Origin of the sequence: Bradyrhizobium sp. 142 (genome assembly GCF_023074015.1) — a bacterium.
In the GTDB taxonomy this organism is placed as follows: Bacteria; Pseudomonadota; Alphaproteobacteria; order Rhizobiales; family Xanthobacteraceae; genus Bradyrhizobium.
This window is the reverse complement of the sequence record NZ_JADPKQ010000483.1, coordinates 1-46,184: the sequence shown is the minus strand read 5'-3', so window position 1 is coordinate 46,184 and position 46,184 is coordinate 1. Positions and strand designations below refer to the sequence as shown.

The following is a 46,184-nucleotide window of genomic DNA, read 5'->3' as shown; positions in this document are numbered from 1 at the left end:
TGGCGACAAGATCGCGGAAAAATACGCTTGTTGAACTATCGGTTGCGATACCAGTCCGCACGATGATTCCCGCGCGCCCACCCGCTCTTGTCAGTTGGGGAAATAGTTCCGCAAATAATGCGTATGCGTTCACGTCGCCGGCGCCACTCAGCGGGAAACTCGCACGCGCGTTTCGACATTACGATGACAGTGCACAAGGCATCCCATCAAGCGGAAGCGGCGAACCCTCGGCAGCGCATTTCCCCGAATCCAGTCCGCCTTCGCCCGGCGGTCCTCGGCTTGACAGCCTTCGTTCCCTTCGCTGGGAGTTCGCGGCACGCGCTTGCCCAGCCGGAGTTCGCGAAGCGGGCTTTTTTAAAGTCCGCATAATTCGGACAACCGGAGCTTCTCCGATGAACCCTCCTCTGTCCTTTTCGCGCTCAGAATCTGCCTGGAGAAAACCGTGTTGGGTTTGCGAACCAAAACCAGCGGACTATGAAATCGAGTTACTCCTGGCCCTGCATGAACAATCGAGCACGTCGCCCCGCTGACTGAAATTGGGACCTTCCGCCCTCACCAGCAACGCCCTGATGTCGCTCTCGCTGGCCTCCTGAACGGCCTGCTTGAGGTCGCTTGAGAAGGCCGAAGCGATGAGATTCTTCGGCGGATTGGCAAGCACGATGTGACCAACGGCTTCCCACTGTTCGAACTTGATAACGGGCATTTCAACCTCCCTATTTTGCGTTTGTGCATCTTGAAAGTAGAGTCTCGCCTCTAACCAGTTTCGCGCGCCAGCGACGCAACCGTTTCGTTCGGTCGCAGTTGCCAGTACACGACAAGGAGAGACAGCCCACCTAGCGCCGCCAGCGTTCCGCCGACGGTCGAGAGAGCCGAGCCCAGTGCGCCCTGAAAGAAACTTTCGGCGACGATGGCCACCAGCGTCGGAGCGATCGCTGTCCCCGTGATGCCGACCCAGGCAAAATGAACGGCCGTGATCTTGCCGATCGCCGGTCCCGGCGACAGGTGCACGATCGTCGATGTTCCGATGGTGAAAAGGCTTGCTGCCAGAAGATTGAAGACGGCAAGCAGCATCCAGACCGAAACAATCGACCCTGCTGCCGGGACAAAGACCGCTGGCAGGAAGATCAGCCCGGAAACGACAACGCCAAGAGCCGGGATCGCCGATAATCCCCATCTTCGATAGACCGTATCGACGAGAAATCCGGCGATGAACTGGCTGGCAGTGCTGAGGAACAAGACGATGAGACCGTAGGTCAGGCCGATCTCGCCAGCAGGAATCTTCCATACCCGCCCGAGAAAGGCCGGTATCCAGGACGAGTACCCCACCGACAGCATAATCGTCGCGGCGTTCGCCAGAAACAGCGGAGCGAATAGGAGCCACCGATCGCGAACGACTTCGAGGGCATCCCTCAGTGCGAAGGGGCTATCCGTGGTTGCGGACCGCCGCGTCGGCTCCCTGAACGAATAGACGAGTAAGGCGACCGGCAGTGCGATCGCGCCGCATGCGATCAGGACGAGCTGCCATGAGCGGACCGCAATCCCTAGCAAGGGAAGAATGTAGCTCCCGCTCTCGCCGACGAAGTGCAAAATGGCACCACCGCCGAGCAACGCAAGCCCGCCACCGATGCTCGCCCCCATGGCCCAGATCGCGACGGCACGCCCGCGAAAGCGCGGATGGAATGCGTCCGTGACGAGGGACATGCTCGAAGGCCCGCAGGTGGCTTCGCCCGCGCCGACACCACAGCGGCCGAGAAACAGGCCCGCGTAGGTCGAGACGGAGCCGCAAAACATCGTCGATAACCCCCACACGGCGACCCCCATAGCCAAGATGCGCCGGCGCCGAAAACGATCGACCAGCACGCCGACGAACCAGCCTCCGACGGAGTAGGTGATGATGAAAGCCGCACCAATGAGGAAACTCATCAGTGTGTCGGATATTTGCAGGTCGCGCTTGATCGGCTGCACCAGCAGTGGCAGCGCCGCGCGATCGATGAACGCAACCGCGTTCACGAGGCAGAGCACGCCCACCAACCACCAGTCCCCGAGGCTGGGCCGCTCGACGTCCTGTTCGGCTTCCATCCGTTTTTTCTCCCTGACGCGACCGCGCCCGTTGCCCTTCACGCTCACGCGGCGATGCTGCGAACGACTGCGTTGAATTTCGACGGAGCTTCGAGCTTGAGCATGTGGCCGCAATCCTCGAACGAATGCGATGTCGCCCACGGCGCCTTCGCGAGAAGCCGCTCGGCGTGATCCCGATAGGGCGCGACCTGGTCAAGGCTGCCGGAGAGGATGGCAATCGGATGCTTGACCGCCGGGATAACGTCAGGCGTATGGACCGTGAACAGCGACCGAATTGCTTGGCGCCAGCCATCGGTCGTCATGTTGTCGCGCAAGCGCTCGACATATTGCCTGACTAGGGTTGGCGTGTGTGGCGTGAGCAGCCTGCTTGCGATCGCTTCGCGCGACACCGGGATGTCGACGTCCGCCGTCCGAAGCCATGTATTCAGTTCGGAATCGCGGGCTTCACCCGTTAGGAGGCCCCTAGCGACGTTGGGCGCGGAAAGAACAAGACTGCCGATCGGCTCGGGATAACGTCGCGCGAAGGCCAGCGCGACGACGCTTCCCCAGGAACTGCCGACCAGCGCGGCCAGCCGTCGCACCTCGAGCGCGCGCAGCAAGCTTTCCAGCGCGTCTGAATAGTCGTCGATACCGGCGTCTTGACCCGGGATAGGCGAACTGCCGCTGAAGCCGGGCGCGTTCCAGGCAATGACGCGAAACTCTCGCGACAGCCCTGCGAGCTGGGCGCGGTATCCCGCCGAGCTTGAGCCGAGCCCGTGAAGCATCAGCACCGTCGGATTGTTCGGATCTCCGGCCGCGCGATATTCCATCCGGCCCCGGTGCCCGGAGAAGACCGATGACGCGACGTCAACGTGGGCAAGCCCTGGCAAATCCTGCGTGAGCAGATCGGCATCGAACGCGGACAATTCAGCCATCGCTCAAGCTCCGGCCGCGAGCGCGACTCGCCCCGCTGGCTGGACAGACTTCTCCGCCTCGTAACCGAGCCGATGAGAGAGGTCCTGTGCCGTCTCGCGCAAGGCAGTTGCGAATTCTCCGTCGAGATCGGCGCGAAACCGGCTCGCCTCGCCCACTGCTGTCAGCGCCAGCACCGCGCGGCCGTCCGCATCGAGCACGGGCGCGCTGAGGGCGTTGATCAACGTCTGGCTGCGATAGAACGTCTCCAGCCCTTTTCTGGCCAACCCTTGCCGACGTACCTCCGCAAGGCGTTCGCTCAAATCGTCCGCTTCGACCGCGGCGTCCTGGCCAGACCAAGCCGTCTGCGCGATGGCTTCGGGGGCAAGGTGTGCGGCGAAGGCCAGCCCCGTTGCGCTCGATGTGACCGGGAGGATCAAGCCTACGGGAAGCGCCTCGCTCACCGGAGCCGACGCCGGCTCCCAATGGGTGATCGTGGGACCGTGGGCGCCCCAGACCGCAAGCGCCATTGTCTCGTCGAACCGTCGGACGAGGCGTTCGATCGTACGCGTGCCGAGCCGCGACGCGGTGAGCTGAGCCTGCTTGTGATTGGGCGACAATGCGGCATCGGTCAGATCATGGGTATCGGTCAGCAAATATCGGCCGTTGCCGAAGACGAGAGGTTTCCGTTCGGCTTGATCGATCGCAAGCACCTCGCCGACGTAAATCGTATGGTCACCGCCCGGCACCCGGGACACCACCCGACACTGCAGCCGGGCACTGCAATCGCGGAGCAGCGGCACACCGCCGACGCCGAGATCGATATCGATGCCGGCGAACTTCGCAGGCGACGATTTCGCAAACCGCTTGGACAGCTCGATCTGGTCTTCAGCCAGGATATTCACGGCAAAGCGCCCGGCCTCAAAGAACGCCGGATGGCTGTGACTCTTCACCGCCTGGCTCCAGAGAACCAGCGGCGGATCGAGCGACACCGAGCTGAACGAATTGGCGGTGACGCCGAGGAACTGACCCGCCTCGTCGATCGTGGTGACCACAGTCACCCCCGTGACGAAGTTGCCGAGCACGCGCCGCAAGTCGCGGCTGTCGATCCGGGGAGTATCGGGCATATCTATCTCCTTAGCGTTCATCCGTCCCGTAAGCGTTCATGCGGCGAGCGCTTCGGCCGCTTCGACCGCCGGCATGACATGGTCGGCGAAGCGGCGGATCGAGGCCGCTGCCTCCGCGTGCGGCATGGTTCCGAACATGAAGCTTCCGATCACGTAATTCAGTCCGCCAAACGCGACCTGCTCGGACAGAACTTGCGTCACCGTTCGGGCCGAGCCAGCGATCGCATGGCCGGTTTCGACGAGTTGATCGAATGAGGGGGGCAGCTTCGCATTCACGGGCTGCGTGCCGTGCTTGCGCCAGAGCTTGATGAAATTATCGTAGAACGACGGCCAGGCCTTTCGGCCCAGCTCATGAGCTTCGCGGTCGCTCTCGCCGACAATGATGTAGCGGTTGACACCGATCAGCGGCGTGCTGCCGTTGAGGCCCGCAGCAGCCATCTCCTCACGATAGCGATCCGAAATCGCACGCACACGCGAGACCTGGCCGCCGCAGACCACGTTCACACCGTTGCGTGCCGGCCAGACTACAGAGTCGGGCGAGCCGACTGCGTACCACATCGGCGGACGCGGCCGCTGCAGCGGCTTCATTTCCACCGCATAGTCATTCAGGCTCCAGAACTCGCCCGACGTGGTGACGGAATCCTGCGTGAAGCAGCGCTGGATCGTATCGAAGCCCTCCGCATACATCTTCGCAGCCTTCGTGGAGTCGATCCCGAGCGCGTCGAGCTCGTGCGGCGAGGCGCCGCGCCCAATCCCGAACTCGAAGCGGCCGCCGCTCAGGTGATCGAGCATGCAGATCTCTTCGTACAGGCGCGCGGGATTGTAGGTCGGCAAAAGATAGACCAGCGGACATAGCCGCAACTTCTCGGTTCGTTGGGACAGAGCGGCCATCCACACGCTGGGCGACGGCGTCGTGCTCAGAGACGTGCTGTGGTGCTCGCTCATGTGGAAGCAGTGGAAGCCGAGACGATCGTAGAGCTCGGCGAGACGGAGCCGGTTCTCATACTGCTCCGCCAGCGGCAGGCCGGAACGGTCGTTCTGGTCGAAGACGCCGAATTTCATGATGAATCTCCTCGTTGGATTGGGTTGCTCAGGCTGTGGGTCCGGGCCGGATGTGAAGCTGAAACAGATTGCCTTCGGGGTCGGCGAAGGTGGCGACGCTGCCATGCGCGCCCATGTCGCGGCTCGCGAGATGCCGGCCCCCGAGCCGCTCGATCCGTGCTGCAACGGGCGCAAGGTCGGTCGCATCGAACACGATTACGCTGCCGTGCGCGTCATTGGCCGCCTCGGCTGCCGAGCTCAGCGCAAACGCAACCGGCCCGGCCTTGAACTGGCACCAGCTGTCACGATCCCGAAACGCCAGCGGCAACTCCAGCGCAGCGGCGTAGAAAGCCTGCATCCGATCCATGTCATTGGCGACGGTGTAGACGCTGCGGATGGCACCAAGGGGCATCTGCTTTTCTCCCTGTCACATAATTCAAGATAGTTGAATAAGTGTTCCATTGTTGTATTCTGCTTCACGCCGTCTTTTATGTCAATCTCGATTCGGTGAAGCAGTCGTAGGAAGCAGATGCTGGAGAAGAAGCCGCGCCGAGGCATTCAATCGGTCGAAATTGCCTTTCGGATTCTAAGTGTTATGCAGACCAGCCAGCAGGCGCTGGCCTTGAAGGACATCGCGCCGCTGGCGGGTCTGACGACGAGTGCTGCAAATAACTATCTCGTGAGCCTCGTTAGAATCGGCCTTGCCGCCGCGGACGAGAAGCCGGGCCACTATCGTCTTGGGCCCGCCGCGCTCTCGCTCGGCGTCAGCGCCATTCAGCAGATCGACGGCTTCGAGATCGTGCGCCGCGAGGTCACCAATCTGCGCGACGTGACGCGGCGAAGTGCGGCCGTCACAACATGGACCGATGACGGCCCGCTCAGCCTGTTCAAGCAGGACGGCGATCAACGCGGCGCGTTCGAATTTCGCACCGGACTGATCCCGATGCTGGGCTCGGCGGCAGGAAAGATCTATGCCGCGCGGCTGCCGCCGAACATGACGTCACACCTGATGGAGCAGGAGTGGAGCGCGGTGTTCGGCGGCAAGCCCGAGCCGAGCAAGTTCAGGGACGATGCCGTACGTGAGCTAAAACGGAAGGGCTACACGACCATCACGCGGTCTGACCTCGATGGTTATGTCTCCATCGCGGCGCCGATCGTGGACTGGAATGGCGATGTCCGCTTCACGCTCAGTCTCGCGGGCACTCGCGCCTCCATGAAGATCGAGCCCACGAGCGACCAGGTGAAGGCGCTGCTCAACAGTGCGTCCCGTGCAACGCTGGCACTTGGCGGCAAGGCCGAAGGCCGCGGCTAACCTAGTCCACTCGCCTCCAGTGGCTCCAGCAGTCGTTAAGCCGGACAGGTCCTTCCGGCTAGGCCTGGATGATCTCGTCGTCGATGCCGTAGCCGGCAACGGTCCGCGGAGCATCTCGCCGCGGATGGTGCCGCCCCTGTGAGTAGTAGACGCTCTGGTTGGGGGTCTCTGCCGTCAGCGATTTGAGCCGCCGAACGTTCGTGTTGTTTGAGTCTAGTGAAAGTTCCGTGGAGCTAGATCGCGAGCTTCTTCATGCAAAAGCCTAAAACACAACGACAGTCCGAGTAGATAGTCCTGCCGAGGAGCAAGGCCGGCGCAACAGACTATTTCTTCAACAGCGGACATACGCTCTCTTCCGGCGAGATGAATGCGTCCTTTCCCGGTATCACCTGAACCAGTTTTTCGTAATCCCAAGCGCCCTTCGACTCCTTCGGACTCTTGGCTTGCACCAGATACATGTCGTGAATGAGCTGACCGTCCTCCCTCAGAGTTGCGTTGCGCGCAAAGAAGTCGTTGATCGGCATCGATTTCATTTGCGCTATGACTTTGGGGCCCTCGTCAGTTCCCGACTTGTCGATGGCCTTCAGATAGTTCGTCACCGCCGAGTAAAGCCCCGCCTGGACCATGGTCGGCCGGCGGCCCGTCTTTTTCATAAATCTCTGGGCGAATGCGCGTGTGTCGTCGTCCAGGTCCCAGTAAAAGCCTGTTGTGACCAATAACCCTTGGGCTGCTTGCAGGCCTATCGCGTGAATGTCGCTGGTTTGCATCAGAAATGCTGCGAGGCGCTGTTTGCCTCTAGTCAATCCGAATTCCTGCGCTTGGCGGATCGAGTTTGCCAGGTCGCCACCGGTGTTCGCGAACGCGACGACGTCAGCATTTGAGCTTTGCGCCTGCAGGATATAGGAAGAAAAATCCATGCTGTTCAGTGGATGGCGAACGTCGCCGACAACCTTTCCGCCGAGCTTCTCCACCGTTCTGGCCGCATCGTTGCGCAATGCCTGGCCAAATGCGTAATCAACAGTGACAAAATACCAGCTCTTCGCGCCCTCCTTAAGGAGCGCGCGCGCTGTGCCATTGGCCAGAGCGTAGGTGTTGTAAACCCATTGCACGGAATTGGGCGAACACGCCTTGCCGGTCAAATCGGAAGAGCCGGCCGACGCAATCAAAATGGCTTTGTTCTTTTGCTTCGCCAACTCCAGCACGGCAAACGCAACGGCCGAATTGGCGAAGTCGACGACGACATCGACGTTCTCGTTTTCGAACCAGCGGCGCGCGATCGTGGCTCCCACGTCGGCCTTGTTCTGGTGATCTGCATCGATCATCATGATGGGCTTCCCGGCAACCTTCCCGCCATAGTCGGCTATGGCCATCCGGACTGCCTCGACAGATCCAGGCCCGGTCGCATCAGCATAAACGCCTGATTGGTCAGTAAGGACTCCGATCTTGATTGTGTCGTCGGAGATCTGAGCGTCAGCGGATGATGCGATCAACAGCATTGCGCCCACAATCGCGATCCGTTTCAAAATTTCGGTCAAGGCTTCCTCCCTATATGGATCTAACTTGGGCACGTAGATCGAAGATCCCGGCGTCCGGCCGGCGATCTCCTCCTTCGAGGTTGAGCGTGACGTCGGTCTGATGAGACCGCGTCACTTCTCCCAGCCTTTCGCACAAACGCGACTAGGGGCGTTCTTGTCCCGCAGACGGCAACCAGTCATAGCAATTGCGTCGGCAAGCGCTGCCCGGCTCGATCTGGTGCCAGGATCGCGCCGATCACGGTGAAGGCCCCAGCAACCACGACGATCCCCACGACGCCATAGACATGCGGTGGACCACCGGCAGCCGCCAGAATGGATGATGCAGCGAGCGGGCCAAGGCCCGAAATCGCTCCGGCGCCGATCTGGTAGGCAAGCGAGACGCCGGTATATCGGGTGCGCGTGTCGAACATCTCAGCGAGAAATGCTCCCATCGGCCCGTAGATCATCGAATGACCGATCTCGAGAACGATAAGTGAGATCAGGACGAACTGCAGATCGGCGGCGTTGAGCGAGCGGAACAGCATGTACATTGCCGGCACGACGATGACGCTTCCGACGATCGCCAACATGCGACGACCGATTTTGTCGGAAAGCCAGCCAAAGAACACCGTCAATCCCATCGCGATCACGCCGTTCGCGAACTGAAAGAGCAAGATCGTGGTCATTGGAAGGTGAAGCATCGCTGCGTAGGAGGTTGCGAAGGCACCATAAATCTGGAAGGACGCCGCCCCCAGTGCGATACAGATCGCGATGAGTGTTGGCTTCATCTGATGACGCAGCAGATCGGCGATTGGCAATCGCTCGCTTCGTGTGGCTTTCGCCTCCCGTTCCGCCTTGGCGAAGATCGGCGTCTCGGCAACGCCGAGCCGAACCCAAAGACCGATCACGACCAGCGCGCCGGAGGCGAGGAAAGGCATGCGCCAGGCCCATTCCTGCACGTCTGGCGGCAGGCGCGTAATGCCAGCAAAGATCAGCGTGCCGATCGAGATTCCCAGCCAGATCCCGAAATTGGTCAAGCTGCCCCAGAAGCCCCGTCGCTCCTGATCCATGTGCTCGACCAGCATCAGCAAACCGCCTCCCCACTCCGCGCCAGCGCCCAACCCTTGCGCAAGACGGGCCAGGATGAGAAGGATCGGCGCCAAGGGTCCGATCTGGGCGTAACCCGGGAGCAGTCCGACCACGAAGGTGCCGGTCCCCATCGTGATCATGCTTGCGACGAGTATCTTCTTGCGTCCGTATCGATCGCCGAAGTGCCCGCCAATAATGCCACCAATCGGCCGCACCAAAAAACCACTGGCGAGCGTTCCGAAGGAAGCGATCACGCCGATCGTGGGACTTGCGTTGGCGAAGAACAAGTGCGCGAAATAGAGGCCGGCAGCCAGACCGTAGATGTAGACGTCGAAGAACTCGATCGTGGTGCCGAGCAAAGTCGAGGTGATCAGACGGCGACGAGCTTCCGGTGACAGCTTGTCTGAAATCGCATGAGCCTGCAGGGGCCGGGACGATGCTCCAACAACTCTGCTAGGCGCATCGATCAGATTTGCAGCCGTTTCCATGTGGTCCTCTCTCCCAAGATCGCAATTGTTGGCCTAAGTGCGCGCCGCCCAAGGCAGCAGACCGCCAGCCCGCCAGCACTCGACTTCAAAGGTTGTGTCGAGCCGGCAGCGCGCGTCCAGGAGCCGGCACCCGCCCTCATCGTCCACGACGCGAACAGTCAGGACCGCTCCCGGCTCAAGTTCGGATGAGGGCATTTCGATGGTGATTGTTTCGTGTCCCTGCAACGATGGTCTTGGCGGCACGAGCCATTGCAGCGGCAACACACCGACCAGCGCGAGATTGGTCCGGTGGATGCGTTCGAAGCCTTCGGCAAGAACTGCCCGGATGCCGAGCGCCCGCGTACCCTTGGCTGCCCAGTCGCGTGCTGACCCGATGCCATAGGCTTTCCCGGCGACAACCACGAGGGGCACCTGCTCCGCTATGTATCGCTCTGCAGCATCGAACACGGTCAGCATTTCGCCGCTCGGATGGTGGCGTGTCCATGCCCCATGCCGACCTGCGGCGAGCACGTTTTCCACACTGGCGTTAGCGAAAGTCCCGCGCCGCATGACCTCGGCGTTGCCGCGACGGGCGCCATAAGTATTGAACGCATCGGGCGCGATGCCGAGTTTCTGCAAATATCGTCCCGCCGGGTCGTCAGGCGCGATGCGGCCAACGGGGGAGATATGGTCGGTCGTGACATGATCGCCGAGCACGAGCAAAGGGCGAGCGGAGGGAAGCACTGTTTTGCCCGGCGCATCGGCGTCGAGCCGCGGCAGGGTCAGATAGGAACTAGCTCTGGGCCAGTGGAATAGCGATGAGCTGTCAGCCGGCAACCCTTCCCAGGCGGAATTCGCAGCGGCATATTCATCGCCGTGGGCCGTCAAACCGGCATGACGCACCGCATCGGCAACTTCGTCCGCATCTGGCCAGAGATCGGCAAGAAATACTGGCCCTTCCGGCGTATGAGCGATCGGTTCGCGCGTCAGGTCAAGCCGTATGCTGCCAGCCAGTGCGAAGGCCACGACCAGAGGGGGCGAAGCCAGATAGCTTGCCTTGACCAACGGATGGATTCGCCCAGCGAAATTGCGGTTACCGGACAGGACAGCCACGACATTCTTGTCGCCGACTGCGGCGGAGACCGCTGGAGCCAAATCACCGGAATTGCCAACGCAGGTCATGCAACCATAGCCGGCAAGCCAAAATCCGACCTCTTGAAGCGGCTTCAGCAGATCCAGCTTCTCAAGATAGGCTGTGACGGCGCGAGAACCGGGCGACAGCGACGTCTTGATGCGCTGGGAGACGCACAGGCCACGGGCGCCCGCGTTGCGCGCCAAAAGTCCCGCGGTGATCATCGCCGCGGGGTTTGCCGTGTTGGTGCAGCTCGTGATTGCCGCGATGACAATGTCGCCATCCTGCAGCTCGGAACATGCGCCGCGCCGGGACGCCGGCACGCTCTTTGGAACATCCGCAAGCTCAAGGACTTCATGTGGGAGGCGCGGGCCGGCGACAACTAAGCGCATGCGTGAGAGATCGCAGCTGATCACGCGTCCGAAAGCACGGGGCACTTCATCGGGATCGGCCCAGAGACCTAGACGGCGCGCATGCGTTTCCGTTCGCGCCGCGTCCACCTGGCGTCCTGTCTGGCGAAGATAGGCCAGCGTCTGCCGATCGACCGGAAACAGCGATGCCGTCGCGCCGTATTCCGGGGTCATATTCGCAATCGTCGCGCGATCGGGCACGGAGAGGTGCTCGATGCCTGCGCCGAAGAACTCAAGAAATTGCCCAACAACTCCCTCCCGCCGCAGCAGCTCCGCAAGCTGCAGCGCGATGTCCGTTGCCAGCAATCCCGATGGCGGTGATCCCTGGAGGTACACGCCGGTGATGGTAGGCGCCGTCATCGAAACCGGAAGGCCAAGCAGCGCGGCCGCCGCTTCGAGGCCGCCAACACCCCAACCGAGCACGCCGAGGCCGTTAATCATCGGCGTGTGGCTATCGGTCCCGATGACTGTGTCAGGCAAGATCCACTCACCTCATCGACGACTACCTGCCCAAAGCGCTCGAGATTGACCTGATGGACGATCCCATTGCCGGGCGGGACGACGCTCAGGCGGCGAAAGGCTTTTTCTGCCCAGCGAAGAAACCCAAATCGTTCGGCGTTCTCCGCGTGCTCTTCTGCCAGATTGCGTTCGGCCGCACCCGGCCCCGTATGCGTCGTGCGAATCGAATGATCGATCACAAGGGCCGCTGGACAGGCGAGCTCAATCGCAGCCGGGTCGCGACCCGCGGCGGCCGCGGCTTCACGGAGCGCGGCAATGTCGAGCAGCGCTGGAAGCCCGGCATAGTCCTGCATCACGACGCGATACGGCCGGAAGCTCAGTTCGCCCTGTCCAGCAAGCAGGTTTTCGAGCGCGATTGCTCCGCCATCGTGGCGAAGCAGGTTCTCCGCGAAGAGGAGCTGCGTGCGAGGCGCAGTTGCCAAGGCTGGATAGTAACGAGCCACCGATTCGAGATCGACGACGCATCGCTCCCCGCGCGAGGTCTCAATTCGGCCGATCCAATCGCGCCTTTCGACCATCGGCGGCGGCTCAGCGGAGTGTCGCCGCAGCATGGCGGCCGGCGAGACGTCCGAACACGGCTCCGCGGAGCACCGACGTCGAGCCGGTATAGACCTGATGGTAGATCCCGACCGTCTCGCCGGCTGCATAGAGGCCCGGAATGATACGACCATCCTTGTCGAGCACCTGGGCGTCGGTGTTGACCTTGAGGCCGCCGAAGGTGAAACAAAGCGGATGATCGGGCCGGGCGAAGACGCTGATGAACCGACGGAATACGAGCTGGAATCGAATCTTGGCTTCCGGTGGCGGCAACTCCGGAACGGTCGGCTGTTCTCCGATAATGAGCCTCAATTCCGGAATGAGATCCGACATGAGTAGGCCGTTCGGGCCTAATGCTTGAACGAGGTTGTCGCGCCACTTGTCTAGCTCGGACTCGGTCTGGCCGAGAAGTTGACGGATAATACCCTGGAAGGCTTGTGCCAACGTAGCGTAAGGTATGTCGCGCTTGTACTGGTCGAACTTGCCCGACGCAAAGAAACCGCGCGGCAGAATCAGAGCTTTATGCAGTTCGTTAACCACGGCTGACTTGCCGATACCGGAATATCCGGAGACCAGCACCAGCTCCGGTTCGCCTTTCACCAAGACGCTGTCGAATGCAGCAAGCATGGTGTCGATTTCACGCTCACGCCCATACAGTTTTTCGGGGATGAGAAGCCGGCCTGTGATATCGTGTTCGCCCAGGGGAAATGGTTCGACCCGGCGAAGCGTCTCCCATTCCGTCAGACAACGCTCAAGATCTCGTTTCAATCCAGCTGCCGTTTGGTAGCGGTCCTCCGCAGCTTTGGCGAGCAGCTTGCCGACAATTGCAGAAGTTGCCAGTGGCAGATTGGGGATCAGATTGTCTGGAAGGACCGGTTTTCGCGCAATATGGCAATGGATCAATTCCATCGCATCGAGCGAGTTGAAGGGTAGCCTTCCCGTCAACATTTGGTAGAAGGTGACGCCCAGCGCATACAGATCGCTGCGCGAGTCAATCGATCGGTTCATCCTACCCGTTTGCTCCGGCGCCATATAGGCAAGCGTCCCGGCCATGAAACGCGGCGGTTCAGGTGGCTGCCTTTCGCGCGGGATGCGCGACGCTATCCCAAAGCCAGTGAGCCGGATTTCACCGTCGCGGCTGTTAACCAGAAGGTTGGAGGGTTTTATGTCCTTGTGGACGAGACCTCGTTGGTGCATCTTGCTGACAGATGAAGTGATATCGATGGCGAGACGCAGGAATCTCTCAACTGTCATGGGCTGATCCAGAAGGCGGCTAAGCAATTCGCCTCCGGGGTCCTCGAGTAGCAGAGTAGTTTGGCCGTGTTCCTGCACAAGCTCCAGCGGTCGGAGCGCCCAATCGCGGTCAAGATATTCCGCCAGCTCGTATTCGCGACTAAGCCCGCCGAAGCTATTAGACGCGGCACTTTCAGAGGCGGCGAGCGCGGTGATGGATGAACTGGAGTCGGCGGTGGTAATCCGGCGCGTGATCCTGCGCAAAAGCGTGTCGCCTTCCTGCGACAAAACCTCGACTGAGCCGCTTTCCTCGGCCGCATTTAACCACACCGTGTGTCACTCTCTCGTATCGAGAAATTCTCTCACCTTATTGGACCTCTGAAATACAGCATTCCGATCCCCGGGGCACCGATCACGGAATCGTGCAACCGAGAAATCGCAGCATCTCCACACAAAACATCTGAGAACTCTGCGCCGCGAATTATCTACGTGATGTTCTAACCCTTCACGGCTCCTTCAAGGCAGCCAATCAAGTCATTTATTTCAAATGGCTTCCTCAGCAGGCACACGGCACCGGCGATCGCTGCGTTGGCTTCGAGGTTTGCGTCGGAACGTGCTGTGATCAAAACGACGGGCGTCGTCGATCCCCGAGCGGCGAGGTGTTTCATCAAGTCCAGCCCGCTCATGCCCGGCATGTGAATGTCCGAAACGACGCAATTGAACGAGTTGCTTCCAATCACACGAAGATAGTCCTCGGCGGAGGCGTACCCGCTGGATCCATACCCGAGCGAGGACAGCGATTCCACGAGCGCTACTCGGAATGACTCGTCATCGTCGATGACTGCGATTTCGAGATGTCTTGCCACACAGCATCCATGCCCCCAATTGACTGAAGAAGCGGGGGAAATTCCATTTTTGCACGCGCCCCGGATGCCTAGAAATTATACAAGAGTGTTATAGCTGCGGCCCAGAGATGCGGGGCAAGCTCGGCCGCTCAGAATTTGCCAGCGTTTTCAGGTCGTTTTGCGCAGACGGGCTGTACGTTTGGACGAGACATTCGTTCCGGACAAGCTCGGCGCCAAATCAAGCCTATCAGCGCTTTGGAAGGCCCCTCCTCGCCCACAACCTTCCCCTGTGTCCCGGCATATGCTGGCGGACCCGACCGTCACCATCATACGATGAGCTGATAAGCGGCACCGAAACGTAGGATGGCAAAGACGCCGTCGACCGGCTCTTGATGGAACTGTGCCATCGAGCCAAGGGGGGAAAACATGAGAACGATCGAAAGCCTCATCGCTGCGCCAAACACGCAAGATCGGACGCCGAAAACCCTCGTCGCGCGGGAGTTTCAGACGACGATTGTCGGGATGATGGGCCATGATCTCCGGCAATCCTTGCAGGTCATTCAGGGGACGTATTCGCTGCTGCGCTCGCGCCTGGAGCAAATGCCGCAACAAGCGTGGCTGGACCGCGGAGAGCGGGCCGTCACAAAGCTGACCGAACAGCTCGATTGTCTGGTGGATGCCTTTTACCTCGCCGAACGCACCAACGCGCTGGAGGTCTCCTCCGTCGGACTCGGGCCCCTGTTCTGGCGGCTCAGACACGAAAATGAAGATGCCGCTATTCAAGCAGGCATCGATCTTCGGGCCGTTACAACGAATGCCCATGTAAAGAGCAATCCAGTGCTGCTGGATTGCATCCTCCAAAATTTGCTGACCAACGCCACAAGATACACGGAGCCCGGAGGACGGATTTTGATCGGCTGCCGCCACAAAGGGTCCGAAATCAGGATCGATGTATACGACACGGGGATCGGGATTCCGGAAGACCAACTGCCTCGAATCTTCGAATCTTTTACACGTCTCGCGCCCGAACGCAGCAACGGCTTGGGCATCGGGCTCTCTATCGTCCGTCGTGCGATCGAGGTGCTTGGCCACCGGATCGAAGTCCGGTCGGTGGTGGGGGAAGGGTCGCTGTTCTCGATCTACGCGCCCGCTGTAATGGCAAGCGTAAGCTAAGGCGCCGCCACAATTGAACTTTTCGAGACAGCCCGAAGGAGTATCCTCCTATACATAGGTGTGATCCCCGGTCCCTTCCCGTTTGTGCTAACAAATCCGTGAAAACACGGTACATAGCAAACGGCATGCGGCAAGCCACCGACGAAAAGGCCCTGGTGCACGTCGTCGACGACGATGCTTCTATGCGCGGCGCGCTAGAGGGTCTCTTTGATTCGGTCGGACTGCAGACTCAGACCTATGCCACGGCGAAAGACTTCCTTTCGGCAAACCTCTCGGACCGGCCTGGCTGCATTGTCCTCGACGTCAGACTACCCGACATGAACGGCCTCGAGTTTCAAACCCGGCTGGTCCAGATCGGCGTCGGAATTCCGGTGGTGATGATGACGGGATATGGGGACATTCCGATGTCTGTCCACGCCATGAAGCATGGCGCTGTAGATTTCCTTCCCAAGCCGTTTCGCGATCAGGACATGCTCGATGCCGTCCTGGCCGCCATCGAGCGCGATCGAGAGCGACGCGTCGTCGAGAACGACGGTTCACGACTGAAAGAGCGCTTCGAAACGCTATCTCCGCGGGAACAGGAAGTGATGCTGCTCGTCACGACCGGCAAGATGAACAAGCAGGTAGCCGGCGACCTCGGGATCAGCGAAATTACCGTCAAAATTCATCGAGGTGCGGCCATGCATAAAATGGGCGCACGAACTTATGCCGAGCTGGTTCGGATGGCCGATGCTCTCAAACCAATCCTCCGGAAACTCGGCCGATAGCCGTATCCCCGTCCATCTACTTCTCCGGCAATACCAACGTTTCGTTCGCACGCATTGTCGATCGCCTTTGCCTCTCCGGAGGCCGAACTGGTCGTGAGCAGGCGGGGGAGGTGATCATGACGACATCCGCTCTTTCGCGGATCCTGAAGCGGCCAATGATTGTAAATTACGCGATTGCGATTGTTTCGGCGGCAATATCAGCCGTGGTGGCTCTGACGGTATTGCCCTCGTCGAGCGGCGATCTTGCGCTCTTGTTGTTTTTTTGCACGGTCACGTTTGTGGCCCTGGCAGCGGGCCCAGGTCCGGCGGCGCTCGCTTCCGTGCTGACGTTGGTTTCTCTCCAGTATCCTCTTCTCTCATCAGGCAATCCCGTTGTTCTTCAGTCCGGCGAGATTCTCAGACTGGGGCTGTTTATCGTAGCGTCGATGTTTGTGGTGCTGTCTGCCGCCCGGAGAAGCACATCGGCCTCGCTTCAACTGCTGCTCAACGACCAGCAGGCGATGATCCGGGAACTACAACAGCAAAACGAAAGGCTGCGCTTCGAAAACGCTGAACGCAGCGAGGCCGCAACAAGGGCGCGAGCAGCCGAACAGGAGATTCGGCTGATCGTCGACACGGTTCCCGCACTGATCGCCCGATATCGGGCCGACGGATTCATGGATTTCCGCAACAAGAACTGGCGGGACTATACCGGCCTGCCACAGGATAATTTCGGCGGCCGCCGTTGGGGAAGCGCGCTGCATCCCGATGATGAGGAGATGGTCGAACGTAAGTGGCGCGAACACATCGCGACAGGAGAACCCTTCGAGCTGGAGCAACGGCTGCGAAGAGCCGATGGAGAGTACAGGTGGCACCGGGTTCGCCGCGTACCGCTACGGGGCGAGACGGGTGAGGTGATCAAATGGTATGCTATCGCGTTCGATATCGACGAAAGAAAGCGAACCGAGGACGCGTTGCGAGAGAGCGAAGCTGACCTGGCCAAAGCCAGACATGAGCTTCAATTGATGATCGACACGGTGCCTGTATTGGTACTTCGCCACCGGGCTGACGGTATAATAGATTATGTCAATGAAGTCGGACGCACATACAGCGGACTCACAACGACGAAGTGGACCACGCGCACCAGCATCATTACTCATCCCGATGACGTTCCACGACTTGAAGCTGCCTGGGATGTCGCGCTTGTCACAGGTGAACCGTTCGAGTCGGAAGTTCGCCTTCGAAGAGCCGATGGCGAATACCGCTGGTTCGTTACACGGCGTGTGCCGTTGAGGAGGAACGGAGAGGTTATCGCCTGGTACGCGGCAACCTACGACATCGAAGACCGCAAACGGGCCGAGAACGAACTGATCGAGAGCGAGCGGCGATTCCGCGAAGCTCAAATGGAGCTGGCGCACGCGAGCCGCGTGGTCACCATGGGGCAGTTCACGGCCTCTATCGCGCACGAGGTCAATCAACCTCTCGCTGCCCTGCTTACGAACGCCGAAACCGCTCTGCGCTGGCTCGCCCACCAACCACCCAATTTGGAAAAGGCCAAACCGTCGATCGAGCGCGTTATCGACGATGGCAAACGGGCCGCCGATATTTTGAGTCGGATTCGGGATTTCTCAAAGAAGGCGCCGGTGCGGATGGAGAGCCTGGAAGTCAACGACGCAATTTTGGATGTTATGGGGCTGACGCATACCGCGATGTCAGACAATGGTGTTTCGGCGAAGATGCAACTGGCAAAGGAACTCCCGCGCATTCTGGGGGACAAAGTGCAATTGCAACAGGTGGTCCTGAATTTGATCATGAACGCGATCGAAGCGATGACCGAGGTCGGGGCGGGATCACGCGAGCTCTCGATCAGCACAAGCAAGGCCGAGTCGGACGGCGTACTCGTCGCGGTACGAGATTCCGGTCCGGGACTGCCTCCAGCGGGCCTCCCGCGTATCTTCGAGGCCTTTTATACGACCAAATCCAGCGGTTTGGGGATGGGTTTGTCGATCTGCCGCTCGATCGTCGAAGCGCATGGCGGCCGGCTCTGGGCAACCCCGAACGAACCTCACGGCGCAGTCTTCTGCATGATGCTGCCGATCGGGGAACAATCGCTTGAGAAGCTGGGCGGATAACTATCCTTTCAGCATCCCGGCGCCGCCGACGCCGACGCCGATAATGACGACATGAAACACTTGTCCCACAACTTCGGGTGCGGTTATCGCATTATGTCAACCACCCCCGTGCCGCGTGGCCTCAAACAGGAACCAGGTACGCCGCTCGGCTTCATCGATCCAATTTTCCAATAGACTCGCGGTGGCTACATCGCCGTACTCGTCGCAGACGCCGTGTGTTTCGCGCATGGCGGCGGCGATCTGTCTGTTGTCGTCTCGAAGTTCGGCGAGCATGTCCATCGGCGTAACGAAATCTCCGTCGTTGTCCAGAATACGTTGCAGGCGGCCGATATGCCCGATCGAACGCAATGTAGTGCCTCCGACCTTGCGCACGCGTTCGGCGATGGCGTCGGTCGTAGCAAAGATCTGGTCACCCTGCTCGTCGAGAAGAAGGTGATAATCGCGAAAGTGCGGACCGGACACGTGCCAATGAAAATTCTTGGTCTTCAGATACAAGCCGAACACATCGGCAAGCAGGATGTTCAAGGCACCCGAGATATCTCGGATCGCATCCGGCGTCAGATCTGTAGGTGTCTTGAGCAAAGTGGTCTTCCGCGCTTGGGCTTCTCGAATACTCATTGACTTTCTCCCTTTAGCCGATAGTTCCTGATGACGTCAGGATAAGGATCAATTCCAGGATCCTGCCGTCAGGCGTGCCGATGCCGCGGATCGTCGTGCAGGTCGTGATATTCGAGACCAAGCGGACCGATCGCGGTCACCTGCGTGACGTATTCGCCGGACTTCGCCCAGTGGAAATGCCAGGTTTCTCCCGGCAGAACGACGACGCTTCCCGGCGGATAGGCTTGCACCTTGTCCGCGTCGAAGGTCTCACCGAGCCCGATGTAGAAAACACCCGACATAACCGTGTAGATTCGATCTTCCGGGTGCTTGTGCGGCATCAGCTTTGCGTCACCCGGCAACTTGACTCTGACCACATAAGGACCGGGTTCCGCTGGGTGGCCAACCATGATCGCCAGACGAGCACCAGCCGGAAACGCCGGGAACGGCTTCCAGTCGATGTCCTCGGGCAAGATCGCTTTGAAATCGGCCTGATCAGGCTGATGTTTGAGAGTCATCGCCGCTCTCCTTTCCGTGACGATCGAAAGCCTGCGGTTACTGGATCAATTTCGTATCGAGTGTGATCGTCGCGTTGAGAACCTTGGACACCGGACAGCTCTTCTCCGCCTCGCTCGCGAGGCGCGCAAACGCCGCGTCGTCGAGATTTGGCACGTTGCCTTGCAAAGTCAGCGCGGATCGACTGATGCGGAACCCCTTACCGTCCGACTCAAGCGTCACGGCTGCTTCGGTGCTGAGTTCCGTCGGCGTGAAGCCGGCGCTCTGTAGCACGAATGCCAACGACATCGTGAAGCACCCGGCATGTGCTGCTGCGATAAGCTCTTCTGGGTTCGTTCCCTTCTCGTTCTCGAAACGCGTCTTGAAGGAATAGGCCGTCTCGGCCAGCACTCCGGATTCGCTGGACAAGTGGCCGCTTCCGGCACGGCCACTCCCGCTCCAAACCGCTTTTGCTTTGCGAATCACGCCGCTTCTCCTTGCTTGTTTTGACTGGTTCGCCTCAAACCGATTGCTTGAGCGCGTTGACATCGATCGGCATCTTACGCAGCCGCTTTCCCGTGGCGGCAAAGATCGCATTCGCGATTGCGGGAACGATGCCTGAAGTGCCGGCCTCGCCCATTCCACCCGGCGGTTCCGCGCTCTTGACCACGTGCACCTCGATCGCGGGCGCCTCGTTGATGCGCAGCATCTGATACGTGTCGAAGTTGGTCTGTTCGACACGACCGTTCTTCAGGGTGATCTCGCCATAGAGTGCTGCCGTCACGCCAAACATCACCCCGCTCTGAATCTGCGCCTGGACCGTGTCGGGATTGACCACGGTGCCGCAATCCATCGCGCAGACCACGCGATGGATCCGAACCGAGCCGTCCTTTGCAACCTCGACCTCAGCCACCTGGGCGAGGTAGGTGCCGAACACGTATTGCAGGGCAATGCCGCGCCCGCGCGCCTTGGGCAGTACCGAGCCCCAGCCGGCTTTCTCCGCTGCCAGATCGAGAATGGCCCTCGCTCGCGGATTGTGGTCGAGCAGCGCACGACGATAGGCCACCGCATCCTGCCTCGCGGCTGCCGCGAGCTCATCGATGAAGCTCTCGGTGACGAAGACGTTGTGCGAAGGACCGACGCTCCGCCAGAACGCCGTCCGGATGCCCGGCGGCTCGATGCGCACATATTCGACGTGGAAGTTCGGCAGCGCATAGACCAGATCGATCGCGCCCTCCGTCGTATCGGGATCGAGACCATCCTTGAAGGCCGGCGGCAACCACCGCGCGATCACGGAGGAACCTGCGAAGCGATTGCGCCAGGCGACCGGCCTGCCATCCTTGCCGAGACCGGCCGCAATGCGGTCGACCCAATAGGGCCGGTACATGTCTTGCTGGATGTCTTCCTCGCGCGTCCACACCACCTTCACGGGACCATCGACCTGCTTTGCGATCTCGACAGCGCGCATCGCGCCGTCGGCCTCAAGGCGTCGACCGAAGCCGCCGCCGATGAGATGATTGTGGACGATCACCTTCTCGACCGGCAGGCCGGCGGTCTTCGCCGCCATTGCCTGGACCCGCGCAATCGCCTGGGTGCCGACCCAGATCTCACATTCACTGCCTCGAAAATGCACAGTGCAATTCATCGGCTCCATCGTTGCGTGGGCCAGGAACGGCAACTGATAACTTGCCTCGACCATTGTCGCGGCATTCGCCATGGCTTGATCGGCGTCACCAATCGTCTGGGCGACCGCCCCCACCTTAAGTGTCGCCTGCTCGAGCTCGCGCGCAACGTCCTGCGTGCTCAGCCCAGCATGCGCGCCCTCGTCCCATTCGATCTTGAGTGCCTCAAGGCCTTTTATCGCAGCACCCATATGATCAGCCACGACGGCGACGGCATCATCGAGCCGGATGATCTGGCGCACCCCCTTGACCGCCCTAGCCGCGGTGTCATCCACGCTCTTCAACCGGCCTCCGAAGACGGGCGATTGGGCTAATGTCGCGATTTTTACACCGGGGGGCCGAGCATCAATCCCGTAAACGACGGAGCCGTTGACCTTGCCCAAGGCGTCGAGCCGCTTCGCCGGCGCGCCGATGAGCTTGAACTCTTCGGGCTTCTTCAGCACCACACTGGTCGGCACCGGGATGTGCCCGGCATCTGCGGCGAGATCGCCATACTTCAGGCGCCGCCCACTGGGCGCGTGGACGACCTCGCCGGCTTCGGCATGGCAGGAGCCGGCATCGACGCCCCAGCGCCCCGCGGCGGCCGTGGTCAGCATGATCCGCGCAGCCGCGCCCGCTTCGCGGAGCGGCTTCCAGGCGCCGCGAATGGCGTTCGAATTGCCGGTCGCCTGCACGCCGAGCAGCGGATTGGCGTAGAGTTTTTCGTTCGGCGGAGCATGTTCGATTCGAATCTGCTTAAGGCCGACTTCAAGCTCCTCCGCGATCAGCATCGGGATCGAGGTGTAGGTCCCCTGCCCCATCTCGACATAGGGCATGGTCAGCACGATCTGTCCGTCGGTGCCGATGCGGATGAAGGCGTTCGGTGCGAAGCTGTCGGCACCGCGGGCCCTGCCCTGGTCGAATGGCAGGCTCATGCTTAGCACCAGGCCGCCGCCAGCGACGGCGCTGTTGATAAGGAAATTACGACGAGATAGGTCGACGTATGACGCGCGTGATGACCTGCGATCGAAAGCCATCTTCACCCCTCCTTCGTCTGCGATTGCGCGGCGAGCTTGATAGCCTCGCGGATCCGGACATAGGTGCCGCATCGGCAGATATTGCCGCTCATGGCGTCGTCGATGTCCACATCGGTCGGACGTGGCTTGTCGGTGAGCAGTGCCGAGGCCGACATGATCTGACCGGACTGGCAATATCCGCACTGCGCTACCTCATGCTCGAGCCAGGCCTTCTGGATCTTCGCACCGACCGCCGTCGCACCTATCGCCTCAATCGTCGTGATCTTGGATTCGCCGACGCTGTCGATCGTCGTGATGCAGGAACGGACGGCGGAGCCGTCGAGATGCACGGTGCAGGCGCCACACAGCGCCATCCCGCATCCGAACTTCGTGCCGGTCATGCCGAGCACGTCGCGCAGAACCCACAGCAGCGGCGTGTCACCATCGACGTCGACGCTATGCGAGGTTCCGTTGATGTTGATGGTAAAGCCCATGATACCGCTCCTTATGTTCTGGACAGGACCGGCACGACCGACGGTCGCGCCTGGTCGCTCACCTCAGGACCGCGCTCCAACATCGACGTCGCCTTCGTCGAATGCCGCAGCGATCCTCTCAGCCGCCAAGCTGTCCGACATGGAAACCCAGTCGATTCTCGACGTCGCCGGCGCGGTGGAAGCCGCGCGCCATCAGCGCCTTGATCCTGTTCTGGCTCGCGGGACGGCCGAGGGAGGCCAGGAACGCGTCCCACTCAGGCCGAATTTCCAGATCCGCTGGCAAGCTCGCGACGTCGACGAGACGCTTGGTCTCGGCGATGGCCTCCTTGTCGAACGACGCAATGCGCATCGCGAGCGCTTCGACGAACCCGTCGAGTTCGGCGTCCGGCAGCGACCGGTTGACGTAGCCGTACCGTTCGGCGAGGTCGCCGGGGATATCATCGGCGCCGAGCAACACTTCGAGCGCCCGGCCTCTGCCCATCAGCCGCGGCAATCGCGCCATCGGTCCGCCGCCTGGCACCAGGCCGGCGCCGACTTCCCATTGTGACAAAATGGCCTTCTCGCGGCTGGCAAACCGCATGTCGCTTGCAAGCGCGACCTCGCTGCCGACACCGGTCGCTCGCCCCCGAATCGAGGCGATGGATACGACCGGCGCCCGGCTGAGCCGCACCAGCATGTCCGGCAGGGCTTGCAACCCCGTCGGTCCTGCCGGGATCTTCGCCGATTCTTCGAGGGGCGCCAGGAAATCGTAATGCGTGATGAAGAATCCCTCGACGGCACTGTCGAACAGGACGACCTTGACCTCCGGGTCGGTCTCGATTGCGGTGATGACGTCGTTGAGTAGAGGAAGATGCTTCGGGCCGAAGATGTTCACCGGCGGCATGTCGAAGGTGACGCGCCAGTATGATGGCAGGCGGCGCTCCAACTGGATTTGCTCAGTGGTAAACGTTCGTTCGGGACCGTTCATGATGTGCACTCCTGATGTGTGTTTGGAGGAAGAGGCGCGCGCTTACGCGCGAGCGGGGTCATCTCAGATCGACTGGCGCAGCGGCTTGAATGCCGCCCGCATCTCGGCGCAAAACAGCGCCGGTTGCTCCCAGGCCGCGAAATGCCCACCCTTGTCGAGCTTGTTGTAATGGATGAGTTTGGGGTACGCCCGCTCTGCCCAGCTGCGCGGGGCCGCATAGATTTCATCCGGGAAGGCGCTCACAGCGACAGGGATCGTGACCCCCCGAACGTCAAAGAAGCCTCCTCCCGTCGAAATTTTCGCGGTGTCCCAGTAGAGCCGAGCCGAGGAGACCGCCGTGTTCGTCAACCAGTAGAGCGTGACGTTGTCGAGGATGTCGTCCCTGGTCAGCCCTTCCGGCATTCCATCGAAGACGCGTGAGATCATACCGTAACTGCGGATATCGTGATCCAGCATCCACGCGGCGAGACCGATCGGCGAATCCGCGATTCCGTAAAGCGTCTGCGGCCGATTGGACATTTCCTGGGCGTAGGCCAGGCCATGCTTGTAGAAATCATCGAGTTGATCCCAGGCCTGCTTTTCGTCGGCCGAGAGGCCGGCAGGCGGCGGGCCTCCAGCCGAAAGAGCCTTTGAAACATCGGCTGGAACCGTAGCCGCCATATTGGTGTGAATGCCCAGCAATCCCGTGGGCTGCTGCAGCGCCATGATCTCCGAGACGGCATTCCCCCAATCCCCGCCCTGCGCCACGTAACGTGTGTAGCCAAGCCGTTCCATCAAGGTCGCCCACGCACGAGCGATGCTGACGGGTGTCCATCCGGGCGCAGTCGGCTTACCCGAGAAGCCGTGGCCGGGCAGCGAGGGGATCACCAGATGGAACGCGTCCGACGCGCTCGCGCCGTGCGATGTGGGATTGGTCAACGGATCGATGATCTTCATCTGCTCGATAATCGAGCCCGGCCAGCCGTGAGTCACGATCATCGGCAGCGCATTGTCATGTTTCGAGCGGACGTGAATGAAATGAATATCAAGCCCGTCGATTTCCGTCACGAACTGCGGCAAGGCCTTGAGCCGTGCTTCCACCTTCCGCCAGTCGTAATCCGTTCGCCAATGCTGCGCGACTTGCTGAATCGTCCTCAATTGCACGCCTTGGGACGGATCGGTAACCGTTTCGCGGTCCGGCCACCGGGCCATCGTCACCCGTTCGCGCAGGTCCGCGAGCGCGTCTTTGGGGACGTCGATGTCGAACGCGCGGACAGCGCCACTTTCCGCTGCCGGAGCCGAATCCGGCGAGAACAGGCTCGCCGCACTTGCTGACACCATGCCCATTGCGGCGGTGCCGAGGAACTGACGACGATCCTGGTAACGCACGAAATGTACGGTCGCCTGGCTCGGGGGATCGGGAAGATGTACCATGTCACTTACTCCTGATGCGAATTGAGTGATCAGCTCCTGCTGACGTCGATGACAGCTTGCGCAAAGGCGGCCGGGGACTCCTGAGGCAGATTGTGACCGACCCCGCCCTTCACGAGGCGATGTGCATACTTGCCGGAGAACTTTTTGGCGTAAGCCACGGGGTCCGGATGCGGCGCGCCGTTCTCGTCACCCTCGAGCGTGATGGTCGGCACGCCGACCTGCGGCGCGGCAGCCAGCTTCGCTTCCAACTCGTCCAAGCCTGGATCGCCTTGGGCCAATCCGAGGCGCCATCGATAGTTATGGATTACGATATCGACGTGGTCAGGATTGTCGAAAGATGCCGCGCTACGAGCGAACGTCGCGTCGTCAAACTGCCATTTCGGTGACGCAAGCTTCCAGATCAACTCGGCGAACTCTCGCCGGTATTTGGAATACCCCTCACGGCCACGTTCCGTGGCAAAATAATACTGGTACCACCACTGAAGCTCGGCCTTCGGAGGCAGCGGCATCTTCCCTGCTTCCTGGCTCCCAATGAGGTAACCGCTAACGGACACGAGGGCCTTGATGCGATCCGGCCAAAGTGCGGCAACGATATCGGCGGTGCGGGCTCCCCAATCGAAGCCGGCGACGGTTGCCTTCTTGATATTGAGTGCGTCCATCAAGGCAATCGTGTCGACGGCCAAGGCAGACGGCTGTCCCGTCCTCGCGGTTCCGCTCGACAGGAAATTCGTCGAGCCGTAGCCCCGCGCATAGGGAACAATCACTCGAAAACCCGCTGACGCGAGGCGCGGAGTCACTTCACCAAAGCTGTGAATGTCATAGGGCCAGCCATGCAATAGAATGACCGCCGGTCCGTCGATAGGACCTGCTTCGACGTATCCGACGTCGAGCACACCGGCATCGATTTGTTTCAACGACGAAAACGAACCGGCTCCCTCGGATTGCGCCAGCTGGATGGTTCCGTCGAGGGTCAGCCCTCCGTTGGCAACCCGAACCGGCAGCAGTTGCGTCGTCGCCAACGCGCCGGCGGCGACCTCAAGAAATCGCCGTCGGCCGAGGATCCGGTTTTTCCCAATCATGTCCGTTGCCCTCTCATTTCGCCCGCTCCTATCGCCGCGTTGGCGTGAGGCATGAGCGGCGTCGGGTGGAAACATGTCCGTCCACGCTCGTCCGAGCCATTCAACGTTGGGAAGATTTCACTCACATCAACGTATGAGTGATTGGCGCTCAACGTATGAGTGAGTGACGCGGTGTTAGTCCGCTAAGAACAGCGTCACTCGTTTTCGGAAGTTTCCCGAGGTCCACCTCGATAACAAGCCGCGACGGAACGAGATGCGCCGGCACATCGCCTCGTAGTGCCAGACGCGCTTCATTCAGTGACCGCAACGAAGGAGACAATCATGAAAGTGCTGATGGTGATCACATCCCACGACGAACTAGGTAACACCGGGCGAAAAACCGGCTTCTGGCTCGAAGAACTTGCCGCTCCCTACTACGCTTTCAAGGACGCCGGCGTCGAGGTAACACTCGCATCGCCGAAGGGCGGCAGACCGCCGCTTGACCCAAAGAGCAATGAACCGGAAAATCGCACCGAGCTGACGCTCCGATTCGAACAGGACGAGGACGCGCAAGCTGATCTCGACAAGACCGTTCGCCTTGACACCGTCACGCAAGAAGACTTCGACACCGTCTTTTACCCGGGCGGCCACGGTCCAATGTGGGATCTCGCCGAAGACAAGGATTCCATCAAACTGATCGAGTCCTTCATCGCGGCCGGCAAGACAATCGCTGTCGTATGTCATTCCACAGGCGCTCTGCGTCATGTCAAGACGCCCGACGGCAAGCTCCTGGTGCAGGACAAGGAAGTTACCGGCTTCACCAATGGCGAGGAAGAAGGGGTCGGCCTCACCAAGATCGTACCTTTCCTTGTCGAAGATGAGATGCTGAAACTGGGCGCGATCTTTTCGAAGAAGGTGAACTGGGCGCCACACGTCGTCAGCGACGGCTTGCTGATCACGGGACAAAACCCGCATTCGTCAGGTCCGGCGGCGAATACGCTGATGGCGGCGGTGAAGCAAAGGACCAAGCCAGCTGTCACGGCGCGCGCTTCGTAAATCGCGATAACAACCGGTCGTAGTGACGGGTCGCCTGCGAGCGACACGTTTGATGGAGCTTCACCACGGCGCCCGTCACGCGACTACTGCACCTGGAGCGGCTCGGCTCGCCGGCGGCTCCGTCAGAGAGTCTGAGGCTTCAAGGGAGTACGTTCGATGTCGCACCACTATTCCGGACCGAATGTGGGGTTCCCTCGTGGGGACGCGCGCTTGGACTTGACCGACCTATACGCATTCCCCTCACCTGTGGATGCGAGCAGATCAGTACTGATCATGAACGTCCATCCTTCCTTCAGCCTGCTTTCGCCGGCGCCGACCACGCCCGAGCCTTTCGCCGCTGGCGCGATCTATGAATTTAAGATTGACACTAACGGGGATGCGGTGGCGGACATTGCGTACCGCATATGTTTCTCAGCATTTGCAAACGGAAAGCAAACCGCGATCTTGCGTCGAGTCAAGGGCGCGGAGGCCGCCGAGACCAGTGACGAGGGCGAGCTCATTGAAGAGTGGCCGGTCTCGATGGATAGAGAGGCGCTCGTGGTGGAAGGCGATGACCATCGATTCTTTGCCGGGTGGCGGAGCGATCCGTTCTTTTTTGATCCAATCGGTGCCATGAACGATTTCCACTTCAACGGCAGAGACAACTTTATCGACAAGGACGTGTGCAGTATCGTCCTCGAGTTGCCGCGCTCGGCTCTCGGAGCCAAACCGTTCGGTGTCTGGGCGCGGACGGTTGATCGCGCCAACGGCACCTGGATTCAAGCCGACCGCGGTGCCAAGCCGTCGCAGTCCATTTTCTTGACCGGCGACGCCGGTGACGACTATCAGGCGTCGGAGCCTGCCGGGGACAGTCGCTTCATTCCGATTTTTGCACATTCGCTGGAGCATACGGGAGGCTACGCTCCAGTCGATGCGCTGCGCTTGGCAGCAACACTGCTGCCCGACATCCTGCATTTCGATCCCGCGCTTCCCGCCTCGTATCCGGACAACGGCCGGGCGCTTACCGACGACGTCCTCGATCACTTCCTTTCGCTGCTGACCAACGGAAGAGTGAAATCTGATGGTGTGGGACCGCATCGGGATTTGCTTGTCGAATTTCCGTATCTGGGGCCACCGCACACGGCAGCCGCCGAACGATTCAACGCCCACGAAGCACTGCATGGAGGCTCTGATGCACGCAAAGACTAAGAAAGCGCAGATCCGGCTCACCCGCTCCTCGCCCAATTATTGGCGGGTCACGTTCGATAATCCCCCGCTGAACGTCATGGGGCCGCAACTCGTTCGCGAGTTTAGAGAGATCATCACCACCGTTGAGGCGGACAAGGATGTCAGGGTGCTGGTGTTCGAAAGTGCCGTTGACGGATTTTTCCTCAATCACAGCGATTTCAACGCCGACTTCAAGGAACTGACGAGCATGCCTCAAGGGCCGACAGGGCTGGAGGCGTGGCCGGACATCCTCGTCCGCATCACGCACCTGCCCGTGGTGTCGATCGCCTTGATCCGCGGCCGCGCCACCGGAAACGGAAGCGAACTTGCCTTGGCCTGTGACATGAGTTTTGCCAGCCGCGAGAAGGCGCTGCTGTCGCAGTGGGAAGTGGGCGTCGGCCTTGTCGCCGGCGGCGGGCCGATGGCGCGTCTGCCGCGGCAGATGGGCAGGCAAAGAGCCCTGGAGATCCTGCTCAGTTCCGATGATATCGGCGGCGACCTCGCGGAGACCTATGGCTACGTCAACCGCTCGCTGCCGGACAGCGAGCTCGATGAATTCGTCGATGCGCTGGCGCGGCGCATCTCGTCATTTGACAAATGGGCGATCGCCAACACGAAACGCCTCGTGAATGCCGCCAGCCTGCCGCCGGATGTCGAAATCGCTGCCGGCTGGGACACGTGCATGGCCTCGATCCCTCGACCGGCTGCGCAGGGCAGGATCAAGGCTTTGTTCGAGCAGGGGTTTCATAAGCCCGGAGACGCAGAAGATCGCCTGGGATTCTATGTGGGGCAACGCGGCGACGGAGGCTGATGCACCCGAAGAGCCCATAGCTAGATTTTCCCTCCCGCGCAACGCTCATCAGAAAGAATACGACCATGGATTTACTCGCCTTCGCAAAGAGCATCGCCGACCGCGTCGAAGCGCAGTCGGGACGCGCGAAAGTTCCGGTTGCCGTTAGTGTCATCGATACTCACGGCAACATCCTTCTCCAGCACCGCATGAGCGGAGCGCCGGTGTTCTCGATCGAGATATCGGAGCGAAAAGCCTATACATCCGCGCTGGTCGGATTGCGAACGGCGGACCTCTCTCCGCTGGTGCAACCCGGGAAGGATCTCTTCCCGCTGATGGGCCTGTCCGGCGGAAGGTATTGTTCGATGGGCGGCGGCGCGCCGCTTACCAGCGAAGGCCAGTTGGTCGCGGGCGTCGGCGTCAGCGGTGGCACCGTTGAGCAGGACGTCGCCATCCTTGAAGCCGCGCTGCGGGAACCGGCGGCCGCGCGCAAGACCGACATGAAGCTCGAGGTCGTGGTGATTCCCGTCGCGGACGCCGATCGCGCAAAGCGCTTCTATCTCGACCTAGGTTGGAGGCTCGACATCGACTATGCGACCGGCGACAATTACCGCGTGATCCAGTTCACGCCGCCCGGTTCGGGGTGCTCAATCATGTTCGGCAAGAATGTGAGCAAAGCTGCGCCCGGTTCGGTGAAGGGGCTGCACCTGATCATTTCCGACATCCAGGCCACCCGCGAGGGCCTGGTTCGCCGTGGCATCGCAGTCAGCGAGCTATTCCACGACACCGGCGGTATATTTCACCATGCCGAAGGAGAAAGCCTGGTCATCGGCCCAAATCCACAACGAAAGAGTTACGCGTCTTTCGCTTCGTTCAGCGATCCGGACGGGAACGGCTGGGTGCTCCAGGAGATCACCGCGCGATTGACCGGACACATCGCGGATGGCGAGACAAGCTTCACCCGTGAACTCACGAGCGTCGTTCGACATGCGGCAGCTGGTAACGGAGCGATACCGTGAACACGCCGGCCATGCTTGTCCTCTCAGTCGCACTTACCTGCACGAGCACCAATGCACCGGCGCAAAACATGGCATCTAGCCGACAGTCGATTTCCTATCATACCGTCGACATCGATGGCCTTAATATCTTCTATCGCGAGGCCGGAGCGGCCAATGCGCCGACCGTTCTGCTGCTGCACGGATTTCCCTCGTCATCACGAATGTGGGAACCCTTACTTCCCCTCCTGGCCGACAAGTATCATCTCATCGCTCCCGAGTATCCCGGCTTCGGCCATAGCAGCGCGCCCACCCCGTCGAGCTTCGAATACACTTTCGACAATCTCGCGCGCGTGATCGACGAACTCACAACAAGGCTTGGCATCACAAGCTATGTTCTGTTCATGCAGGACTATGGTGGGCCCGTTGGATTCCGCATGGCGCTCGCCCATCCGGAACGCGTCCGTGCCATCATCATCCAGAACGCGGTTGCTCATGAACAGGGCCTGAGCCCGCTCTGGGAAACACGCCGGAAGTATTGGGCGGATCCGGCCAACGAGCTTGCGAACCTCAAGGCCAATTTCACCTCCTTAGAAGCGACGCGCCAGCGGCATATCGGAGCGAGCCCCCATCCCGACCGTTACGATCCGGATACGTGGACCGACGAGTACGCCTTTCTAACCGGTCCGAGCCAGGCCGACATTCAGACTACGCTTTTTCTGGATTACCGCACCAACGTCGCCTCCTATCCGCGCTGGCAAAACTGGCTTCGCGATGTACAGGCGCCGACGCTGGTGGTTTGGGGGAAATACGATCCCTCCTTCACCGTTGCTGGCGCGAGTGCTTATGCCGGCGATGTGCCGAAGGCGGAAATCCATATTCTAGAGGCGGGACATTTCACACTGGACGAAGCTACTGACCAGATTGCGTCTCTGGTCCGCAACTTTCTCGAACGCCTGTAGCTCCACAAACAACATCGTTGGATTCCATGGTGCCGGAAACAAGTGAAGTCCGGGTAGATTTACGTCGCGTCAATTATCCGACGCTCATCGTGTGATTTCGCTCCGTCCGATTCCCCCGATTTCATGGTTTTTGACCTCTTACTCAAAGATTTCGATTGCAAACCGGTCCGCCCTCGGGCCAAAGTTCCGAGAGTACGCTGAAAGAAGGCGTTCCTGGTGGACAATACCAACCGAGAACTGCAAGCGCTCGACTCAATCCCGCTGCAGACCTGGCGGAGCCGCGCCGACGGCTTCACCGAGTATCTCAACAAACGTTGGCTCGACTACACAGGCATGACATTGGATCAGGCGCTCGGCTGGCAATGGTTAGCTGTGATCCACCCTGACGACCTGCCGACATTGTCCGATACATGGGAAAAGCTCCTCGCATCCGGGAAGCCCGGCGAAGCCGAGGCGCGCATGCGCCGCTTCGACGGTGTGTATCGCTGGTTCCTGTTTCGTGCAGAGCCCTTTCAAGACGGAAGCGGAGCCGTCGCTGCTTGGTATGGGACAAACACGGACATCGAGGATCGCAAACAGGCAGAGCAAAAACTGCGGGACAGCGAACTTAACCTGCGCCAGCTGACCGAAACTATTCCAGAAATGCTTTGGAGTGCTACTTCGGACGGAGCGATCGATTACTGCAACACTCGCCTGCTCGATTACACCGGCTTCTCGGCTGAAGCGGTCAAAGGCGATAACTGGATAAAGCTTCTTCATCCAGACGATGTCAATCGCGCAGCCCAAGTGTGGCTCTCCTGTGTCACGACCGGAGCGCCGTACCGAGTTGAGGTTCGCACCATACACGCTGCCGACCGTACCTATCGATGGTGCGTAACGAACGCGCTTCCATTGCTCGATGAACAGGGGCGGATTCTAAAGTGGCACGGGACAGTTGTGGACATGCACGATTGGAAGCAAGCGCAAGAAGATCTGCGCAATACGCAGGCGGAACTCGCTCATATGACGCGCGAAATGACGATGGGGGAACTCGCAGCTTCGATCGCGCACGAAGTCAACCAACCACTTGCCTCGATTGTAACGAACGGCGAAACCGGCTTGCGCTGGCTGGCTCGACCCGCGCCAGATGTCGAGAAGGTCCAGGAGCTCACTAAGCGCATGGTCGCCGATGCGCGACGAGCGTCCGAAATCATCGACCGAATACGCGCTGTTGTTGCGGGGCGAAAGGCTCAGCTGATTCGGCTATCGCTCGAAGAGATTATTGAAGAATCGATGGTCTTTCTTAAACAGGAATTCCAATCAAGAGGCATCTCCGTTTCTCTCGACCTGGCAACGGAACTTCCAAACATTGTTGGCGACCGTATCCAGCTTCAACAGGTAATCGTGAATCTTGCCGTCAACGCGATGCAGGCGATGGCAGACCCTGGTCGCCGCAACATCCACGTTCGAACCACGCTGTCGGACCCTCAAACGGTGTGCTGCGCTATCGAAGATAGCGGCCCGGGAGTCGATTCCGCTGCTTTCCCTCATCTTTTTGACAGCTTCTTCACGACGAAGGAGGCCGGAATGGGAATGGGTTTGCCCATCTCCCGTTCGATCATTGAAGCACATGGTGGTCGGATTCGGGTGGAAAACAACTCTACACTCGGCGGAGCCCGCTTCAGCTTCGACTTGCCAACGAACGGTGCAGGTTAATCGCGGAAGGGGCGCAATCACGCTGTTCGCGATGACAGCGGTCAATACGGCGGAGCCTTGCGTTGTCGCTGCATCTTTGCCGCTTCGATCCACCACATCAGATCGTCGGCAAAGTGAGGAAACGCCCTTTCGAGCGCCTCGCCGCCGCCACCGGTTGGCGCGCCATTAGCGTCAAGGGTCTGTGCAATGGGGCCGACGCCAATCGTGCTTGAAACCACCACCATTCCCATCTCGGAAAGTGTGCCGTGCCAGGCGGTTGCGGCCCTTGCCCCGAAAAACGTCCCGCCGAATAGCTCGCGATCGCGGCGGGGCGCCAGAACCATTCCTCCAGAAAATGATCCGTCAGGTTTTTCAGTCCAGGCTGCATACCCCAATTATATTCGCCGGTGACGAACACGAAGCCATCGGCATCGCGAATCTTGCCGGCCAGAAGCTGAAGCTGCTCGGGAGCTTTTCCCGGCGGATATCCCTTGTACATTCTGTCGAGCATCGGCAGGTTGACCGCTTTGGCGTCGATCAGCTCGACGGCGTCGCCCCGGCGCCGCAACCGCTCAACCAGGAATTCGGCGAGGCGGATCCCCATCCGGTCGGAACGGTAGGAACCGTAAAAAACCAGGATTTGACTGCTCAATACAGTCCCCCTCAGCAGCTAAACTCACACGACCATACCAGATGATGGAAGACCCCGCCGTGGGTTCAAGTTGGCAATGGCTCGCCGGCCTGCTCCCGGACGATGTAGTCGGCGTACCAGTCCGCCCAGTTTTCGTCATACCCGCCCGTTCGTTTCTCATGCTCGCCATGCGCGACCGCAGCGCGCCGCAGCGTCGCCGCGAGGTCGGCTGCCGAGGTGAAAGTCGTGTCAGCCTCGACACGGCCGGGAAGCCGCGTGGTGATTTCCTGAAGCAACCAGCCATTGCCGTCGGGATCGCTGAACGAGGCCAGCGAGAAATAGCTGCGGCGTTCCGGATCCGGGCCGTCGAGGCGGACACTGCCGAACAAATGCGGCTCGTCGGCTCCGTTGTGCACGTCACCACCGCCGTGAAACGGTCCGCTGACCTTCACCCCGCGGCTGCGCAGATCCTTGCACGCCGCCTCGATGTCGGAGACGATCAAATATAGTCCCTTCGCGGAACCGGGTGCCGCCGCGGTGATATTCGCACCGAAGATGACCGACGCGCCCGATCCCGGCGGCGTGAACTGTATAACGCGATAACCGTCGGCAGCGGGAAATCGGCGTGGAGCCGTCAACCCAGATCGCCGTAGAACTGCTTGGCGCGATCGACGTTCGAAACCGGGACAACGACGATCTCGAGCTTCATGTCGAGCAACCGGGCTTGAGAGGAGGTCATCATGGCTGTTTCCCTGCTGTCGGTCAAAATTCAATGAGACGTGAACACAGAATCCGTAACTGGCCACTCATACATTGATATGACCGTCTTCTTCCGAAGGTCGAATGGAAAAACACACCACTCGAGACGAAATGAAGCACGATGGGTGGCTCATAAGGACGCAGCCAAGGTTTGCACGTTGTTAGGAAACGTGATGGGACGCTTGCTTTCGGTCAATGTAGGCCTGCCGCGCGACATCGCCTGGCAAGGCAAGACCGTGCATACCGGAATCTGGAAGGCGCCGGTTGAGGGTCCCCGCATGGTGCGCCGACTCAACATCGACGGCGACGGACAGGGAGACCTGAATGGCCATGGCGGCGAACGCCGGGCGGTATTCGTCTATCAGATGGATTCGTATCGGTACTGGGAGAGCCATCTGAGACGAAACGACTTCGTTTATGGACAGTTCGGAGAGAATTTCACCGTCGATGGCCTGTCGGACGCCGAGGTGTGTATCGGCGACCGCTACCGGATCGGCGGCGCCCTGTTCGAGGTGACGCAGCCGCGCGTGACCTGTTACCGGCTGGGCATCCGCATGAACGAGCCTGAAATGGCCGCGCTGGTGGTCAAGCACGGCAGACCTGGATTCTATTTCCGTGTGCTGGAGGAAGGCGAAGTGGAGGCCGGCGAGGAGATCACGCAGGTCGCCTCCGGGCCCGAGCGCATGAGCGTTTCCGAGATCGATGCGCTGCTTTACAAGCCCGGCCATCCCCGCGACCAGCTGGAGCGCGCGCTGCGCATCCCGGTGCTGAGCGTTGGCTGGCGTCGTTCCCTCGAGGCGTTGCTCACGCAGCAGCGCGAGGTCGCCGCGACAACGGGCAATGCCGGACTCGGTGCGGTGTCCGGCCCGCCGCCGGCGTGGCGGGGATTCCGTCCGCTTCGCATCTCGCGCAAAGTGCAAGAGAGCGGGAGCGTGACGTCGCTGCTGCTCGAGCCCACGGACGGAGAACCTGTCGCGGCGACCCTCGCCGGGCAGTTTGTCGTACTGCGGCTTGACCCGCCATCAGCGCCTGCGCTGATGCGCAGCTATTCGTTGTCGGGAGCGCCAGGTGCCAGGACCTATCGCGTGAGCGTCAAGCGGGAACACCACGGCGCGGCGAGCGCCTATATCGACGACGGGCTGCAAGTTGGCGACATCGTACAGGCAAGTGCTGCACGCGGCGATTTCACATTACGGCCGGGGGACACGCCTGTGGTACTGTTGAGTGCCGGCATCGGCGTGACGCCGCTGCTCGCGATGCTTCATGCGCTGGCGGCCCAAGCATCGACGCGGGAAATCTGGTGGCTATACGGAACCCGTAACGGCCGCGAACATCCGTTTGCCGAGGAGATGCGTGGACTTCTCAAATCACTTGCCCACCACCACACACATATCTGCTACAGCTCGCCGGATCCGCAGGATCGGGTCAACGTTGATTTCGACACGCCTGGGCATCTGAACGCGCGAGTCATCGGTGAACTCAACCTGCCGCGCAATGGCGATTTCTATATCTGCGGACCGTCGAGCTTCATGAGCGATCTGACTGCCGGGCTCAAAGAATTGGGCATCACGGCAGATCGCATCCACACCGAGATATTCGGTGCCGGTCCCTCCATTACCCCAGGTATTGCGGCTCAGCCGCGTCGGCCGCCGCATTTGCCGGCAGGCGCTCCCGGCTCGGGACCAATGGTTTCGTTTGCCCGTAGCGGTCTCAATGTCCGCTGGGGGCCATCGTTCCCCAATCTGCTCGAGCTGGCCGAGGCCTGCGACGTTCCCGTGCGGTATGCGTGTCGAACCGGGGTCTGCCACACCTGCGAGAGCGGCCTTGTGGCAGGAAAAATCGGCTACCGCCCTGACCCGGTCGACGCCCCGGCGGATGGCATTGTGCTGATCTGCTGCGCGCAGCCCGAGGCCGACGTCGTGATCGATTTGTAACGGCGTGCGGCCTGCACGCTCACGCTTACCAAATGATGGAGGACTTCAGATGCGACCCGACATGGTGCCCGGAGCTGTTTTCCCCGACTACGAACTCAGCGATCACACAGCAAAACATCGAAAGCTCTCCGAACTACAGGGAAAGGACCCGATGGTGCTCGTCCTCAGCCGCGGCGCCTTCTGCCCGAAGGACCGCCGTCAGGCTGAAGGTTTGCTGCAACTTCATCGTGAGATGGAGGTCGGCTATTGCCGGCTGGTCACGATCAGCACCGACAACATCACCCAGACCAACGAAAACCGCAGCGGCATCGGCGCGCACTGGCCCTTTCTCTCCGATCCGCGGCGCGTCGTTCAGAAGGATCTCGACATCGCCGAATACACCGACCCCGAACACAATCCCATGATCCCGCACGTGATCGTGCTGGAGCCCGGCCTTGTCATTCACAGGATTTACAATGGCTACTGGTTCTTCGGGCGGCCCACGATCGAAGAGCTCAGACAAGACCTGCGTGCTGTCAGCCAAAAATGCAGGCCGGACTGGGACATCACCACGCCCGAGCTTAAAGCTGCGTGGCAGCAGCGCCGTAAGGAACGCTTCTATCCATACGGCAAGAGCTTTGCACGAACTCTCGGCGAGCAAGGTTAGGAGCAGACGCTGTGTCTGCCCCACCTCTCTCGCCTGCGAACGGAACGTGGAAGTTGTCATTTTTACCCTCGCGGCTGCGCGCCACGCAATTCAGCTCGCCGCGGCCCGGGGGATAAATCCGGGCACGCCGGTCTCCACCACCGAGTTGAACCTGACGTTGGTGGTGATGCGGTCCCGAATTTCCCGCATGGCGTCCTCAGGCAGGGTCGAAATGTCAAAGTTCTCCCGGATGCGCACAGCTTTGGTCGAGGTGGTCAGGAAAGCGGTACCGCGCTGGACAGCCCAGGCCAGCACCACTTGCGCCGGCGTCTTGTGCACACGCTGTGCGATGGCTGTTATCACCGGGTCGGCCAGCACGTTCGGTTCCATGGCGTGTCCGACTGCAGCAAACGCCTGCAGCACAATTCCATGCTCCCGGCAGAAGTCGACCAGCTCCCATTCCGGCAGATAGGGATGGGATTCCACCTGCACGACCGATGGCTTGATCCGCGCCGCCGAAACGATCTCCCGCAGCTTCTCCAAGGTTATGTCCGACAAGCCGATCGACCTTGCGTGCCCGTCGTCAACGAGGCGCTCCAGCGCCCGCCATGTCTCCAGTAACGTAACGCCTGAATCGTAGATGACCCGCCCCTGTTCGTCCCTTGGATCCTGCTCGTCGCCCGGTTTGAAGGCAAAGGGGGTGTGGATGATGTAGCAATCGATATGGTCTACCCCCAGTCGTCGGCGACTGCCGTCGAAGGCAGGCTTGACCCGTTCCGGACGATGATTGGTGTTCCAGAGCTTGGTGGTGACGAACACGTCCTCGCGCCGAACAGTCCCGGCCTTGAGCACTTCCTGCATCGCCTCGCCAACCGCTTCTTCATTGCGATAGCGTTCCGCGCAATCGAAATGTCGAAATCCCGTTTCCAATGCAGCCTTCGTAGCCTGCCTGGTCACGAGCGGATCAGGGATCAGGGTGCCAAATCCCGCGGCAGGCATCAAAACAGATCCATGGTTGAGGCGAATACGTGTGTCGCGAAGCGTGTCAGGTGCCGTCATGGAAATACTCCTTCATTTGACGCTAATTGGCTGGCCGGGCTTGTGGAGAAAAAGCACGAGTGGGCTCACGATCAGCATGGCCAACATCAGGATTTTGAACTGGTCGATGACGGCGACGACGGCCGCCTGCTGGGTGATCATCCCGTTGAGCGCGGCAAGGCTTGGCTTGGCGATTGAACCCGCGACATGGGCTGCGGCGCGGTACGGCGTGAGGTTCTTTGCCAGCGCCAAATGCATGGCCTGGGTGTTGTTGTAGAAGAAGATCTGGACGACGGCGATGCCGATCGTGCTTCCATAGACGCGCGACAGGCTCAACAGGGCGGTGCCTTCGGGCCGTAATTTTGGATCGAGCGCGCTGAACGCCACCTTACCGAGCGACGGAAGCAACATGCCAAGACCGGTACCCTGAAGCAGAGTCGCTGCGACCACCAGTCGCTGATCCATCGCCGGTGAATAGCCGAGCATAAGCGAATTGGCATAGATCACCGCCGCCATGCCGCCGGCTATGAACACCCGACTGTCAATTCGTGCCGGAGCGAAGCCCATCAGCGCCACCGTCCCCACCAGCGTGACACCTCGTGCAAGGGTCATGTAGCCGGTGGTATCAACCGGATATTCGAGCAATTCCTCCAGCATCGGCGAGGTCAACGCCAGGGTCGGCAGCAGGACGAAGCCGACGGCAAAGAACATGATCGTCGAAAGAATGAAATTACGATCCCTGAACAGCGACTTGTTGAGAAAATGCCCGTCCGTCGTCATGATGTGCACGGTGAAGAGATAGAATCCCAGCGCCGAGAGAGCCGCTTCGGTCCAGATTTCCGCCGAGGCAAACCATTCCAGGCGTTCGCCGCGGTCAAGCACCGTCTGGAGGCCAATCATGCCAACCGATAAGGTCGCAAGGCCGAGGAGATCGAAGCGCGCGTTCTGCTCCGCTCTTTTCTCGGGAAGGAACAGTGCCACTGTCAGGGAGATGAATGCAGCCATCGGCAGGCTGAAATAGAAGATCGAACGCCAGCCGTGATATTCGCTGAGCCAGCCGCCGATGCTCGCCCCGCTGCTGATGCCAAGCACGATGCACACCGACCACACCAACGTGATCCGGGCATGACGCGGCTGCGGCAGCACATCCAGCAGGGTAGCCAGCGACAAAGGCGCGAACACGCCACTCGCGGCTCCCTGGACGATCCGGGCGAACACGAACTGGAGTGAGGTCGTCGCGAGCGTGTTGAGGATCAGCCCGACCACGAAGACGGCAAGAGCCACCTGATAAACCGTTTTGCGGCCGAAGCGCCCCGCGAGCCAGCGCGCCATCGGCATCACTGCGGCGCCCGCCGTCATATAGGCGGTAAACACCCAGCCGACCTCGTCGTTGCCCATCGACAGCGTGCCCTGGATATGCGGCAGCGCCGCGTTCGGCAGCGAGATGTTCACCGCCTCCATGTAGGTCGCCATCAGGGCCGCCACTGTGATGGCTCGATGGTTCCGGGTTGCAGTGCTCGCTGCGAGGGACGCGCTCATTTGGCCGCCTCCGTCGCGAGCACGAATTGGAGCGGATGGCGCCAGGTGCGGCGGTGGCCGGTGTCGACCCGCGCGGTCACGCTGATGCCGGAGAATAACGGCCGGTTCGGATCAACCTCATCAAGCTCGAGGCGCACCGGCAGACGCTGCACGACCTTGACCCAATTGCCGGTCGCATTCTCGGGCGGCAGCACCGCGAAATCGGAGCCAGTGCCCGGACTCATGCTGACGATATGAGCCCTGAATGTACGATCCGGATAGGCATCGACGTCGATCGTCGCCTCCTGGCCTGCACGCATGTGAGCGAGACCGGTTTCGCGGAAATTCGCCTCGATCCAGACGCGCCGGCTCGACAGCAGCGAGAACACGGGCGCCCCGGCATTAACGAAGCCGCCGACCTGCAAATCGTCAACCTTCGTCACGATGCCGTCGTCGGGTGCCCTCACCGTCGCATAGGACAGATCGAGCCGGGCGCGGTCCAGCTGCGCCCTGGCGGCGCGAACCGTCGGATGGCGGTCGATATCGATGTCCGGATCGCCGTTCAATGCAATGACGGTGCTGGCGATCTGCTGTTCGGTCGACGAGATATGCTGACGGGCGACCTTGAGATTGGTCTCGGCGCGCTCGTAGACCGCGCGCGGGGTGAAATCGGAAGCGACCAGCGCTTTCTTTCGGTCATACTCGCGCTCGTCAAAAGCCGCCGAATCCCTGGCCGACTGCAGTTCGGCCTGTTGTTGGCGATAGGTGGCCTTTAGCGCCTCGATTTGCAGGCGCGCGCTGCCGAGATGCCCGTCGGCTTGATCGACCGCAATCTGGTAGGGCTCCGGATCGATCCGGAACAGGACCTGTCCCTGCCGGACCCGCTGATTATCCTCGACGGCGATTTCCACCGCCTGGCCGGCAACCCGGGCGTTGATGGTCACCTTTGCCGCGCGAACGAAGGCGTTGTCGGTGGAGACATAAGGCTCGGCAGCAAGGTACACGGCGGCGCTGATGGCGGCCACCAGGATCGGCACCACCAGCATCAATGGCCGGCGCAGCCGTTCCCTGAGGCTCCTTCTGCGCAACTCCGTCACGCGGACGGGTGCGGCGCCCTCGAGAACCCGATCAAGCTGCGTCTCCGCCGCAAGCTCTCCCGTTGCGGCAGAGCCAACAGCGAAGTCCCCGACCTGGTGGAATTCCTTGCCGTCGCCTATCCCGCCGGCGACTGGCGCAAAACCGAGCTGCATGGAAGCGCTCACCTCTATTTCATTTTGTAACGATCACTATAAATACGGTACGACGACGCGGCAATCAAGAGTGCCGGTCTATTGAATTTTGTAACGATCCATCTAAATATGAGGCGAAGAGGCTCGACCGGAATATTTGCGGTATGGCACGAAAAAGCAGCGACACCGTATCTCCCCGCCGCGGACGGCCGCGGGCCTATGACACACAGGCCGCACTCAAGCGGGCAACTGAGACATTCTGGAAGACCGGCTACTCCGGCACTTCCCTCGACAACATCGCCGCCGCAACCGGCATGAGCCCGCCGAGCCTCTATGCCGCCTTCGGCAACAAGCACGCGCTGTATCTGGAGGCGCTCGCCCGCTATTGGGAGATCAGCCTGGCCGCCACGCGCGAAGCTCTCGCAGAGGACCGTCCCTTGGGCGAAAGCCTGATGCGTGCCTTTGAGGCAGCGCTGTCGATCTATTTTTCAGGAAAGGGCAGCGCGCGGGGCTGCTTTGTGATCGGGACCGCGCTAACCGAAGCCGTCGACGACGCCGCGATCCGGAACATTGTAGCGGCGGGACTGCGGACCATCGACGCCGATTTTGAAGCCCGCTTCCGCACGGCGCTTGAGGGAGGTGAGCTGAAGCACGATGCGGATCCCACGGCACTTGCGGTCCTCGCATCAGCCACAATGCACACCATCGCGATCCGCGCCCGTGCCGGCGCTCGCCGTGCCGAACTGAGTGAGATTGCCCGGAAGGCGGTGACCATAATCTGCGGATGAGATTCCGTGAAGCGTCGAGCAACCGTTGCCCGCTACGCGATGAGGATGGCTCGTACATTGTCGTTTTTCCTCCGCTGAAGGGTCGACGCATTCTGCAAGCCGCTGGACGTGCGCGGCTATAGAACCCTCGGCGGACGCCGGTCATATCAACGTATGAACGCCGCCGCTGCTGAACCGGATTGGCAAGCGTCAGCCGCTTGCATGACAATCCCAAGCGCCGAGCAACATGCACACGGCGGGTTGCGCGCGACATATCAGGCGACACGTCTTCGTCTGAGGAAGATCAGAAGAGTAATGCCCAGAAACGCGAGGGTGGCTGCGGCTATCATGCCGAAACGCGCGAGTGCCAGCAGCGGAGAGGAAGGACCGCCGCGGCGCGCCTCGGCGACCTGTTGTTCAGTGATGATGTTATCGCCTGCCCCATACTGGGCGAGCACATAATTGCCTAGCGCCGCAATGTTGAGATCGCTGAGTGCATTGGCGTCGGTCGTGCGCCCGCCGAAGCCGGGCATGAAGGCCTGTCTTCCCGACGTCGTCCGATTCACGCCGTAGAGAATCGTCGCAACCAGGTTAGTCGCGTTCTTCGCGCCAGTGGCCGAGTTCCAGAACAGGCTCGGATAGTAGCCATCCTTGCTGCCTTGGCCTTCAGCCGAATGGCAGGAGGTGCAATTGCCTCGAAACAGCTCCGCGCCGCCGGCAGCGGATTCGCTATCGGACCTGATGGCGGTGCGTCCGCGCAACCGTCCAAGCTCAGAGGACATCTTTCCAGCCGCGAAGCGGGAAGTGTCGACCGCAGGGTCCGAGACGGCCGGAATGCTCTTTACATACGTCGCGATCGCATCGAGGTCCGTGGCCGCAAGGTGCTGAAAGCTGTTTTCGACTGCTTCCGCCATACTTCCGGCCGCCTGCGCTTTTCCGGATAGATGTCCCGTGCGCAGATACACCACCAGATCTTCCTTGGTCCAGCTTCCAATGCCGCTTATCGGGTCCGACGTGATGTTCGGCGCGTACCAGGCGCCGACTTGTGCGCCCGACAAAGCGCGGCTCGCGTCCTCCTGCATCAGAAAGCCGCGTGGCGTGTGACAGGTGCTGCAATGCGCGGCGGCCTGCGCGAGATAGGCGCCCCGATTCCATTCCGCCGATTGATGCGGATGCGGCACGAAGGTTGCCGTGCTCAGGAACAGTAGGTTCCAGCCTATCATCGACGCGCGGACGTTCATCGGAAGCGGCAACTGGGTCGGCGGCGAGCGCTGTTCGACGGGCTTCACCGCCAGTGCGAAGTACAGGTAAAGCGCATGCGCATCGTCGTCCGTGAACTTGGCATAGGACGTGTATGGCATCGCAGGATAGAGGTTGGCGCCATCGCGTCGAACTCCGCGACGGAGCGCCCGCGAAAAGTCTTCCTCGGTGTAGTGGCCAATCCCGAAATCGACCGACGGTGTGATATTGGTCGAATAAATGGTTCCGAGCGGCGTCGAGATGGCCAGCCCGCCAGCGAAAGGCTTGCCTCGTGGTACCGTGTGGCAGGCGCCGCAGTCAGCGGCAACCGCCAGATATTCCCCGCGCCTGATCGCAGCAGCCGTTTGCCCCGGCGAATCAGCCGCCTGACAAATGCCGGTCGCCGCGATTGTGGCAAAACAGATGAGCAGCGCGCCGAGGTGTCGACTGCAGTTGCCCATGATCAGCCATGCTTGAGTTGATTGGTGATCGCGTCAGCCGCCTTCAGCGCCAGCGCCGTCATGGTCAGCGTGCTGTTCGAAGCCGTTGCGCTGGGCATCGCGCCGCCGCCAGGCAGGAACAGGTTGGCGTGATCGTGCGCCCGGCAGTCGGCATCCACCACCGCTGTCGCCGCTTCCGCCCCCATGATGCAGCCGCCCATTATGTGGTCGCTGTTGAGAAACTCGGGCGACAGTTGGAACTTGGTAGCGCCGAGTTCGGCAGCCAATTGCTGCAGCCGCGGCACGGTGTATTCTTTGGCGCTTTGGCGCACGTAATCGCCGACGTCGTAATGAATATTCGGCTTGTTGATGCCGAGCCAATCTTTCTTGCTGGACAGCGTCAAACGGTTGTTTGCGGAAGGCAGTATCTCATGCTCCACGGTCAACCTTGCAGTGCAAGCGGAAAGCCGCCGGATCTCGCTATCCAGAGCCTTGCCAACCAGACCTTTTTTCAGCGCGGCCGCCGCACCGAGGGGGCTGCGGGCGAAGTTCTCCATCCGGAACATCGCTCCGGCGTAGCGGCTGCGGAATTCGCCCTGCGTGGTATTGAGGATGCTACTGCTCTGAACCGGACCGACGCCTGTCCACAGCGGTTCTTTGAGCTCCAGCTCCGCTGTGAGCTTCGGCTGATCCATCATGTTGCGACCAACCTGATCGGAGCTGTTCGCGACACCGTTAGGATTGCGCTCGTTCTTTGACAGCAAAAGCAGCTTTGGCGTCTCAATACCGTTGCAGGCAATCACGAAGATCTTGGCCGTGACCCTGTGCGAGCGCTTGTCCGGGTCGAAATAGTGAACCGCCTCGACCGAATTCTTCTCGCCTGTCTCGATTCGATAAGCGACCGCATTGGCCAGGATTTTGCCGCCCTTGGCCTCGATCTTTGGCAAAGCCGTCGCCGCATCGTACTTGGCGGCGATCGGGCATACCGGAAAACAGTTGTTGTTGCCGCAACACGCCGGCCGGCCGTCATACGAGACGCCGCTATTGCGAGCCTGAGGCGCCGGCAGGTTGATCATCCCAATTCTCGCGGCGGCCTCGGTAAAACGATGCTCACCGGGACCGAACGGAATTGGTCCCATCGGATAGGGTTTTGAGCGCCTGCCATTTGGCGGCCATTGCAGCGTCGGGTCGAATGGACCGCTCACGCCGATCGCGTATTCCGCGCGCGTGTAGTAGGGCTCGATAATTTCGTGGCTGAATGGCCAGTCCCGGCCGACCCCATATAGGCTTTTCAGACGCATGTCCTCGGGCGTCAGACGCCAGCAGATTCCGGCCCAGTGCCAGGTCGCGCCTCCCGCATAGCGGACATAACCCTGGAGATACGCCCGGGCATTCGGTCCTTCCAGTTGAAGGTATTGCTCGTGCTCTTTGGCCGTCCGCGTTTCGAGATGCGGCGCCCACGGCTTCGGTGGATACGGCGCATTCCAATGAAACAGCCTCAGGCTTGGCGGCAGATTCCGGAAATTCTCGACAACTCGCCAGCGATCGACGCGCGGACCGGCTTCGAGCATCAGCACGGACAAGCCGGCGTCTTGGGCCTGTTGCGCGATCAGACAACCGACAACCCCGGTTCCCACGACGACGATGTCTGCACTGTATTCGCTCGCCATCTGGATAATTCCTCTCTCGAGAGCACCGCGTTCAGAATTGAGGCATATTGCTCAGTGGGGGCGCCTCAGCCGTCCATCCATTCGGTCCGGAGATCGCGTAGGACGGAATGGTCATGATGTCCCTCGTCGGCTGATACATGAGCGCATATTCGTAAGCGAACACCTCGGCATCGGGAGCGTCGGTTACGACGCCGAGATACCAAGCCGAAATGATCGAAAGCGCGGCATCTTTCAGCGGGCCGTCCGGAACATCGGCAAAGAAGTCCTCAACGACTCGCGCGTTCCTCTCTCGTGCGATCGCAAGGAGCCCGTCGATTTGCTGTGACAGCGACAGATTCAGCGCGCCCATCGCGGCCGCCATGCGCTTCCCGACCTCCGCGTTGAGACGGTGCGGAACCAGCAGTGACGAAATTTCCATGAACCGCGCCGCAGCTTGATCAGGCGACGAGGTCGGCGCCGCAAGGGCGGGCACCGCTGGGAGCGCGGCAATCCCGACGACTAGCAGCCCACCCACCAGCAGCTCGCGGCGAGCGAGACTGAATGCCGAAGGGGAATCGTCGCGGTACCGGTCGCGCATATGCGTACACCTCGCTGTTAAGAGCCATGGCGCTGTTCGATCCTGCAAGCCACTGGCGTGTTCGGCCATACAACCCTCAGCGGAGTGCGATCATATCAAGGTATGAGCGGACATCATGAGGCGACGACTGGCGCGATCGATAACAGCGCCCTACGTGCGAGGTACCAGGGATTGTAGCGCGAAGCGAAGGTCGGAGGATGAGATGGATGATCGAACTGTACGTATCGCGCTGGAGCGTCATTGGGAGGCTTCGGACGCCAGCGATTTCAAGGTCGAACACGAAATCTACCGTGACGATGCCGTGCTTGTTTATCCGCAATCGGGCGAGCGGATCCGCGGCCAGCACAATATTCAGGAGAGCCGAACCGTCCAGCCAAATAAGAAGCGTTTTACAATCCGGCGAATAATCGGCGGCGGCGTTCTCTGGGTCACTGAATTCGTGCTTACCTATGACGGCATACCATCCTACGCGGTGAGCATCATGGAATTTCGCGACGGATTGGTAGCCAACGAAACGCAATATTTCGCCCACGGATTCGACCCCGGACCCTCGCGTGCACATCTTCTTGAGCCATTCGTCACCACAAGCTCTTAGGATCATCAAGACCAAAGCCCGGAGCATCGATAGCGATCTACGAGAGCGCGGAACTGCGTTGCCCCCGCTATTGTGGGCAGTGCGAGGCTGAACCCAGTCTCCCAAGGGCGAACTCATTGTCCGCTCGAATGTGCGGGTCGTGGGCGGACGTTCCGAGCCCCGCACGCCCAAGATGGGGCCGCGCTGTGACGTCCTTTCGATTACCACACGCGCATGTCGTTCAAACCGTCGTCAAGACTAGATATGGCGTCTGGATCGAGATCCAGAACTCTGGCTAATCCCGTTTGTTCGAAGGGAGCCGTGTTCTTTGGGATCATTCTCCGGAACAACTAGTACCGGAGCTTCGTCATATCCTTTTCGGCTACTGTAGAAAACAAGTGCCATTAGGCCAAAACCAACGGCGAGAGAAAAGAGCTGGTCCCGCTTGTCTGAACAGACTTTCCGCGTCGATAAGTGGAGCCTCTGCCGAGATTAGGCCGCCACGCGGAGCGGCGGAAGGTTGAAGTAGGCTTGATCCGGGGTCATGTCGTC

Annotated in this window: 40 protein-coding genes and 2 pseudogenes; 14 read left to right on the top strand and 28 right to left on the bottom strand. The window is 60.6% G+C overall.

The window, feature by feature from the left end:
* Positions 1-472 precede the first annotated feature (472 nt).
* Genes IVA82_RS43890 through IVA82_RS43865 form a run of 6 tightly spaced genes read right to left on the bottom strand, consistent with a single transcriptional unit; the run spans position 473 to position 5,550 of the window.
* Entirely contained in the window at positions 473-703 is a 231-nt protein-coding gene (locus tag IVA82_RS43890) for a hypothetical protein (protein ID WP_247384346.1), read from the bottom strand.
* A gap of 50 nt (positions 704-753) precedes the next feature.
* A complete protein-coding gene (locus IVA82_RS43885) occupies positions 754-2,220 on the bottom strand; it encodes an MFS transporter (RefSeq protein ID WP_247493911.1) in 1,467 nt (488 codons plus the stop codon).
* Entirely contained in the window at positions 2,124-2,993 is an 870-nt protein-coding gene (locus IVA82_RS43880) for an alpha/beta hydrolase (RefSeq protein ID WP_247384344.1), read from the bottom strand. The genes IVA82_RS43885 and IVA82_RS43880 overlap by 97 nt, the downstream gene beginning before the upstream one ends.
* A gap of 3 nt (positions 2,994-2,996) precedes the next feature.
* Complete coding sequence (locus tag IVA82_RS43875; protein WP_247384343.1) at positions 2,997-4,097, bottom strand: flavin reductase; 1,101 nt, start codon at positions 4,095-4,097, stop codon at positions 2,997-2,999.
* Between the two features lie 36 nt (positions 4,098-4,133).
* Positions 4,134-5,159, bottom strand: a complete 1,026-nt coding sequence (locus tag IVA82_RS43870; RefSeq protein WP_247384342.1) for an LLM class flavin-dependent oxidoreductase — start codon at positions 5,157-5,159, stop codon at positions 4,134-4,136.
* A 28-nt stretch (positions 5,160-5,187) separates the two neighbouring features.
* Positions 5,188-5,550 carry a VOC family protein gene (locus IVA82_RS43865; protein ID WP_247384341.1) on the bottom strand — a complete coding sequence of 121 codons (363 nt, stop codon included), beginning with the start codon at positions 5,548-5,550 and terminating at the stop codon, positions 5,188-5,190.
* A 117-nt stretch (positions 5,551-5,667) separates the two neighbouring features.
* Between IVA82_RS43865 and IVA82_RS43860 the strand changes: the two genes are divergently transcribed.
* The gene (locus IVA82_RS43860; RefSeq protein ID WP_256469827.1) at positions 5,668-6,450 is read left to right on the top strand and encodes a helix-turn-helix domain-containing protein; all 783 of its coding nucleotides are present in this window, start codon (positions 5,668-5,670) and stop codon (positions 6,448-6,450) included.
* Between the two features lie 323 nt (positions 6,451-6,773).
* Here the strand turns inward: IVA82_RS43860 and IVA82_RS43855 are convergent, their stop codons facing one another.
* The 6 genes from IVA82_RS43855 to IVA82_RS43835 all read right to left on the bottom strand — a co-directional run bounded on the left by IVA82_RS43855 (position 6,774) and on the right by IVA82_RS43835 (position 14,217).
* Entirely contained in the window at positions 6,774-7,946 is a 1,173-nt protein-coding gene (locus IVA82_RS43855) for an ABC transporter substrate-binding protein (protein ID WP_247384370.1), read from the bottom strand.
* 215 nt (positions 7,947-8,161) lie between these two features.
* Positions 8,162-9,541 (bottom strand): MFS transporter, encoded by a 1,380-nt coding sequence (locus IVA82_RS43850; RefSeq protein ID WP_247384339.1) that lies wholly within the window; start codon positions 9,539-9,541, stop codon positions 8,162-8,164.
* Between the two features lie 33 nt (positions 9,542-9,574).
* A complete protein-coding gene (gene acnA / locus IVA82_RS43845; RefSeq protein ID WP_253075586.1) occupies positions 9,575-11,542 on the bottom strand; it encodes an aconitate hydratase AcnA in 1,968 nt (655 codons plus the stop codon).
* Entirely contained in the window at positions 11,500-12,099 is a 600-nt protein-coding gene (locus IVA82_RS48725) for an aconitase family protein (RefSeq protein ID WP_256469826.1), read from the bottom strand. The genes acnA and IVA82_RS48725 overlap by 43 nt, the downstream gene beginning before the upstream one ends.
* Before the next feature lie 10 nt (positions 12,100-12,109).
* The gene (locus IVA82_RS43840; RefSeq protein WP_247384338.1) at positions 12,110-13,681 is read right to left on the bottom strand and encodes a serine/threonine-protein kinase; all 1,572 of its coding nucleotides are present in this window, start codon (positions 13,679-13,681) and stop codon (positions 12,110-12,112) included.
* A gap of 167 nt (positions 13,682-13,848) precedes the next feature.
* The gene (locus tag IVA82_RS43835; RefSeq protein ID WP_247384337.1) at positions 13,849-14,217 is read right to left on the bottom strand and encodes a response regulator; all 369 of its coding nucleotides are present in this window, start codon (positions 14,215-14,217) and stop codon (positions 13,849-13,851) included.
* A gap of 405 nt (positions 14,218-14,622) precedes the next feature.
* On the opposite strand from IVA82_RS43835, the gene IVA82_RS43830 reads away from it, so the two are divergent.
* The 3 genes from IVA82_RS43830 to IVA82_RS43820 all read left to right on the top strand — a co-directional run bounded on the left by IVA82_RS43830 (position 14,623) and on the right by IVA82_RS43820 (position 18,247).
* Positions 14,623-15,369, top strand: coding sequence for a HAMP domain-containing sensor histidine kinase (locus IVA82_RS43830; protein ID WP_247384335.1), 747 nt, complete (start codon positions 14,623-14,625; stop codon positions 15,367-15,369).
* Positions 15,370-15,494: 125 nt separating this feature from the next.
* Positions 15,495-16,136, top strand: coding sequence for a response regulator transcription factor (locus tag IVA82_RS43825; protein WP_247384333.1), 642 nt, complete (start codon positions 15,495-15,497; stop codon positions 16,134-16,136).
* Between the two features lie 116 nt (positions 16,137-16,252).
* Positions 16,253-18,247 (top strand): PAS domain-containing sensor histidine kinase, encoded by a 1,995-nt coding sequence (locus IVA82_RS43820; RefSeq protein WP_247384331.1) that lies wholly within the window; start codon positions 16,253-16,255, stop codon positions 18,245-18,247.
* 96 nt (positions 18,248-18,343) lie between these two features.
* On the opposite strand, the gene IVA82_RS43815 is transcribed toward IVA82_RS43820, so the two are convergent.
* The 8 genes from IVA82_RS43815 to IVA82_RS43780 form a co-directional block, all read right to left on the bottom strand.
* Positions 18,344-18,865 (bottom strand): DNA starvation/stationary phase protection protein, encoded by a 522-nt coding sequence (locus IVA82_RS43815; protein ID WP_247384330.1) that lies wholly within the window; start codon positions 18,863-18,865, stop codon positions 18,344-18,346.
* A 68-nt stretch (positions 18,866-18,933) separates the two neighbouring features.
* Positions 18,934-19,362, bottom strand: a complete 429-nt coding sequence (locus IVA82_RS43810; protein WP_247384329.1) for a cupin domain-containing protein — start codon at positions 19,360-19,362, stop codon at positions 18,934-18,936.
* A gap of 37 nt (positions 19,363-19,399) precedes the next feature.
* A complete protein-coding gene (locus IVA82_RS43805; RefSeq protein WP_247384328.1) occupies positions 19,400-19,825 on the bottom strand; it encodes an OsmC family protein in 426 nt (141 codons plus the stop codon).
* Positions 19,826-19,859: 34 nt separating this feature from the next.
* Entirely contained in the window at positions 19,860-22,037 is a 2,178-nt protein-coding gene (locus IVA82_RS43800) for a xanthine dehydrogenase family protein molybdopterin-binding subunit (RefSeq protein WP_247384327.1), read from the bottom strand.
* Between the two features lie 2 nt (positions 22,038-22,039).
* Positions 22,040-22,510, bottom strand: a complete 471-nt coding sequence (locus IVA82_RS43795) for a (2Fe-2S)-binding protein (protein WP_247384326.1) — start codon at positions 22,508-22,510, stop codon at positions 22,040-22,042.
* A gap of 118 nt (positions 22,511-22,628) precedes the next feature.
* On the bottom strand, positions 22,629-23,477 hold the full coding sequence (locus IVA82_RS43790) for an enoyl-CoA hydratase/isomerase family protein (protein ID WP_247384325.1): 849 nt from the start codon (positions 23,475-23,477) through the stop codon (positions 22,629-22,631).
* A 63-nt stretch (positions 23,478-23,540) separates the two neighbouring features.
* Entirely contained in the window at positions 23,541-24,890 is a 1,350-nt protein-coding gene (locus tag IVA82_RS43785) for an epoxide hydrolase family protein (protein ID WP_247384324.1), read from the bottom strand.
* Between the two features lie 29 nt (positions 24,891-24,919).
* The gene (locus IVA82_RS43780; RefSeq protein ID WP_247384369.1) at positions 24,920-25,969 is read right to left on the bottom strand and encodes an alpha/beta hydrolase; all 1,050 of its coding nucleotides are present in this window, start codon (positions 25,967-25,969) and stop codon (positions 24,920-24,922) included.
* A 321-nt stretch (positions 25,970-26,290) separates the two neighbouring features.
* On the opposite strand from IVA82_RS43780, the gene IVA82_RS43775 reads away from it, so the two are divergent.
* The 6 genes from IVA82_RS43775 to IVA82_RS43745 all read left to right on the top strand — a co-directional run bounded on the left by IVA82_RS43775 (position 26,291) and on the right by IVA82_RS43745 (position 32,652).
* The gene (locus tag IVA82_RS43775; RefSeq protein WP_247384322.1) at positions 26,291-27,004 is read left to right on the top strand and encodes a type 1 glutamine amidotransferase domain-containing protein; all 714 of its coding nucleotides are present in this window, start codon (positions 26,291-26,293) and stop codon (positions 27,002-27,004) included.
* 156 nt (positions 27,005-27,160) lie between these two features.
* On the top strand, positions 27,161-28,192 hold the full coding sequence (locus tag IVA82_RS43770) for a DUF4331 family protein (RefSeq protein ID WP_247384320.1): 1,032 nt from the start codon (positions 27,161-27,163) through the stop codon (positions 28,190-28,192).
* Positions 28,176-29,021, top strand: coding sequence for an enoyl-CoA hydratase/isomerase family protein (locus tag IVA82_RS43765; protein WP_247384318.1), 846 nt, complete (start codon positions 28,176-28,178; stop codon positions 29,019-29,021). Before IVA82_RS43770 ends, IVA82_RS43765 begins: the two co-directional genes overlap by 17 nt.
* A 65-nt stretch (positions 29,022-29,086) precedes the next feature.
* A complete protein-coding gene (locus IVA82_RS49285) occupies positions 29,087-30,019 on the top strand; it encodes a heme-binding protein (RefSeq protein ID WP_346658715.1) in 933 nt (310 codons plus the stop codon).
* Positions 30,016-30,957: an alpha/beta hydrolase gene (locus IVA82_RS43750; protein ID WP_247384316.1), complete on the top strand. Its 942-nt coding sequence runs from the start codon at positions 30,016-30,018 to the stop codon at positions 30,955-30,957. The genes IVA82_RS49285 and IVA82_RS43750 overlap by 4 nt, the downstream gene beginning before the upstream one ends.
* Before the next feature lie 216 nt (positions 30,958-31,173).
* A complete protein-coding gene (locus tag IVA82_RS43745; RefSeq protein ID WP_247384314.1) occupies positions 31,174-32,652 on the top strand; it encodes a PAS domain-containing sensor histidine kinase in 1,479 nt (492 codons plus the stop codon).
* 41 nt (positions 32,653-32,693) lie between these two features.
* Here IVA82_RS43745 and IVA82_RS43740 read toward each other — a convergent pair.
* Positions 32,694-33,283: pseudogene (locus IVA82_RS43740) on the bottom strand (NADPH-dependent FMN reductase).
* 65 nt (positions 33,284-33,348) lie between these two features.
* Positions 33,349-34,001, bottom strand: a pseudogene (locus IVA82_RS43735) (VOC family protein).
* A 193-nt stretch (positions 34,002-34,194) separates the two neighbouring features.
* On the opposite strand from IVA82_RS43735, the gene IVA82_RS43730 reads away from it, so the two are divergent.
* Both IVA82_RS43730 and IVA82_RS43725 read left to right on the top strand, forming a co-directional pair.
* On the top strand, positions 34,195-35,955 hold the full coding sequence (locus IVA82_RS43730; protein WP_247384312.1) for an MOSC and FAD-binding oxidoreductase domain-containing protein: 1,761 nt from the start codon (positions 34,195-34,197) through the stop codon (positions 35,953-35,955).
* A gap of 49 nt (positions 35,956-36,004) precedes the next feature.
* Entirely contained in the window at positions 36,005-36,601 is a 597-nt protein-coding gene (locus IVA82_RS43725) for a redoxin domain-containing protein (RefSeq protein ID WP_247384310.1), read from the top strand.
* Positions 36,602-36,691: 90 nt separating this feature from the next.
* Here the strand turns inward: IVA82_RS43725 and IVA82_RS43720 are convergent, their stop codons facing one another.
* Genes IVA82_RS43720 through IVA82_RS43710 form a run of 3 tightly spaced genes read right to left on the bottom strand, consistent with a single transcriptional unit; the run spans position 36,692 to position 40,398 of the window.
* Positions 36,692-37,639 carry an aldo/keto reductase gene (locus tag IVA82_RS43720; RefSeq protein WP_247384309.1) on the bottom strand — a complete coding sequence of 316 codons (948 nt, stop codon included), beginning with the start codon at positions 37,637-37,639 and terminating at the stop codon, positions 36,692-36,694.
* Positions 37,640-37,651: 12 nt separating this feature from the next.
* Positions 37,652-39,157: an MFS transporter gene (locus tag IVA82_RS43715; protein ID WP_247493910.1), complete on the bottom strand. Its 1,506-nt coding sequence runs from the start codon at positions 39,155-39,157 to the stop codon at positions 37,652-37,654.
* Positions 39,154-40,398 carry an HlyD family secretion protein gene (locus IVA82_RS43710; protein WP_247384305.1) on the bottom strand — a complete coding sequence of 415 codons (1,245 nt, stop codon included), beginning with the start codon at positions 40,396-40,398 and terminating at the stop codon, positions 39,154-39,156. Before IVA82_RS43710 ends, IVA82_RS43715 begins: the two co-directional genes overlap by 4 nt.
* A 131-nt stretch (positions 40,399-40,529) precedes the next feature.
* Here IVA82_RS43710 and IVA82_RS43705 point away from each other — a divergent pair, with 131 nt between their 5' ends.
* Positions 40,530-41,153 carry a TetR/AcrR family transcriptional regulator gene (locus IVA82_RS43705; RefSeq protein ID WP_247384303.1) on the top strand — a complete coding sequence of 208 codons (624 nt, stop codon included), beginning with the start codon at positions 40,530-40,532 and terminating at the stop codon, positions 41,151-41,153.
* A 254-nt stretch (positions 41,154-41,407) separates the two neighbouring features.
* Here IVA82_RS43705 and IVA82_RS43700 read toward each other — a convergent pair whose 3' ends face one another.
* From IVA82_RS43700 to IVA82_RS43690, 3 genes are read right to left on the bottom strand one after another with little or no spacing between them, the layout of a single operon-like run.
* On the bottom strand, positions 41,408-42,832 hold the full coding sequence (locus IVA82_RS43700) for a c-type cytochrome (protein ID WP_247384301.1): 1,425 nt from the start codon (positions 42,830-42,832) through the stop codon (positions 41,408-41,410).
* Positions 42,833-42,834: 2 nt separating this feature from the next.
* Positions 42,835-44,481, bottom strand: coding sequence for a GMC family oxidoreductase (locus tag IVA82_RS43695; protein ID WP_247384300.1), 1,647 nt, complete (start codon positions 44,479-44,481; stop codon positions 42,835-42,837).
* Positions 44,482-44,512: 31 nt separating this feature from the next.
* Positions 44,513-45,058 carry a sorbitol dehydrogenase family protein gene (locus IVA82_RS43690; protein WP_247384299.1) on the bottom strand — a complete coding sequence of 182 codons (546 nt, stop codon included), beginning with the start codon at positions 45,056-45,058 and terminating at the stop codon, positions 44,513-44,515.
* A 202-nt stretch (positions 45,059-45,260) separates the two neighbouring features.
* On the opposite strand from IVA82_RS43690, the gene IVA82_RS43685 reads away from it, so the two are divergent.
* Positions 45,261-45,653, top strand: coding sequence for a nuclear transport factor 2 family protein (locus IVA82_RS43685; protein ID WP_247384298.1), 393 nt, complete (start codon positions 45,261-45,263; stop codon positions 45,651-45,653).
* Positions 45,654-46,184: the final 531 nt, after the last annotated feature.

Excerpts from the sequence above, each read along its gene's own strand:
- IVA82_RS43705 (WP_247384303.1), top strand. The coding sequence starts at position 40,530 with ATGGCACGAAAAAGCAGCGACACCGTATCTCCCCGCCGCGGACGGCCG.
- IVA82_RS43820 (WP_247384331.1), top strand. The coding sequence starts at position 16,253 with ATGACGACATCCGCTCTTTCGCGGATCCTGAAGCGGCCAATGATTGTA.
- IVA82_RS43715 (WP_247493910.1), bottom strand. The coding sequence starts at position 39,157 with ATGAGCGCGTCCCTCGCAGCGAGCACTGCAACCCGGAACCATCGAGCC.
- IVA82_RS43770 (WP_247384320.1), top strand. The coding sequence starts at position 27,161 with ATGTCGCACCACTATTCCGGACCGAATGTGGGGTTCCCTCGTGGGGAC.
- IVA82_RS43865 (WP_247384341.1), bottom strand. The coding sequence starts at position 5,550 with ATGCCCCTTGGTGCCATCCGCAGCGTCTACACCGTCGCCAATGACATG.
- IVA82_RS43815 (WP_247384330.1), bottom strand. The coding sequence starts at position 18,865 with ATGAGTATTCGAGAAGCCCAAGCGCGGAAGACCACTTTGCTCAAGACA.
- IVA82_RS43690 (WP_247384299.1), bottom strand. The coding sequence starts at position 45,058 with ATGCGCGACCGGTACCGCGACGATTCCCCTTCGGCATTCAGTCTCGCT.
- IVA82_RS49285 (WP_346658715.1), top strand. The coding sequence starts at position 29,087 with ATGGATTTACTCGCCTTCGCAAAGAGCATCGCCGACCGCGTCGAAGCG.
- IVA82_RS43765 (WP_247384318.1), top strand. The coding sequence starts at position 28,176 with ATGCACGCAAAGACTAAGAAAGCGCAGATCCGGCTCACCCGCTCCTCG.
- IVA82_RS43850 (WP_247384339.1), bottom strand. The coding sequence starts at position 9,541 with ATGGAAACGGCTGCAAATCTGATCGATGCGCCTAGCAGAGTTGTTGGA.
- IVA82_RS43810 (WP_247384329.1), bottom strand. The coding sequence starts at position 19,362 with ATGACTCTCAAACATCAGCCTGATCAGGCCGATTTCAAAGCGATCTTG.
- IVA82_RS43780 (WP_247384369.1), bottom strand. The coding sequence starts at position 25,969 with ATGATTGGGAAAAACCGGATCCTCGGCCGACGGCGATTTCTTGAGGTC.
- IVA82_RS48725 (WP_256469826.1), bottom strand. The coding sequence starts at position 12,099 with ATGGTCGAAAGGCGCGATTGGATCGGCCGAATTGAGACCTCGCGCGGG.
- IVA82_RS43880 (WP_247384344.1), bottom strand. The coding sequence starts at position 2,993 with ATGGCTGAATTGTCCGCGTTCGATGCCGATCTGCTCACGCAGGATTTG.
- IVA82_RS43685 (WP_247384298.1), top strand. The coding sequence starts at position 45,261 with ATGGATGATCGAACTGTACGTATCGCGCTGGAGCGTCATTGGGAGGCT.
- IVA82_RS43785 (WP_247384324.1), bottom strand. The coding sequence starts at position 24,890 with ATGGTACATCTTCCCGATCCCCCGAGCCAGGCGACCGTACATTTCGTG.
- IVA82_RS43795 (WP_247384326.1), bottom strand. The coding sequence starts at position 22,510 with ATGGGCTTTACCATCAACATCAACGGAACCTCGCATAGCGTCGACGTC.
- IVA82_RS43830 (WP_247384335.1), top strand. The coding sequence starts at position 14,623 with ATGAGAACGATCGAAAGCCTCATCGCTGCGCCAAACACGCAAGATCGG.
- IVA82_RS43855 (WP_247384370.1), bottom strand. The coding sequence starts at position 7,946 with ATGCTGTTGATCGCATCATCCGCTGACGCTCAGATCTCCGACGACACA.
- IVA82_RS43720 (WP_247384309.1), bottom strand. The coding sequence starts at position 37,639 with ATGACGGCACCTGACACGCTTCGCGACACACGTATTCGCCTCAACCAT.
- IVA82_RS43700 (WP_247384301.1), bottom strand. The coding sequence starts at position 42,832 with ATGGGCAACTGCAGTCGACACCTCGGCGCGCTGCTCATCTGTTTTGCC.
- IVA82_RS43790 (WP_247384325.1), bottom strand. The coding sequence starts at position 23,477 with ATGAACGGTCCCGAACGAACGTTTACCACTGAGCAAATCCAGTTGGAG.
- IVA82_RS43875 (WP_247384343.1), bottom strand. The coding sequence starts at position 4,097 with ATGCCCGATACTCCCCGGATCGACAGCCGCGACTTGCGGCGCGTGCTC.
- IVA82_RS43800 (WP_247384327.1), bottom strand. The coding sequence starts at position 22,037 with ATGGCTTTCGATCGCAGGTCATCACGCGCGTCATACGTCGACCTATCT.
- IVA82_RS43825 (WP_247384333.1), top strand. The coding sequence starts at position 15,495 with ATGCGGCAAGCCACCGACGAAAAGGCCCTGGTGCACGTCGTCGACGAC.
- IVA82_RS43775 (WP_247384322.1), top strand. The coding sequence starts at position 26,291 with ATGAAAGTGCTGATGGTGATCACATCCCACGACGAACTAGGTAACACC.
- IVA82_RS43730 (WP_247384312.1), top strand. The coding sequence starts at position 34,195 with ATGGGACGCTTGCTTTCGGTCAATGTAGGCCTGCCGCGCGACATCGCC.
- IVA82_RS43860 (WP_256469827.1), top strand. The coding sequence starts at position 5,668 with ATGCTGGAGAAGAAGCCGCGCCGAGGCATTCAATCGGTCGAAATTGCC.
- IVA82_RS43870 (WP_247384342.1), bottom strand. The coding sequence starts at position 5,159 with ATGAAATTCGGCGTCTTCGACCAGAACGACCGTTCCGGCCTGCCGCTG.
- IVA82_RS43695 (WP_247384300.1), bottom strand. The coding sequence starts at position 44,481 with ATGGCGAGCGAATACAGTGCAGACATCGTCGTCGTGGGAACCGGGGTT.
- IVA82_RS43725 (WP_247384310.1), top strand. The coding sequence starts at position 36,005 with ATGCGACCCGACATGGTGCCCGGAGCTGTTTTCCCCGACTACGAACTC.
- IVA82_RS43890 (WP_247384346.1), bottom strand. The coding sequence starts at position 703 with ATGCCCGTTATCAAGTTCGAACAGTGGGAAGCCGTTGGTCACATCGTG.